The sequence below is a fragment of the Frankia sp. RB5 genome (genome assembly GCF_059816245.1).
On record NZ_JCBATA010000068.1, the window covers coordinates 1 to 43,509 of the forward strand.

General features: G+C 73.3%; 29 protein-coding genes, 2 pseudogenes and 1 riboswitch. Of the genes and pseudogenes, 15 read left to right on the forward strand and 16 right to left on the reverse strand.

Going from position 1 to position 43,509, the window contains the following annotated elements:
* The 3 genes and pseudogenes from AC6EXY_RS27150 to AC6EXY_RS27160 form a co-directional block, all read right to left on the reverse strand.
* On the reverse strand, window positions 1-3,551 hold a 3,551-nt coding region (locus tag AC6EXY_RS27150), incomplete at its 3' end, for an acyltransferase domain-containing protein (protein WP_499818450.1).
* A gap of 150 nt (window positions 3,552-3,701) precedes the next feature.
* Window positions 3,702-8,249, reverse strand: a pseudogene (locus AC6EXY_RS27155) (type I polyketide synthase); the annotation flags it as partial.
* Window positions 8,246-9,418 carry an alpha/beta hydrolase gene (locus AC6EXY_RS27160; protein ID WP_499818439.1) on the reverse strand — a complete coding sequence of 391 codons (1,173 nt, stop codon included), beginning with the start codon at window positions 9,416-9,418 and terminating at the stop codon, window positions 8,246-8,248. The pseudogene AC6EXY_RS27155 and the gene AC6EXY_RS27160, both read right to left, overlap by 4 nt.
* 294 nt (window positions 9,419-9,712) lie before the next feature.
* Between AC6EXY_RS27160 and AC6EXY_RS27165 the strand changes: the two genes are divergently transcribed.
* Both AC6EXY_RS27165 and AC6EXY_RS27170 read left to right on the forward strand, forming a co-directional pair.
* Complete coding sequence (locus AC6EXY_RS27165; protein ID WP_499818440.1) at window positions 9,713-10,669, forward strand: 2-oxo acid dehydrogenase subunit E2; 957 nt, start codon at window positions 9,713-9,715, stop codon at window positions 10,667-10,669.
* The gene (locus tag AC6EXY_RS27170; protein ID WP_165818492.1) at window positions 10,656-11,516 is read left to right on the forward strand and encodes a thioesterase II family protein; all 861 of its coding nucleotides are present in this window, start codon (window positions 10,656-10,658) and stop codon (window positions 11,514-11,516) included. The genes AC6EXY_RS27165 and AC6EXY_RS27170 overlap by 14 nt, the downstream gene beginning before the upstream one ends.
* Here AC6EXY_RS27170 and AC6EXY_RS27175 read toward each other — a convergent pair.
* Window positions 11,489-14,347: a helix-turn-helix transcriptional regulator gene (locus AC6EXY_RS27175; protein WP_499818441.1), complete on the reverse strand. Its 2,859-nt coding sequence runs from the start codon at window positions 14,345-14,347 to the stop codon at window positions 11,489-11,491. The genes AC6EXY_RS27170 and AC6EXY_RS27175 overlap by 28 nt on opposite strands.
* A 479-nt stretch (window positions 14,348-14,826) precedes the next feature.
* Window positions 14,827-14,949 (reverse strand): annotated as a pseudogene (locus AC6EXY_RS27180) (IS5/IS1182 family transposase); the annotation flags it as partial.
* A gap of 288 nt (window positions 14,950-15,237) precedes the next feature.
* Here AC6EXY_RS27180 and AC6EXY_RS27185 point away from each other — a divergent pair.
* The 3 genes from AC6EXY_RS27185 to AC6EXY_RS27195 all read left to right on the forward strand — a co-directional run bounded on the left by AC6EXY_RS27185 (window position 15,238) and on the right by AC6EXY_RS27195 (window position 20,648).
* Entirely contained in the window at window positions 15,238-16,581 is a 1,344-nt protein-coding gene (locus AC6EXY_RS27185) for an alpha-amylase family glycosyl hydrolase (RefSeq protein WP_243407760.1), read from the forward strand.
* A gap of 345 nt (window positions 16,582-16,926) precedes the next feature.
* Entirely contained in the window at window positions 16,927-18,795 is a 1,869-nt protein-coding gene (locus AC6EXY_RS27190) for an ABC transporter ATP-binding protein (RefSeq protein WP_499818442.1), read from the forward strand.
* Window positions 18,792-20,648 (forward strand): ABC transporter ATP-binding protein, encoded by a 1,857-nt coding sequence (locus tag AC6EXY_RS27195; RefSeq protein WP_499818443.1) that lies wholly within the window; start codon window positions 18,792-18,794, stop codon window positions 20,646-20,648. The genes AC6EXY_RS27190 and AC6EXY_RS27195 overlap by 4 nt, the downstream gene beginning before the upstream one ends.
* 44 nt (window positions 20,649-20,692) lie before the next feature.
* On the opposite strand, the gene AC6EXY_RS27200 is transcribed toward AC6EXY_RS27195, so the two are convergent.
* Window positions 20,693-22,003, reverse strand: a complete 1,311-nt coding sequence (locus AC6EXY_RS27200; RefSeq protein ID WP_499818444.1) for a hypothetical protein — start codon at window positions 22,001-22,003, stop codon at window positions 20,693-20,695.
* 308 nt (window positions 22,004-22,311) lie between these two features.
* Between AC6EXY_RS27200 and AC6EXY_RS27205 the strand changes: the two genes are divergently transcribed.
* From AC6EXY_RS27205 to AC6EXY_RS27215, 3 genes are all read left to right on the forward strand, one after another.
* Window positions 22,312-23,412, forward strand: a complete 1,101-nt coding sequence (locus AC6EXY_RS27205; RefSeq protein WP_101833049.1) for a DUF262 domain-containing protein — start codon at window positions 22,312-22,314, stop codon at window positions 23,410-23,412.
* A 3-nt stretch (window positions 23,413-23,415) separates the two neighbouring features.
* The gene (locus tag AC6EXY_RS27210; RefSeq protein WP_499818445.1) at window positions 23,416-24,078 is read left to right on the forward strand and encodes an MAE_28990/MAE_18760 family HEPN-like nuclease; all 663 of its coding nucleotides are present in this window, start codon (window positions 23,416-23,418) and stop codon (window positions 24,076-24,078) included.
* Window positions 24,079-24,240: 162 nt separating this feature from the next.
* On the forward strand, window positions 24,241-24,948 hold the full coding sequence (locus AC6EXY_RS27215) for a metal-dependent hydrolase (protein WP_101833051.1): 708 nt from the start codon (window positions 24,241-24,243) through the stop codon (window positions 24,946-24,948).
* 111 nt (window positions 24,949-25,059) lie between these two features.
* Here the strand turns inward: AC6EXY_RS27215 and AC6EXY_RS27220 are convergent, their stop codons facing one another.
* The 4 genes from AC6EXY_RS27220 to AC6EXY_RS27235 form a co-directional block, all read right to left on the reverse strand.
* Window positions 25,060-25,227, reverse strand: coding sequence for a hypothetical protein (locus AC6EXY_RS27220; protein WP_165818493.1), 168 nt, complete (start codon window positions 25,225-25,227; stop codon window positions 25,060-25,062).
* Window positions 25,224-26,090, reverse strand: a complete 867-nt coding sequence (locus AC6EXY_RS27225; protein WP_101833052.1) for a GNAT family N-acetyltransferase — start codon at window positions 26,088-26,090, stop codon at window positions 25,224-25,226. The genes AC6EXY_RS27220 and AC6EXY_RS27225 overlap by 4 nt, the downstream gene beginning before the upstream one ends.
* A complete protein-coding gene (locus AC6EXY_RS27230; RefSeq protein WP_101833053.1) occupies window positions 26,087-27,004 on the reverse strand; it encodes an NADP-dependent oxidoreductase in 918 nt (305 codons plus the stop codon). The genes AC6EXY_RS27225 and AC6EXY_RS27230 overlap by 4 nt, the downstream gene beginning before the upstream one ends.
* Window positions 27,005-27,246: 242 nt before the next feature.
* Window positions 27,247-27,894 (reverse strand): TetR/AcrR family transcriptional regulator, encoded by a 648-nt coding sequence (locus tag AC6EXY_RS27235; protein WP_101833054.1) that lies wholly within the window; start codon window positions 27,892-27,894, stop codon window positions 27,247-27,249.
* 94 nt (window positions 27,895-27,988) lie between these two features.
* Here AC6EXY_RS27235 and AC6EXY_RS27240 point away from each other — a divergent pair, with 94 nt between their 5' ends.
* Both AC6EXY_RS27240 and AC6EXY_RS27245 read left to right on the forward strand, forming a co-directional pair.
* Window positions 27,989-29,008: an NAD-dependent epimerase/dehydratase family protein gene (locus AC6EXY_RS27240; protein ID WP_101833055.1), complete on the forward strand. Its 1,020-nt coding sequence runs from the start codon at window positions 27,989-27,991 to the stop codon at window positions 29,006-29,008.
* A gap of 557 nt (window positions 29,009-29,565) precedes the next feature.
* On the forward strand, window positions 29,566-30,606 hold the full coding sequence (locus AC6EXY_RS27245) for a cation diffusion facilitator family transporter (protein ID WP_243407763.1): 1,041 nt from the start codon (window positions 29,566-29,568) through the stop codon (window positions 30,604-30,606).
* Between the two features lie 280 nt (window positions 30,607-30,886).
* On the opposite strand, the gene nhaA is transcribed toward AC6EXY_RS27245, so the two are convergent.
* Window positions 30,887-32,206 carry a Na+/H+ antiporter NhaA gene (nhaA, locus tag AC6EXY_RS27250; protein ID WP_101833057.1) on the reverse strand — a complete coding sequence of 440 codons (1,320 nt, stop codon included), beginning with the start codon at window positions 32,204-32,206 and terminating at the stop codon, window positions 30,887-30,889.
* Between the two features lie 402 nt (window positions 32,207-32,608).
* Here nhaA and AC6EXY_RS27255 point away from each other — a divergent pair, with 402 nt between their 5' ends.
* The gene (locus tag AC6EXY_RS27255) at window positions 32,609-34,324 is read left to right on the forward strand and encodes a glycoside hydrolase family 16 protein (protein ID WP_499842429.1); all 1,716 of its coding nucleotides are present in this window, start codon (window positions 32,609-32,611) and stop codon (window positions 34,322-34,324) included.
* Here AC6EXY_RS27255 and AC6EXY_RS27260 read toward each other — a convergent pair.
* The 3 genes from AC6EXY_RS27260 to AC6EXY_RS27270 form a co-directional block, all read right to left on the reverse strand.
* Window positions 34,309-34,647, reverse strand: a complete 339-nt coding sequence (locus AC6EXY_RS27260; protein ID WP_101833060.1) for a sensor histidine kinase — start codon at window positions 34,645-34,647, stop codon at window positions 34,309-34,311. The genes AC6EXY_RS27255 and AC6EXY_RS27260 overlap by 16 nt on opposite strands.
* A gap of 44 nt (window positions 34,648-34,691) precedes the next feature.
* On the reverse strand, window positions 34,692-35,075 hold the full coding sequence (locus AC6EXY_RS27265) for a PPOX class F420-dependent oxidoreductase (protein ID WP_101833061.1): 384 nt from the start codon (window positions 35,073-35,075) through the stop codon (window positions 34,692-34,694).
* A 62-nt stretch (window positions 35,076-35,137) separates the two neighbouring features.
* A complete protein-coding gene (locus AC6EXY_RS27270; RefSeq protein ID WP_243407764.1) occupies window positions 35,138-35,812 on the reverse strand; it encodes a MarR family winged helix-turn-helix transcriptional regulator in 675 nt (224 codons plus the stop codon).
* 162 nt (window positions 35,813-35,974) lie between these two features.
* On the opposite strand from AC6EXY_RS27270, the gene AC6EXY_RS27275 reads away from it, so the two are divergent.
* Window positions 35,975-36,196: a hypothetical protein gene (locus AC6EXY_RS27275; RefSeq protein WP_499818447.1), complete on the forward strand. Its 222-nt coding sequence runs from the start codon at window positions 35,975-35,977 to the stop codon at window positions 36,194-36,196.
* 53 nt (window positions 36,197-36,249) lie between these two features.
* Here the strand turns inward: AC6EXY_RS27275 and AC6EXY_RS27280 are convergent, their stop codons facing one another.
* Window positions 36,250-37,095, reverse strand: coding sequence for a TetR/AcrR family transcriptional regulator (locus AC6EXY_RS27280; protein WP_499818448.1), 846 nt, complete (start codon window positions 37,093-37,095; stop codon window positions 36,250-36,252).
* An 85-nt stretch (window positions 37,096-37,180) separates the two neighbouring features.
* Here AC6EXY_RS27280 and AC6EXY_RS27285 point away from each other — a divergent pair, with 85 nt between their 5' ends.
* Complete coding sequence (locus AC6EXY_RS27285; protein WP_101833064.1) at window positions 37,181-37,687, forward strand: VOC family protein; 507 nt, start codon at window positions 37,181-37,183, stop codon at window positions 37,685-37,687.
* On the opposite strand, the gene AC6EXY_RS27290 is transcribed toward AC6EXY_RS27285, so the two are convergent.
* The gene (locus AC6EXY_RS27290) at window positions 37,590-39,695 is read right to left on the reverse strand and encodes a serine/threonine-protein kinase (protein WP_165818496.1); all 2,106 of its coding nucleotides are present in this window, start codon (window positions 39,693-39,695) and stop codon (window positions 37,590-37,592) included. The two genes, AC6EXY_RS27285 and AC6EXY_RS27290, sit on opposite strands and share 98 nt — an antisense overlap.
* Before the next feature lie 360 nt (window positions 39,696-40,055).
* Window positions 40,056-40,253: riboswitch (cobalamin riboswitch) on the forward strand.
* A 31-nt stretch (window positions 40,254-40,284) separates the two neighbouring features.
* Here AC6EXY_RS27290 and bluB point away from each other — a divergent pair.
* On the forward strand, window positions 40,285-40,986 hold the full coding sequence (bluB, locus tag AC6EXY_RS27295) for a 5,6-dimethylbenzimidazole synthase (protein WP_101833066.1): 702 nt from the start codon (window positions 40,285-40,287) through the stop codon (window positions 40,984-40,986).
* Window positions 40,987-41,678: 692 nt separating this feature from the next.
* The coding region (locus tag AC6EXY_RS27300; RefSeq protein ID WP_499842430.1) for a serine/threonine-protein kinase at window positions 41,679-43,509 on the forward strand (1,831 nt) is incomplete at its 3' end.

The window sequence follows — 43,509 nt, forward strand, 5'->3', positions numbered from 1 at the left end:
GAGGAGAACAGGACGAAGCCGTCGAGGGGGTGGTGGCGGGTGAGGTGGTGGAGGTGGTGGGCGGTGTGGGTTTTGGGGGGGAGGACGGTGGTGAGGTGGTGGGGGGTGAGGGTGGTGATGGTGTGGTCGTCGAGGGTGCCGGCGGTGTGGATGATGGCGGTGAGGGGGTGGTGGGTGGGGATGGTGGTGAGGGTGTGGGTGAGGTGTTCGGGGTTGGTGGTGTCGCAGGTGGTGGTGGTGATGGTGGCGGGGGTGAGGGTGGTGGTGAGGGTGTGGTGGTGGGGGTGGTGGGGGCCGGTGCGGCTGAGGAGGTGGAGGTGGCGGTGGCCGTGGGTGTGGACGAGGTGGTGGGCGAGGATGCGGGCGAGGGTGCCGGTGCCGCCGGTGATGAGGATGGTGCCGTTGCGGTCCCAGCCGAGGGCGGACAGGTCGCGGGGGGTGTCGGGGGGTGTGGTGTTCCTGTCGGTGGCCGGCCGTGCGGGTGCCGTGATCTCGACCGGCGCGAGTCGGGGCACGAGGACCGCCCCGTCGCGGAGCGCGACCTGCGGCTCGTTCAGCGTCAACGCCCGGGCGAGGCCGTCGTACCCGGCCGGGGCGAGATCGACCAGCACGAAGCAGTCCGGGTTCTCCGACTGAGCGGTGCGCACCAGTCCCCAGACACCCGCCCGAGCCAGGTCGGCCAGGTCGTCACCGGGCACGGCGGCGACGGCGCCCCGGGTGAGCAACACCAGCCGGGAACCGGCCAGCCGCGGCTCGGCCAGCCAGCCCTGCAGCAGGGCCAGCGCGTCGGCCGTGCACCGCCCGACACCGTCGTCGCCGGTGCCGGCGGATCCCGGGTCGCTCAACAGAGCCAGCACGACCTGCGGCGCTTCGGTGTGAGGGTCCGCGTCGAGGGCGGCGCGCAGCGTGGCCAGATCCGCGACCTCGTCCAGCTGCCCGCCGGGGCACGCCGCGGCCAGACCGGTGCGCCCGGCCTGGTGACCGCCCGGGCCGACGAGTGCCGCCCAGCGGCCGGACGGCACCCGCTGCAGCTCGTCGGCGGCGGGCACCCAGTCCACGCGGTACAGCGCGCCGCCGCCGCGGGTGGCCGGCAGCCCGCCGGCGGGCAGCGGCCGCAGCACCAGGCTCGCCACCGACGCCACCGGTGCGCCGACGTGGTCGGCGACGGCGAGCGCGATCCGGTCCTCGCCGAGCGGCGAGATCCGAACACGGAGCTGGGCCGCGCCGGACGCGTGCAGACGCGCCCCGGACAGGGCGAACGGCAGCCGGATCGGTGCGGTCGCCTCCGCCGAGCCCACCGCCGGGTGCAGGGCGGCGTCGAGCAGGGCCGGGTGCAGGCCGAAGGCGGTCGCCTCCGAACGGGCCGGTTCGGGCAGCCGCACGTCGGCGAACAGGTCGTCGCCGGCCCGCCACGCGGCGGTCAGCCCCCCGAACGCGGGCCCATAGCCATAGCCGCGGTGCGCGAGGCGGCTGACCAGAGCGTCGACGTCGACCGCGGCGGCGCGCGGCGGTGGCCAGGAGCCGGGGTCCGCCCAGCCCCACCGGTCCTCGTCGTCACCGGCCGGCACCGGGGCGGACGGGTGCTGGCTGATGCGTGTGTCATCCGCGGGGCGCAGGACGCCGTGGGCGTGCCGGGTCCAGGAGTCCTGGTCGGCCTCGGTGTCGGCACGTCCGTAGAGGGCGATCTCGCGGCGCCCGTCCTCGCCGGGAGCGGTCAGGGTGACCTGCAGCCGCACCCCGCCCTGCGCGGGCAGAGCCAGCGGAGCCTCCAGGGTGAGCTCGTCGAGCTCGTCGCGGCCGGCCAGGTCCGCCGCGCGCCAGGCCAGCTCCAGCAGGGCCGTGCCGGGCAGCACCGGCACGCCGTGCACGGCATGGTCCGCGAGCCAGGGATGCGTGCGCAGGGAGATCCATCCGGTGAGCAGGTGGCCACCGGTGCCGAGCGTCGCCGCGGCGCCGAGCAGGGGATGACGAGCGGGGTCCAGTCCGGCCAGCGGCAGCCGGGGCGAGCGCTCGGGTGCGGTGAGCCAGAACCGTTGGCGTTGGAACGGATACGTCGGCAGGTCGACGCGACGCGGTCGGCTGGGGTCCGCCCCGTGATCCGGTGTGGGCGCCGCGTCGCCGCCCGGGCCCGCGTCCGGGCCGGCGGGGACAGGATGTGCGGCGGCGACGAGGCCGGTGAGATCGACCGGCACACCCTCGACGTGCACGCGGGCGGCGGCCTCGAGGAAACGGGCCTGGCCGCCGTCGCCGCGGCGCAGCGTGCCGGTGACCGTGTGCTGCTCGCCGGGTGCCGCGGCGTCGAGGACGTCCTGGACGGGAACGGTGAGCACGGGATGCGGACTGGCCTCGACGAAGACCCGGTGCCCGTCGGCCCGCAGCACCCGCACCGTCTGCGCGAAGCGCACGGTCTGGCGCAGGTTGCGGTACCAGTAGTCGGCGTCCAGGCCGGCGGTGTCGACGCGCGACGCGCTGACCGTCGAGTAGAACGGCACGTCGGCCGGGTGCGGTGCGATGCCCGCGAGCGCCTGGAGCAGGTCCGTGCGCAGCGGTTCGACCTGCGGGGAGTGTGAGGCGTAGGTGACCGGCAGCCGCTGTGTCCGGATGCCGTCGCGCTCGCAGGCGGCCAGCAGCTCCGCGAGCGCGGCCAGCTCCCCGGAGACGACGGTGGCGTGCGGCCCGTTGACGACGGCGACCGCCAGCCGTCCCGACCAGGGTTCCAGGAGACCGTCGGCCCGGTCGGCCGGCAGCGCCACCGACGCCATGCCGCCGCGGCCCGCCAGCGCGGAGCCGATGATCTGACTGCGCAGCGCCACGACCCGCGCCGCGTCGTCGAGGGACAGCGCGCCGGCGACATGAGCGGCGGCGATCTCCCCCTGTGAGTGACCGACGACCGCCTCGGGCTCGACGCCGACGGACCGCCACAGCGCGGCCAGCGCCACCGCGAGCGCGAACGACGCGGGCTGCACCACCTCGACCCGCTCCAGCTCGTCGCCCGTGCCCGCCGTGAGCAGGTCGACCAGGGAGAAGTCCACGAAGGGCGCGAGGGCGTCGGCGCAGGCGTGGATCCGCTCGCGGAACACCGCGCTGGTGCGCAGGAGCTCGGCGCCCATGCCGGGCCACTGGGCGCCCTGGCCCGGAAAGACGAGGACACTGCGGCCGGTGGCCTCGGCCACCCCCTGGACCAGACCTGGCTCCTGCTCGCCGGCGGCGAGCGCGTCCAGCCCGCGCAGCAGGTCGGCCCGTCCGCTGCCGAGGATGACGGCGCGGTGCTCGAACGTCGCCCGGCTGTGCGCGAGTGAGTGGGCGATGTCGGCGTCGCGCAGCCGTGGCCGGGCTCCCAGCCAGTCGCGCAGACGCGCCGCCGCGTCCCGCAGTGCCGCCGGCCCGCGGGCGGACAGCGCCCAGGGCAGGACCGTCGCCGGGTGATCCCCGTCCGGGCCGTCCTCGCCACGGTCGTGCGTGGTGGAGCGGTACCCGTCCGGGTTGTCCGCGTCCGGGTTGTCCGCATCGGAACCGTGCACGTCGGAACCGTGCACGTCGGAACCGTGCACGTCGGAACCGTGCACGTCGGAACCGTGCACGTCGGAACCGTGCACGTCGGAACGGGGCGCGCCGGAGCTGTTCGCGTCAGAGCTGTTCGCGTCGAGGCGGGCGTCCACTGGTGCCGCCTCCAGCACGACGTGCGCGTTCGTGCCGCTGATGCCGAACGAGGAGACCGCGCACCGGCGCGGGCCCACACCGGCCGGCCAGCTCACCGGTTCGGTCAGCAGGGCCAGGGCACCCCGTGACCAGTTCACGTGCGGCGACGGCGCGTCCACGTGCAACGTGCGGGGCAGCAGCCCGTGGCGCATCGCCAGGACCATCTTGATGACCCCGCCGACGCCGGCGGCGGCCTGGGTGTGCCCGATGTTCGACTTGAGCGAGCCGAGAAAGACCGGAGCGTCGCTCGGCCGGTCCCGGCCGTACGTCGCCAGCAGCGCCTCCGCCTCGATCGGGTCGCCGAGGGAGGTGCCGGTGCCGTGCGCCTCGACCGCGTCGACGGTCCGCGCGCCGAGGTCGGCACTGGCCAGGGCCGCGCGGATCACCCGTTCCTGGGCGGGACCGCTCGGCGCGGTCAGGCCGTTGCTCGCGCCGTCCTGGTTGATCGCCGAGCCGCGCAGGATCGCGAGCACCGGGTGGCCCTGGCGGCGGGCCTCGCCCAACCGCGCCAGAACGACGACGCCGACCCCTTCGGCCCATCCGGTGCCGTCCGCCGCGGCGGCGAACGCCTTGCACCGTCCGTCCGGGGCCAGTCCGCGTTGCCGGGCGAACTCGACGAACATGCCGGGGGAGGCCATCACGGTCGCGCCGGCGGCGACGGCGAGGGTGCACTCGCCGCCCAGCAGCGCCTGCCGGGCCAGGTGCATGGCCACCAGCGACGACGAGCAGGCGGTGTCGATCGTCACCGCGGGCCCTTCGAGGCCCAGGGTGTAGGCGAGCCGGCCGGAGGCGACGGAGGTGGTGGTGCCGGTCAGCAGGTAGCCCTCGGCCCCGGGCGCGGGTTCGTGCAGCCGCGGGCCGTACTCCTGCGCGGTGACGCCGACGTAGATGCCCGTCGCGCTGCCGCGCAGGCTGGACGGGTCGATCCCGGCGCGTTCCAGCGCCTCCCAGGAGGTCTCCAGCAGCAGCCGCTGCTGCGGGTCCATCGCGCTCGCCTCGCGGGCGCTGATGCCGAAGAACCCCGGGTCGAACTGGTCGGCGCCGTCGAGGAACCCGCCCTGGTCGGTGTAGGTGGTGCCGGCGGCGTCGGGATCGTGCAGGGCGTCGACGTCCCAGCCGCGGTCGCGGGGGAAGGGGCCGACGGCGTCGCGGCCGTCGACGACCAGCCGCCACAGCTGCTCCGGCGAGGTGACGCCACCCGGATAGCGACACGCCATGCCGACGATCGCGATCTGCCCGTCGTCGTCGCCGTGCTGGCTGTTCCCGGCGCCCCGGGACTGCCCGCCGGCCTGGCTCGGCCGCTCGGCGCCGCCGGCCCGCAGCAGGTCGTCGAGGTGATCGATGAGCCCGTCGGGCGTCGGATGGTTGTAGATCAGGGTGCCGGCCAGCGGCAGACCGGTCGTGGCCGCCAGCCGTTCGCCGAGCTCGACCCCGCCGAGCGAGTCGAAGCCGAGGTCCCGGAAGCTGCGGGTGGTGTCGACGGCGCCCGCATGGGCGTGGCCCAGAACCGCGGCCGCGCTGGCCCGCACCAGGTCCCCCAGAACACGACGCCGGTCGCCCCGGGAGAGCCGGGACAGCTCGGCCGCTGTGTCGGCCGCGACCGCGTCGTGGTCGGCGGCAGGGATGCCGGCCGCCGCGGCGGGGGCGGCATCCTGGGCGCCGTCCGCGCTGGCCGGCTCGGGCAGGGGGGTGAGGGACACGGGTTCGCCCCCGGCGCGCTCGACGCCGTCGAGCCAGTACCGCGTCCGCTCGAAGGCATACCCGGGCAGCCTGACCCGCCGCGCCCCCAGGCCGTCGAAGGCGGCGCTCCACCGCGCCGGCACGCCGTGGACGCTCGCCCGCGCAAGTCCGGTGAGGAACGTCGCCTGTTCGTCCTGACCTCGGCGCAGCAGCGGTGCCACCACCGGCGACTCGCCGTCGGGCGGGTCGGCGAGGCTCGCCCGGGTCATGCCGCTGAGCTGGCCGCCCGGTCCGACCTCGACGAACACCGCGGCGCCGAGCCGGCGCAGGTGGCGGACACCGGCCATGAACCGCACCGCCGACCGGGCGTGGGCGACCCAGTAGTCCGGGGAGGTGAGCTCGTCCGCGGTCGCGATCAGGCCCGTGACGTTCGAGACGACCGGCAGCGCCGGCGGGGCGAACGACAACCCGCGGGCGATCCGGCCGAACTCGTCGAGGATCGCGTCCATGTGCGGGGAGTGGAAGGCGTGACTGACCCGCAACCGGGTCGCGCGGTAGCCGCGTTCCCGCCAGCGCCGTGCCAGGTCGGTCACCGCCGCCTCGTCACCGGAGACCACCAGCGCCCGCGGGCCGTTGACGGCGGCGATGCCCAGGTTCGCGTCCTGCCCGGCGAGCAGCGCGGTGATCTCCTCCTCGGTGGCCTCCAGCGCGGCCATCGCGCCGGTGGCGCGCACCGCCTGCATCAGGCGTCCCCGGGCGGCGACCAGCGCGCAGGCGTCGGCCAGCGGCAGCACCCCGGCGAGGTGTGCCGCGGTCAGCTCGCCGATGGAATGCCCGGCCAGCAGATCCGGGCGCACCCCGAACGTGCCGAGCAGGCGGTGCAGCGCGACACCCAGGGCGAACAGCGCCGGCTGGGTGTAGGCGGTGCGGTCGAGCAGCGCCGCGTCGGGGGTGTCGCCCCGCGCGGCCAGGACGTGGCGCAGGGGCCGCTCCAGGAACTCGTCGAAGTGGGCGCTCACCTCGGCCAGCGCCGCGGCGAAGACCGGGTACCGCGCGGCGAGGTCGGCGCCCGCACGGGCGTACTGGCTGCCCTGGCCGGGGAACAGAAACGCGACGCGACCGCCACCGGCCCGGCCCTCGACACGCCGCGCCCCCGGCCCGGTGGTCGCCTCCGGCGCGCCGGAGGCGACCGAGCGCAGGCCGTCGAGGAGCTCCTCCCGGTCGCGGCCCAGCACGACGGCACGGTGCTCGAAGACGGATCGGGTGGTGGTCAGCGAGTAGCCGACGTCGACCGGGTCCGTGGCCGGCCCGTCGAGCAGGGCGGCCAGCCGCCGCGCCTGGACGCGCAGGGCCCGCGGGCTGCGCGCGGACAGGACCTGCGGGACGAGGTCGGCGGGACGGTCCCCGTCCGCGGGGCCCTGCCGCCGCCGAGCCGGCGCGGGCGGCTCGGGCGGCTCGGGCGGCGCGAGCGGGGACGGCGCCTCGGCGAGGACGACGTGGCAGTTGGTGCCGCCCATGCCGAAGGAGCTGACACCGGCGACCAGGGGACGGTCGGGCCGGGGCCAGGGGCCCAGCTCGGTGCGCACCCGAAGGCCTAGCTCGGCCAGGGGGATGCGCGGATGGGGCCGCTCGAAGTTCAGGCTCGGCGGCACCTGTCGGTGCCGGATGCACAGCGCCGCCTTGACCAGCCCGACGATCCCGGCGGCGCCCTCCAGGTGGCCGACGTTCGTCTTCGCCGAGCCGACCAGCAGCGGATCCGCCGCGGGCCGGCCGGCGCCGAGCGCGGCGCCGAGCGCGGCCGCCTCGACCGGGTCGCCGAGCGCGGTGCCGGTCCCGTGCAGCTCCACGTACTGCGCGTCGGCCGGGTCGGTCCGCGCGCGGGCGTACGCGGTCCGCAGCACCTCCTGCTGCCCCCGCGGGCTGGGGACGGTCAGGCCGTCCGTCGTCCCGTCGTTGTTCACCGCGCTGCCGCGCAGGACGCACACGATGTCGTCGCCCGCGGCCAGCGCGTCCGACAGCCGGCGCAGGACGACGACCGCGCCGCCCTCACCGCGCACGTAGCCGTTGGCCCGAGCATCGAAGGTGTGGCAGCGCCCGTCAGGCGACAGGCCGCCGAAGCGGGCGGCGGCCAGGCTGCTCTGCGCGGCGAGCACGACGTTGACCCCGCCGGCGAGCACCAGGTCGGACTCGCCGCGACGCAGGCTCTCGCAGGCCAGGTGGACGGCGACGAGCGAGGACGACTGGCCCGAGTCCACGCTCAGGCTCGGTCCGTGCAGGCCGAGGGCGTAGGAGACGCGGTTGGCGATGATCCCGTGGTTGAGGCCGGCCAGGGTGTGGGCGCCGATCGCCGGGGCGCCGGCGCGGGCGGTCAGGGTGGCGTAGTCGCTGCCGATGGCACCGACGAAGACGCCGACGGCGTGCGCGCCGAGGCCCGCGGGTAGCAGTCCGGCGTCCTCCAGGGCATGCCAGCACAGCTCCAGGGCGATCCGCTGCTGGGGGTCCATCGCCGAGGCCTCGCGGGGCGAGATTCCAAAGAAGCCGGCGTCGAAGTCGGCCACCCCGTCGACGAACGCGCCGAAGCGGGTGTGCCCCGTCCCGGGCAGCTCGGCCGGGCTCCAGCGGTCGGCGGGGACCTCGGTCACGGCGTCGACGCCGTCCCGGAGCAGACGCCAGAACGCGTCGATGTCCTCGGCTCTGGGAAGGCGGCAGGACATGCCGATCACGGCGATCGGCTCGTCCGCATGGTGACCGGCGAGCTGGTGACCGGTGGGCTGGTGACCGGTGGGCTGGTGACCGGTGGGCTGGTGACCGGTGGGCTGGTGACCGGTGGGCTGGTGACCGTCGGGCGTCGCGGGCGGGGGCGGGTTCATCGGGTCTCCTCGTCCTGGCTCGTCGTTCCCGCGGTCGTCGGCGCCGCGCCGATCGCCCCGGCAGGGTGGGGGAGACGGCCGGCGACGCGGTGCCCGGCCCGCAGCAGCGCCACCGAGGGGCCGAGCAGGGCCCGTCTCGCGGTGCGTGCGCCATGCATGCGCAGGACGGAGCGCAGCAGCCATGGCCCGGTGACGGCGACGTGCCGGGGGGAGCCATGCACGTCGTCGTGTTCGAGCAGGTCGAGCCGGCGCACATGGCGGCGTAGCAGATCGATGTCGGCGGCCGGGATGATCTCGTCCTGGCGGCTGGCCACGTAGGCGACGGGAATGTCGAGGGCCGTGAGCTGCCCGGGGGTGAGGGCCCGCTCCCGCAGGTGCTCGCCGACCGCGTCGACGGTCGTGCCGGTCAGATGGGCGAGGGTGGCCAGGGTGATCCGGGGCAGCCCGCGCTGCCACGCCGGATCCGCGAAGGCGCCGTGCACGGGCGCCCCGACCGTGGCGACGCCACGGACGCGCGGGTCGTCCAGCGCGCACCGCAACGCGAGATGGCCGCTGAAGCTCAGCATCATCGCGAAGGTCCGGCTGGTGTCGGCCCGGCCGTCGAGCGCGTCGAGCAGGCCGGAGAGAAAACGCCAGCTGCCATCGTCGTACGGAACGGTGCTGGCGCCGGCCCGCGGCATATCCGTGACTATTCCGCTGATGCCGAAACGCCGCATGCGCAGCAACACGGGGGCCCACTGCTCCTTGGTGCTGACTATTCCCCCCATCAGCACCACGAACGGCCCCTTCGGCCTGGTTTCGCGAGCGGTGAATCCGCTTGCCCAGCAGGTGACGGAACCGCCGTCGACCGCCAGGGTGAGCTCCTGCAGATCGACGTTCCGGTCGGCCCGCCAGCGGCGGAACTCCGCGACGGACAGCTCCAGGGCGCGCTGGCGGCCCGGCCCGTCGACATAGGGGAACCTGGCCATCGTGTACAGGCGGGCGGCCAGCAGCGGCCGGCCCCGCTCGGACTGTCCGCGGGCGGCGGCGCTCCATTCCGCGGTCCAGGAACCGGGACCCTCACCGTCATGGGTGACGCGGGCGAGGACATCGCGCTGGACGCGGTCGGGAACACGTTGCGCGCGAGCGTGGACAGCGGCGAAAACCCGGAGTTCCTCGACGTCGTTCACTGCGTTTCCATCCTCCGTTCCGCTGCCGCGCGAACGCCGTCACAGCCCGGCTCACCGCTGTACGGCGCTTGCGGTCGAGTTTTTCGATGCTCATCGTCGGGCGACTTCCTGAAGCCGAACTAGCCTCGTTCTTGCGCGGCGCGGGAACACTCGCCTCGACCTGGCAGGAAAGATTGTCGTAAGCGCCTCTTTAGCGGGCCGGGTGATTCTGCCGAGGCCCGCGCGGTACCGGGTCCGCCGGCGGCTGGCGCCGGCGGGACGAGCAGCGGCCGAGCATGGTGGGAGACCACACAGGTGGGACAACAGGGCAGGCGGGGACGGCCGATCGCCCGCGAGCGCCGGCACACCCTCTACTTCCTGGCGGAGACCCGGGCGGTCGCCGCGGTGTTCCTGGACACCGAGGTGGACATGTCGGCGGTCCTGGCACACCGGGACCGGCAGCGGGCCGCCGGCCGTCGGTACTCGATCGTGACCTACGTCCTGTCCGCGGCGGCCCGCGAGCTAGCCCGCCACCCGGCCGCCAACGCCGTCGCGCGCGGCCGGGCCCGCCCGCGCGTGCGGCGCCAGCCGGCCGTCGACGTCAAGCTCACCCTGGATCGCATGCTGGGCGGGCAGCGGGTCGTGCTGTCCGCGGTACTCCCCGGTGCCGATCGCGCGAGCCTCGCGCGACTGCAGGAACAGGTGGATCACTACACGGCGGGCGACCCGGACCGGATGCCCGAGTTCGCGGGCGTCCGTCTGCTGCATCGGCTGCCGTGGCTGGTCGGTCGCTGGGCGTTCGCCCGCGAGGTGCGCTCGCTTGACCGCCGCTCCCGGCGGTTCGGGACCCTCGCCGTGACCTCCCTCGGCCACCGGCCGGTCGACGGGTTCCACTCCCAGGGCGGCACCACGGTCACCCTCGGCGTCGGCCGGGTGGTGGACCGGGCGGTCGTGCGCGCGGGCCAGGTCGCCGTCGCCCCGGTCATGCGCCTGAACCTGGCCTTCGACCATCGGGTGATCGACGGTGCCCAGGCGGCGGACCTTCTCGCCGACATCCGTGACGCCCTCCAGCGCGGCCCGGACCGGCCCGCCGGCTCCGCCACCGCCGACGGCCAGGCCTCGCGGCCGGTGCCGCCGGGGCTGGCGGCGGCCCAGCTCACGGCGGCCCAGCTCACGGCGGCCCAGCTCACGGCGGCCCCGCATGCCGCGGCCCCACCCGCGGCGTCGGCACCCGCGGCACCGTCGGACATGGACGCGCATGATCGCGCCTGATCCCGGCCGCGCCGCGGCCTCGGGTCAGTCCGTCGTGGGCACTGGCGGCGACCGGGCGGTGCTGCGGCTGTTCTGCTTTCACCAGGCCGGCGGCACGGCGTCGATGTTCGCCCGGTGGCAGGAGGCTCTCGGCGACGACGTGGACGTGCGGCCGGTACAGCTGCCCGGCCGTGAGACACGGGTCCGCGAGACGGTGGCGCGGGAGATGCGCGCGCTCGTCGCCGATCTGGACCGTGAGCTCGACTCCCAGCTGCGAGCTCCCCATGTCCTCTACGGTCACAGCATGGGTGCGCTCGTCGCCCACGCGCTGGTGCGCCGCCGCCTGACCCGGGCGGCGCCCGCCCCCGCCTGCCTCGTCGTCGGCGCGGCCCGGGCGCCGCACCTGCCCGTCGTCCTCGCCGAGGCCACCGCCCTGTCCGACGTGGAACTCGGACGGGAACTGGTCCGCTTCGGCGGCATGTCCGCCATGATGCTTCGCTACCCGGACTGGCTGGCGGCGGCGGTCGCGCTGGTCCGGGCCGACCTGCGGGTGTGCCTCAGCGACCGGCCGCGGGACCTGGTGCGCCTCCCGTGCCCGATCCACGCCTTCGCCGGTGCCGGGGACCCACTCGTCGGCCTCGACGAGATCCTCGCCTGGCGCGCGCACACGGCCGCGGAGTTCACCGTCCGGGAGCTGCCCGGCGGTCACTTCTTCACCCGGGACGGCCACGAGGAGCTCATGGTGGGCCTGCGGGACCTGCTGGCTCCCCTGGCCAGGAGCGCAGCGGGGCAGGATGAGCCCGCCCGGTCGGACTCCTGGGCGCCCTCGGCCCGCTCAGGTCATCCCTTCGGGGCCGGAACGGCGTAGACGGACTCCAGCGTCGGTTCTGCGACGGTGATCAGTCGACTGAGCGCCGTGCGGGACGAGACGTTGAGCTTCCGGTAGATGCGGGTGAGGTGCACGTCCACCGTCCGTGGGCTCAGGCCCAGCTCCTCCGCGATCTCCCGGGTGCGCTTGCCCATCGCCACGATCTCCGCGATCTGCATCTCCCGCCTGGTCAGGGTGGCCATCGCGGCCGGGCGGGCGGGTGCCGGCGGAAGGGTCCGGCTGGCGTTGCCGGTCGCGGGCGGGGTGGGCCGCTGCCGCGTGAGCTCGTTCTCCAACTGGGTGACGCACGGGTTCGCCGCGCTGCTCTTCGCCATCGCCAGCAGGTCGGCGGCGCCTTCGGGGTCGCCGCCGGCGATCGCCGAGCGGGCCGCGCGGATCAGGGCCCGGGCGCGGTCGTCCGGCATGCCGGCCAGGGCGAACAGGTCCGCACTGCGCCGGTAGAGCGCGGTGGCCGCGCGCGGATCGTCGCCCATCCGCAGATTCCCCTCGGCCGACATGGCGTAGGCCTGCTCGCCCGGCACGGAGGCGGCGGCCGCGGCGTGCCGGGCCCAGTCGACGGCGTCGGCGTGGCGACCGAGCCGGATCGCGCAGGCGGTGAGCATCTCGAAGCACATCGAACGCAGGCATGCCGGCGCGTCCGGCAGTGTGGACCCGCCGCAGGAGGCGATGAGCGTGCGCAGGCTGCGGTGATGCTCGTGGCGTATCCACAGGGCCTGGGCGAGACAGACCGCGGCGACACCGTCCCAGCGACAGTCGCGCGGGCGACCGTCGGTCGCCGCCCGCTCGGCGATCGCCAACGCCTCGTCGCAGCCCGCGTCGTCGTTCCAGGCCAGGGCACGGGCCCGCATCGCGAGAGCCAGCCGACGCACGTGGCGGACACCCGCGGTGTGCACGGCGTCCGTCGCCGCGGCGGCCATGGCGAGGGCCTCCTTCGGCCGTCCGGCGTCGTGGTGGACCGCGCTGAGTCCGCAGAACAGCGCGGCGAGGGCCTGCCGGTCGCCGGTGCTCCGGGCGGCCCGCACACCGCGAAGGAGATGGTGCTCGGCGTCGTGCAACCGGTGCAGGAGCAGCTCGGTCCAGCCCAGCAGCCCCAGCACCTCCGGCCGGCCCTCCATGTCGTACGGTGTCAGCACGTCGACGAGGTGACAGCCGGCGATCACGGGGGGGACCGCGGCGGCGGGCTGCCCGCGGAACAGGCGGGTGAGGCCGCTCAGGGCGAGGGCGCCGAGCTCCGCCTGCCGGTCGTTCGCGTCGCGGGCCCGCTCCACGGTGCTGGCCAGCACCTGTTCGGAGGGCAGCCCGCCGCTGAACAGCTCCACGCTGGCCTGGACGACCAGGAGGGTGACCGGCGGCCCGTTCGAGGTGTGCCGCTGCTCGCTGAGTTCCGCGCTGAGCATGGCACGCGCCTGGGCGTACCGGCTCTGCCGGCAGTCGATGAGGGCGTGCAGAATGACGGCGTCGAGTCGGGCCGCGGTGTCCTGACGATCCGTGGCGAGCACCTCGTCGAGGACTCGTCGGCCCTCGCCGGAGCGGTTGGCGGTGGCGAGCGCCCGGGCGTAGTGCAGGCGGATCGTCCGCCCCTGCGCGGCGTCGCCGCCGTCCGCCCGATGGGAGTGCAGGGCGGCCTCCAGCCATCGGACGGCGAGCTGTGGTCGTTGGGTGCCGATGGCCGCCTTCACCAGGACCTGGCGATCACTGTCCGTGAGGCCGATCATGGTGCGTTCGAGGTGCACCGCCCGTTCCGAGGCCGCCGCGCCGAGGTCGCCCAGCAGCAGGAAGACCCGGCGGTGCAGGCGTGAGCGGGTACAGCCGTCCAGCCGCCAGTACGCGGATCGCTGGACCAGCGGATGTCGGAACTCGAACAGGGGCTTGTGGGACGGCGCGCGCAGCAGGTCACGGCGCAGCAGGCGCCCGACGGCCTGGCAGGTGCTGTCCTGGGTCGTGTCGCTCACCCGGGCCAGCTCCGCGAGGTCGGCGGAGCGGCCGAGGACCGCGGCCGCGGCGATCACCGCTGACTCCGCGGGCGTCAGGGGAACCATCTCGGCGAGGATCTGCGCGATGAACGGATCTGTGACGTCGAGGAGATCGAACGGATCTGGGTGATCGGGACCGGCGCCGGTATCCGGCTCGACGCCGAGGCGTGTCCTGGCCAGCGCCTGCAGGTAGAGCGGATTGCCGCCGGCCGCCCGGTGCAGCGCGGTCAGCCTGGGTTCCTGCGCGGACAGCCCGAGAAGCCGGCCGGACTGACCGGCGGACAGCGCCTCGAGCACGACGCGTTCCGCGCCGCCCCGAGAGACCGCTCTGCTGAGCGCGTCGCGGATCGTCGCACAGGTCTGGCGGGACCGGTGTGCCACGACCAGCAGATGCGGGACCGCCAGGGGATCGGACAGCAGCTGCGCGAGGAACCCGGCGGACTCGGGGTCCGCCCATTGCGCGTCGTCCAGGCAGAGGACGCCACCAGCCACCAGCCGGCGCTGGAGGGCGAAACGTATGGTCGACCATGACTGATGCGGTCGAATGTCTCCGGGTGTCCCGCTCGGAAAGGCCATGTCCTCGAACAGCCGCATTGGCCGGCTACCGGGGACCGGGAAGGCCGCAGTCAGTACGGTATATCGTGAACGGTCGGCCGCCTCGGCCGCCTCGGCCAGTCGCGACAGCAGCCAGGTCTTGCCGGTTCCGGGGTCCCCGGCGATCTCCACGATTGTTCGTCGCCCCTGTCGTGCCGCCGCCAGCGCGTCCGACAGGCTGCGCCATTCGGCCTGCCGGACCACACGGTCGGCGGCGTGACGAAGGTTCGACGAGAGGATCATGGCGGTGCACCCTTCGCTGCTTCTCTGGCTGGTCGGCGCGGAACGCGACGGATACGTGTTCGTTGATGGCCGAGGTGGCTCCCGGTGGCCGGCGAGGACTCGATCGGCGCTGGTACCGCGTTCGCTCTTCCGGTTTGTGTGGAGAGACTGGCGTCCGATCGCCGAGCGTGGGCATCGTTCTCTTGCCGAATTATTGCATCGAGAAGTACACTTCTCGATGGGTGCGCGCAGGTGTTCAGCCGGTCGAACGGTGCTTCCCGGATGTGACGCGCTCCGACGAAATATACCATCAGCACATCCCGATCGGGCTCGTCGAGAAGAATTCGTGTGGTCTCGGATGTCCGGTATGGCTCCGTTCTCGACTCTGAATCGGGGTCGAATTCCTGACAGCGCCGGTTCCGTCCGAATCAGCAGTGAGCCTTTCCCCGTAACCTCCTGTCACATTGCGTGACAACAATGGCATGTTGGTGTATTGAGCGTCAGGCGGCCCTGCGGTACCCGGTGTGGAGGACGACGAGGGCGGCTTCCGCAACGAGTCCGATCTCCCAGGGGTCGATCGTGATGTTGTGAAGCAGCCGGAAGGTGACCTTGAGCAGGGCGTTGTCGGGGGCCTGCCAGGCGAGCACGGCGGTTCTTTCGGCGAAGCGATCTGTGGAGGGACTGCTTCCTACCGAGACCTCGCGTCGCCTCGTCTCCCAGCCCTACACCGACCGCCAGGCCCTCGTGCGGTCTTCCTCTGCGCTGTGGACGGTCGCCGTGGGAAGAGGGGCAAAACTAGTACGTGGTAGCGTACTAATCATGTCGGTGGAAAGAGGGACACAGAGGCCTCCCGCGTCGCGGCGATGGTGGTGCGTCCGGTCGCGAGCCGTCGCGGGTGCGGGTCGGCGGGCGTGACCCTGTCTCGCGAACCCGCGTGGGTGCGCCACGCGGTGTGGTGGCACGTCTATCCGCTCGGCTTCACCGGCGCCGACCCCACGGGGGCCCATCGTTGGCCGGGGCGCGGGCTCGCCCACCTGCGTGACTGGCTCGACTACGCGGTGCGGCTCGGGGTGAACGGGCTCGCCCTCGGCCCGATCTTCGACTCCACCACCCACGGTTACGACACCGTCGACCACCTGCGTGTCGATCCGCGCCTCGGCGGCGACGCGGCGTTCGACGAGCTCGTCGCCGCCGCCCGGGCCCGTGGGTTGCGGGTCCTGCTCGACGGGGTGTTCAACCACGTCGGCCGGGCCCATCCCGCCTTCACCGAGACGCTGGCCCTGGGCGCGGGCGCACCCCGGGCGGGGTGGTTCGTCCCGACCGGCGATGCCGGGCCGGACGGCGTCCCGCGGTACGCGACGTTCGAGGGGCACGACGGCCTCGTCGCCCTCGCTCACGACAACCCGGCCGTCGCCGACCATGTCGCCGAGATCATGATCCACTGGCTGGACCGGGGCGCGGCCGGATGGCGCCTGGACGCGGCCTATGCCGTGCCCGCCGCGTTCTGGGCTCGAGTGCTCCCGCGGGTGCGCCGCGCCCACCCGGACGCCTACCTGGTCGGCGAGGTCATCCACGGCGACTACGCCGACCTCGTGCGGCGGTCGGGCCTGGACGCCGTCACCCAGTACGAGCTGTGGAAGGCCGTCTGGAGCGCGCTCAACGACGGCAACCTGTTCGAGCTGGCCTGGGCGTTGAAGCGGCATGACGCACTGCTCGAAACGTTCGTCCCGTTCACGTTCGTCGGCAACCACGACGTCACCCGGCTCGCCAGCCGGCTGCGCGAACCCACACACCTCGCCCACGCGCTGGTCGTCCTGTGCACCGTCGCCGGGACGCCGAACGTCTACTACGGCGACGAGCAGGCCTTCACCGGGCTCAAGGAGGAGCGGGTCGGCGGCGACGACGCGGTCCGTCCGGCCTTCCCCACCGGGCCGGACGAGCTCGCGCCCCACGGCTGGCCGACCTACCGGCTGCACCAGGAGCTCATCGGCCTGCGCCGGCGTCATCCGTGGCTGCACGCCGCCCGCACCGCGACAGTGTTCCTGGCGAACACCCGGATGACCTACGAGTCGGCCGCCGAAGGACAACGGATCCTGGTGGCCCTCAACCTCGCCGCCGACCCGGCCGACCTCCCCGCGCCCGGCGCCGTGGACGTCCTCGCCGGTGGGGGAGACCTGCGGGAGGCCGGTACCGGCGAGGCCGCGGTGCGCCTGCCCGCCCGGGGCTGGGCGGTCCTCGCCACCACCGACGCCTGAACGGCTGGCCGCGTCGATCCGAGCTATGAGGGGCTGGCGTCCGGGAGTGCGGGCGCGGCGGTTGCCGGTATGGGCTGGTCGTCCAGGTCGGTGAGCCTGGGCAGCAGCAACGGCGAGGCGAGGATGAGCAGGCCCGCGACGGCGACGGCCGTGCGTGGGCCTTGGCCGTCGACGTCGGACCTGTCTGTGGTTAGGTGTGCCTAACCTATGGAAGTTCCGGCGGGGAAGGCTGGAGGGTGATCTGGTGCGGCGGTGTGCCTCTGAGTCCCGATCCGGCGGTCCCGGTGGTTCTGGCGGCCCCGGTGGTTCTGGCAGGCCGAACGGCGGAGTCGGGCGGCGTGGCTGATGACCGTACGGGATGAGGCCGGGGCGGCGTCGGGTGCTCTCGACGAGCTGCGACGGCCGGTGCGGGGGCGGATCACCGTCGCCGCGGGGCTGCAGGCGCTCGCGACGGTGCTCGCGGTCACGCCGACGGTCGCGCTGGTGGAGATCGCGCGGCGGCTGCTGCGCGACGAGGGGGAGCCGGTGTGGCCGCTGGCGTGGACGGCCGTCGGCCTGCTCGTGGCCCGCTTCGCGCTGTACGCGTCGGCCAGCCTGCTCGCCCACCTCGCCGACGCCGACCTCGCCCACCTGCTGCGCCGCCGGCTGACCGAGCACCTCAGTGTGCTGCCGCTCGCCTGGTTCGCCGGCGGGGTCTCCGGCCGGGTGCGCACCATCGTGCAGGACGACGTCGCCGACCTGCACCACGCGGTCGCCCACGCCCGCGGGGATCTGGCCTCGGCGATCGCCGGCCCGGTGGTCGTCGTCGGCTACCTGGCCTGGGTGAGCTGGCCGCTCGCGCTGGTGACGGTCGCGCTGGTCGCCGTCGCCCAGACGATCCGGATGCGCCTGGCCGTGCGCGCCACCGAGCAGCGGGCCCGCATCGCGGCGGCTAACACCGAGCTGACCGCGGCGGTGCTCGAGACGGTCCGCGGCATCAGCGTCGTCAAGGCGTTCGGCGGCGACCGGGGCGGTGCGCCGCGCTTCGCCGCCGCCGCGGCCGACTACGTCGACGCCGACGAGCAGGCCCAGCAGATCTTCCTGCGGCCCCGCGGCGTCGCCAGGGCGACCGTCGCGCCGGCCACCGTCGTCTTCGTCGTCACCGCCCTCGGGACGGCGATGGTCGCGGCCGGCTGGAGCGAGCCGGTGGACCTGGTGGCGTTCGCGCTGCTCGGGGTCGGCCTGTTCGAGCAGATCACTCCGATCTACCTGGCCCAGGAGCTGCGGGAGACCGCCCAGGGCGCCGCCGAGCGGATCGGCGCGCTGCTGGACGAGCCCGCATCGCCGGCCGTCGAGCCGGCCCGGGCCCGTCCGGTGGGCGCGCCGCTGATCATGGAACTCGACGACGTCCGCTTCGGCTACGACGTCCGCGCCGCCGTCGCCGCCGTCGTCGCCGACGCCGACGCCGCGGCCCAGGCCGATGCCGGTGGGGGTAGCGGTGGCCGGGAGGTGCTACGAGGGATCAGCGCCACCCTCGCACCGGGAACCGTGACGGCGCTGGTCGGGCCGTCGGGGGCGGGGAAGTCGACGCTGGCCATGCTGCTCGCCCGCTTCGCCGACCCCACCGGCGGCGCGATCCGGCTCGGCGGCGTCGACCTGCGCGAGATCGACCGGGACGAGCTCTACCGTCGTGTCGGTTTCCTGCTGCAGGACGCGGTCCTGCTGCGCCGCTCGATCCGGGACAACATCGCCCTCGCCGTCCCGACGGCCGGCGACGAGGCGGTGCGCGCCGCGGCCCGCGCGGCGGCGATCGACGAGCGGATCCTCGCCCTGCCCCGCGGCTACGACACGGTCGTCGGCGAGGACGCACAGCTGTCCGGGGGTGAGGCGCAGCGGATCGCGATCGCCCGCACGCTGCTCGCCGGCACCCCGATCGTCATCCTCGACGAGGCCACCGCCTTCGCCGACCCCGACTCGGAGGCCGCCATCCAGGACGCGCTCGCCGAACTCGCCGTCGGCCGGACCTTGTTGGTCATCGCCCACCGCCTCTACACGATCACCGAAGCCGACCAGATCCTCGTCCTCGACGACGGCCGTCTGGTCGAACGCGGCCGGCACGACGACCTGCTCGCCGCCGGTGGCCGCTACGCCCGCCTCTGGCACGCCCAGAACGGCGAGGCCACGGTCGAGGCCGTCCCGCCTGGCACCGTCGTGCCGGCGGGGGGCCCGCGATGACCGGCGGGCTGCGTGGCCTCGTCCCGGCCGGCCAGCACCGGGCCCTGGGCCGCTACCTGGTGGCGGTGGTCGTCTACGCCGTGAGCGAGGGCGTCGCGTTCGGCGTGCTCGTCCCGCTGCTCATCGACCTGATCGACGGCCGCACCGGCCGCGCCGGGTGGTGGCTCGTCCCGCTCACCGCCGCGGCCGCCGTCGGCTGGGTCGCGCACTACTACCTGGGGTCGCGGGCACTGCGCCTGTCCACGGCCTGGCGCCGCGACCTCTACACCCGCATCGGCGAGCAGCTCGTCCGACTGCCGCTGGGCTGGTTCGACGGACCCCGGGCCGGCGAGGTACCGCAGCTGGTCGTCGGCGACGCCGCCCGGGTCGCGGGCAGTGTCTTCCTCGCCCAGGCCCTGCTCGGCGCGCTGCTCACCCCGGTCACGATCGCGGTGTTCCTGCTCGCGTACGACTGGCGGCTCGGGCTCGCCGCTCTGGTCGCCGCCCCCGTCGTCGTCGCCGCGCTGGTGCTCGGGGGCCGGCTGAGCGCACGCACGGAGGCCGCCCAGCACGCCGCGACCGCGCAGGCCGGCGGGCGGCTCGTCGAGTTCGCCGGCGCCCAGCCGACGCTGCGCGCCACCGGGAACACCGCAGCCGGGCGGGCCGCGCTCGACGAGGCGCTGACCGCCCAGCACCGCGCGGCGCGGCGCGAGGTCGTCGGCTCGCTGCCCGGCGAGTACCTGGGTGAGCTGGGACTGCAGCTGGCCTTCACCGCCCTGCTGCTGTCCGGGCTCGCTCTGGCCACCGACGACGCGCTGCGCCCGGCCCGGATGATCGCCCTGGTCGTCCTCGGGATCAGCCTGCTGCGTCCGCTCGACGCGGTCGTCGGCCTGACCGGTGACCTGCGTGGCTGCCAGGCCTCCGCCCGGCGCATCGACGACCTGCTCACCGTCCCGCCCCTGCCGGAGCCGACCGCGGCGCCGGCGTCCACGGCGGCGCGGGCTGAGGGCGCGGCGGCGCGGGCGACGGGTGCGTCTCTGGCCGAGGACCAGGCGACGGGCGCGCACGGCGGGCCACCCGGCGAGGCCGGGATCGAGCTGGTTGACGTTCGCTTCGCCTATCCGGGTGGGCCCGAGGTGCTCGGTGGGCTGACGCTGTCGATCCCGGCCGGGCGCACCACCGCGCTCGTCGGCACGTCCGGCGCGGGCAAGACCACGGTCACCAAGCTCATCGCCCGGTTCCACGACGTCGACGCGGGCGCGGTGCGGGTCGGCGGTGTGGACGTCCGTGACCTGCCCAGCGCCGAGCTGCTGGGTCGCGTCGCCCTGGTGTTCCAGGACGTCTACCTGTTCGACGCCACCGTCGAGGACAACATCCGCTTCGGTAACCCCGACGCCACACCCGACCAGGTCCGCGACGCCGCCCGCCGCGCCCGCGTCGACACGATCGTCGACCGGCTGCCGGACGGCTGGGCCAGCCCCGTCGGTGAGGGCGGCCGGCTGCTGTCCGGCGGCGAGCGCCAGCGTGTCGCCATCGCCCGCGCGCTGTGCAAGGACGCGCCGATCGTGCTGCTCGACGAGGCGACCGCGTCGCTGGACACCGAGAACGAGGCGGCCGTGTACGCCGCGCTGGCCGAGCTCGCCGCCGACCGTACCGTTCTGATCATCGCGCACCGGCTGGACACGATCGTGCGCGCCGACCAGATCGCCGTGCTCGACGGCGGCCGGGTCCTCGAGTGCGGCCCGCACGCCGACCTGCTCGCCCGCGACGGCCGCTACGCCGCCTTCTGGCGGGAGCGCGAACGGGCCCGCGGCTGGCGCCTGCGCCACGACGACGCACCGACCGGTCAGCCCGCCCCCGAACCGGCCGGCTGAACCATCCGGCCAGCCGGCTGAACCGGTCTGGTAGCCCCCCTGCGTCACCCGCGCGGCGTGAGCGAGGTGGTGGCCGGTCGGGGTGCCTTGCGGTTGATGCGGTAGTCGAGCACCAGGAACGGGATCCCGAACAGGGAGAAGGCGTGCTCGGCGCGCAGCTCACCGTCGTGGGCGAACACGTCGAGCTGCTCGGCGAAGCCGTGGACGGCCAGCGCGGTGAGGCGGTCGTCGGACTGGTCGCGGTAGGCGAGGTAGTGGCCGGGGTGCTCCAGCTCACTGCGGCTGGTCAGCCGCAGGCCGCCGTCGGAGCGGGCCAGCGGGAGCAGGGTCGCGGTGAAGCTGGCCTGCGGCAGCGGGAAGCCGACGCTGACGTAGCCGCGGTCGCCGTCCCGGTAGGTCGTGTAGATGCCGACGTAGATCGGCTCGTCGGTGTCGGCGAACGAGCGGATCCAGCCGCGGACCGTCACCGCGCCGGCGTCCGCCGGGAGGCTGATGGTGTCGATGCGGCTGCGGATGCCGCGTTGGGTCTCCCGCTGGTTCATGGGGACGTTCGCCTGGCCCAGCGGGCGAGCGAGGGCGTTGCGGTAGAGCAGATAGCCAGGGCGGACCCACAGCCGCCAGCGCGGAACGATGTCGAGCGCGAACCGGGTGGTGTGCTCGTAGAACTCGCGGACCAGCGGGTCGACGGCGGTGGGGTCGAACGCCGGGCCGGCCAGGTCGTCCAGTGAGGCGACGATGCCCACGTCGGCGGCGTCGGCGACGTAGCGGCCGCCGAGCTCCTCGGCCAGCTCCCGGACATAGCCGGTGCCGACGCGACGGGTGCGTGCCTGGCGCGGCACGACGAACGGCAGCCGCTCGACGGGAACCCGCTCGGCGAGCAGGCTCACCTGCGCGTCGGGGAACAGCAGCGGCGACGCCGTCCGGTACGCGGCCATCGTGACGGCCGCGGCGACGGCGGCCGGGACCGGCCCGCGCCGACCCGCGAGCGCCGTGAGCGCCGCGCCCACCGCCGCGCCGAACGGCGGCCCGAGCAGCACCTTCTGTGGTCGAAGGCCGAGCAGCCCGGCGACGCCACCCGTCGCCGCGCCCACCGCGACCGGCCCGGCCCCCGTCAGCCGCCCGCCTGCCCAGCCGACCGGGGCGATCAGGGCGGTGCTGGTCGCGATCCGCTGCCACAGCGCAGGAATCTCCCCCGGCCGCTGCCGGGCCCGCGCCACCGCCTCGCCCGCCGCCAGCGCCGCCGCCCCCGCGAGCCCACCCCGGACGACCGCCCGCCAGCCATGGCCAGCGGCGAGCACCGAGCCTGCCGCCCCTCCGATGACGGCTGCCGACACAACCGCCGTGCCAACCTTCATCGACCCTGGCTCCCGGTCCTGCTGCACGGGTGCGAATCTATCCAGGTCCGACCCAGCGGCACCGCGCGGCCGACGGGGTCGAGGATCGGGGTCGGCCGCGCGAATCGGATAGACACCTCCGCGGGCGTGGCGGGTTCGGACGATGTGAGCTGACGTCAACAGCTCCCGTGGCGTAACGGGTACTGGAGGGCCACACGGTCGGTAGGCTGGCCGGAGTATATTTCGATGGGCAGGCGTCAATGCGACGTTCCTCGCTGGGAGGCAAAGAAGTTGGCGGTTCGGTGGACCGAGAAGACGGGTGTGCGTAGGTGGCCCTAGAGGAACAGATTTCCATCAGGGCCAAGGAGATCCACACCGATGGCTATCCGATGTCCATCGGTGAGGTTCTGTCGCTTTATCGCGACGGCGACATCGAGATCCACCCGGAGTTCCAGCGCATCTTCCGCTGGGATGGCGACCAGAAGTCGAGCCTGATAGAGTCGATACTTCTCGGTATTCCTATTCCGCCGATCTTTGTCTCGCAGCGGACGGACGGCGTCTGGGACGTCATCGACGGGGTTCAGCGCCTCTCTACGGTCCTCCAGTTTGTGGGAGTCTATCGTGACGAGTCGGGAGTCATCTCGGAGCCGCTAACGCTGTCGAGCACGGAGTATCTTCCGGACCTCGATGGGTATCGATGGGAGATCTCCGGGCCAGGTTCAAGAGTCTTCTCCGATGCGATGCGCCGGGATTTCAAGCGGGCAAAGCTGGAGTTCAGGATAATCCGTAAGGAATCCGATTCGAACGCCAAGTACGACATGTTTCAGCGGCTCAATGCTGGTACTCGGCTCTCGGAGCAGGAAGCGCGCAATTGTCTGCTCGTAATGCTGAATCGGGCGATGTATACCGAGATCACCCGGCTCTCGTCGACGAGCGATTTCCGCGTTGTATGCCAGGTATCCGATCAGAAGGAGAACCAGGCGTACTATCAGGAGCTGGTTCTACGATTCTTCTGTCAGGCGGACTACGGCGGCGGTTCCTCGGAACTTCCAAAGGAGTTCGGCGAGTACGTAACCTCCTGGATGCGTTCGGCCGCGGACGCTTTCGGTGGTCCACAGTCGCAGGTCGAGCCGCTGGTCTTTGATCGAACCTTTCATCTCCTGGCGGACAGTCTAGGTGATGACGCCATGCGGCGATGGGATGGTCGTCGGCATCTGGGCCCGTTCTCCATCGCCTGTTTCGAGTTCGTGACGGCGGGTGTGTGCGCGAACATCGATCTGTGGGAGAGTCGATCCAGTACCGATCTCGCTGCTCGTATACGCGGGATCTGGTCGGCGCCCCAGTTCAGGGATACGTCTGGGACCGGAGTCAGTCCTCGGCGACGATTCCCGAGGCTCGTGCTGCGCGCGCGCGAGTACTTCGCGAGCTGACCGGTGGCATCACGCACGATTGGTGAGGTCGAGGACGCACTCGACGACGCCCTGTCCTGGCGGAGGGTGGAGCTGCAGGCGCTGGGCGCGGCTATCGCCGAGGCGGAACGCTCGTCTCCCGGATCGCCTTTGGCGAGGGCGCTGGCGCGGAGCGGGGTGGCAATGCTCTATGCGCACTGGGAGGGCTTTGTCAAGGAGTCGTGCCAGTGCTATGTGGACTTTGTCGCCAGACGCCGACTGCGCCTGGACGAGCTCAACGAAGATCTCGTCCGGACAGTCCTCCAGTCCTTAAGCAGGCGTGCCGCTGGCGGAGACGAGAGCAGCATAGCGGCCCTTGTGGAGGCAGTGACGCGGCCAACCGTCGCGCGTGCACGGTTCCAGAAAGGCGGCATCGTCGATACGAAATCGAATCTCCGCTACGCGGTTCTTGCTGAGATCATGACTGCGATCGGATTTCCGGTCTCGAGTTTTGCAACACGCGACAAGCTCATCGACCGGACCTTGTGTGACGGTCGTAATGGCATTGCCCACGGTCGCAGCATGTATCCGGCACCAGGATCATTCGCCGTGCTACACGCGGAAGTCATGGAAATGATGGAGGAGATTCGCGACCTCATTCTCGCCGCCGTTCGTCAGGGGAGCTATCGTCGGCCGGCTCCTCTGTAGACCACCTGGTGGTCGGGCGGCGTCGTCGTGGACGTGGCTCGCCGACGTGTCGGGATCCATCGCGCCATCTGACGACATCCCGTCCTCGCCCCTGCTCGGCGACCGTGACGTCGCGGAGGCTAGAGTCCGCCGAGTGCTGATCAACAAGGTTCGTCTGCCGTGATGGGTCGTACGCACGCGCTGAGCGGTGCGGTGCTGTGGCTCGCGGCCGTGCCAGCCCTGTCCCGCGAGCAGTGGTGGGGCTCGCACGCCCTGTCCCTGTCGTCCAGTCAGGTCATCGCGGGGGCGGTGGTGGCCGCGGGCGCGGGGCTGCTGCCCGACATCGACCATCCCTCCGGGCGTATCGCGAGGACGCTCGGACCCGTGACCCGCACGATGTGCCGCTGGGTGAGCCGGGCCGCGGGAGGGCACCGGCACGCCACCCACTCGCTGATGTTCGCCCTGGCCATGGGCCTGGCCATGGGGCAGCTGGCGACGCACGTCCGGTACGGCTGGTGGGCGGCGCTGTTCGTCCTCGTCGGCTTCGGGCTGCGCGGCCTCGGCCTGGACTTCGAGGGGCACGAGTTCTGGTCCGGGTTCAAGGACTGCGTACTCGCCGGGGCGGCCGTCTACTGGATGCACGGACTGGACATGAGCTTCGCGACCTACCCGGTCGTCGCGGGCTGTCTCGCCCATCTGCTCGGCGACTGCCTGACCCCGCGGGGCTGCCCGCTGCTGTGGCCGGTGCCCTGGCGGATGGAGACGGTCCTGGTGCCCCGCACGGACGGCCGGGTCGAACGCCTCGTCGTCGTTCCCCTGCTGGCCTGCGTGGGTGCCGTCCTGACCGTCCAGATCCTGGCCGGCGACTCCCTGTCCCACTGGTGGCGCTGACCAAACGCGCCGCGGCCCTGACCTGGACCGGCTCGCCGACGAAGCCCCGGTCCAGGCGGCCGTCCTACGGCGGGCCGCCGAACTCGGGGGCTTCGTCAGCCGGGACGAGGTCTACCGGATCGGCGAGTACGGGGAGGAGCGCAGCCTGCGGGGCTTCACCCGCCCGGTGCGCCGCATCGTCGCGGCCTTCCGGGACCGCGGGCTGATCCCCGGCGGCGTCGACGACCTGCTCTCGGCCGAGTACGACGACGAGACGATCGGGCTCGCGACCGGCTTCACCGTCCCGCGCCCTGTTCTTCCCCTCGTGCTCGAGTGGGCGAATTCGGCTGCCGGGGAGGACTGATCACGGGACGGGCGCCGTCGGCGCGTGACGCGTCGCCGCCGTGGAGGCCGGCGAACGGGTTCGGGGCCGTCCCGTCGCCGCCCGGCACGCGCAGGGCGGTGAAGACGACCTCGCGGCGCAGCCGGAAGCCGAGCTGCTCGTAGAGGCGGATGGCGGTCGTGTTCGCCGCCGTGGCGTGCAGGAACGGCGTCTCGCCGCGGGCGCGGACGAGCGCGGTGACGGCGTGCACGAGCCGGGTGCCCAGGCCCTCGCCGCGGTGGGCGGGGTCGGTGCAGACGGCGCTGATCTCCGTCCAGCCGGGTGGGTGCATCCGTTCGCCGGCCATCGCGACGAGTTCGCCGCCGCGGCGGATGCCCAGGTAGGTGCCCAACGCGATGGTGCGGGGCAGGAACGGCCCGGGGCGGGTGCGCGCGACGAGCGCGAGGATGTCCGCGACGTCGTCCGGGCCGAGTACGACCGCCTCGGGATCGGGCCGGGCGGCGACGTCGTCCCCGACCATCTGGACGCCGGGGACGTGCCCGAGGGCCTCCCAGCCCGGCGGTGGCGTGCCGGTGAAGCCGGCGAGCGGCAGGAGCGCCCCCGGCCCGAGCAGCGCCGCCGCGTCGCGCCAGGTCTCGGCGTCGGGTTCGTCGGGCAGGGCGATGAACGGCGTGACGTCGGCGGGGTAGCGCAGGACGCTGCCACGGCGGATGGCGAGGTGCGCGTGCGGCCCCAGCAGGGCCGCCCGGGCCGGGTTGTCGAGCGGATGCGGCCCGCCGTCCCCGCCCGGTCCGCGGGGGGACGCGGCGTCCTCCCTCACGGAGCGACCTCGATCACGATCTTGCCCTGGGCGTGGCCGTCCTCGACCGCCCGCAGGGCGGCGCCCGCCTGGGAGAGCGGGTAGGTCGCGCTCACCCGCGGGTCCAGGACGCCGTCGACGGCGAGGCGGGCGAGCTCCGTGTAGACCCGACCGGAACGGTCACGCTCGACGCCCGCTCCGCCGAGTTTCGCCGCCGCGACCCGGTCCGCGGCCGTGATCAGCTTGCTCCGGTCGGCCAGCAACTCGGCGGCCTCCTCCAGCGCGGCACCGCCGACCAGGTCGTACACGGCGTCGACACCGTCCGGGGCCGCCGCGCGCAGCCGCTCGACCGTCCCCGGCCCGTAGGCGACATGCACGACGCCGAGGGACCCGACGAACTCCCGCTTGGCCTCGCTCGCCGTACCGAGGACGCGCAGCCCGCCATGCCGGGCGAGCTGGGCGACAGCGACCCCGACCCCGCCGCCGACACCGGTGACCAGCAGCGTGGCGCCGGGCGGCAGGGCGAGCTGGGCGAGACCGTCGTAGGCCGTCCCGCCCGCGACCGGCAGCGCCGCGGCGTCGGTGAACGACAGCGCCGCCGGCCTGCGCGCGGCGGCCGCGGCCGGCAGCAGGGTGAACTCGGCGTAGCCGCCCGTGCTGGGGTTGCCGAACACGTCGTCGCCGACGGCGAACCCGTCCACGCCCGGGCCAACCTCGACGACGGTGCCGGCGACCTCCAGCCCGAACACCATCGGGTAGGTGGTGGACATCCCGGGGATCCGGAAGCCGCCGCGCAGCTTCCAGTCCGCCGGGTTCACCCCGGCCGCGCGCACGGCGACCAGCAGCTCACCCTCGCCCGGCGTCGGCCGGGGAAGATCGGCGAACGCCTCCACCTCGGGCCCGCCGGCCGCCGTATAGACGTACGAGTTCGGCATCGCACCATCCCTTCACACGCGCGTGACACGGCGTCCGCCGGTCAGGGCGCACCACGTGCCACGGTCAGCGACAGGACGTGGACCGGCGGTGCGAACCCATCCAGGCGCAACAGCGCTCGCCGGGGTGAATATGCCGCCGCGCGAGATGGCTACTCGTCGTGATGGTTGGCCAGTTCACTCGCGTCGGAGGATGGTGGCTGCTGCGCTTCCGTTCGGCGTCCGCGGTGGTGTCGTGCCCGCAGCTAGGTTCGTGGTCGTCGCAGCAGTTCCTCGACGGTCGACGCGACCTGGCGGATCATGTCGTCGGCGGTTGTGCCGAGGGCGGCGCAGCGGGCCTCGACAGGGCCGTCGAGCCACAGCGTGACGTAGCCGACCGCCAGCGACCAGATCAGATGCACCATGGGCTCTGGGTCGCCGGGGGCGACGGCGCCTTCGTCCTGCGCGGCCTGGACGATCGACCGCAGCAGCTCGATCGGGCGAGCGCCGGCCGACGTCACCTCCGGGTGCGCGTCCGGCTCGGCGAGTTCGGGGCGCAGCATCACGCGCAGGTGTGCGGAGTGGTCGACGGCGAAGCTGGCGTAGGCGACGAGCAGTTCGCGCAGCGCGGCCACGGCGTCGGAGCTGACGGCTCGAGCGGTTTCGAGCCGGGTGAACAGCAGCTCGTGCCCGTCGACGACGATCGCCGCGATCAGCTCCGCCCGGTCGGCGAAGTGGTGATAGGGCGCGCCCGAGCTGACCCCGGCCTCCCGGGCCAGCCTGCGCAGGCTCAGCGCCCCGACGCCTTCAGCCTTCACCAGCTCCAGTCCCGCGGCGAGGAGCTGGCTGCGTAGCGCGCCGTGGTGGTAAGGCCGGCTGTCGACGTCGGGCTGCTGGTCGGCGCTCTGCCCCATGGCCGAAGTCTAACGGCTTGACCGATATCTAAGCACTGCTTAGTCTGCCATCTGAGCATCGCTTAGATATTCATGTCTACCACCGGAGCAGCCGATGTCCCGACCGCTGGCACTCGTCACCGGAGTGACTGGCTTCCTCGCCGGTCACTGCGCGATCGACCTGCTCGACCACGGCTTCGATGTCCGTGGCACGGTCCGAGACCTGTCTCGCGCGCCTGTCGACCATCTGCGAGCCGCCGCCGAACGCACCCATGGCCGCCTCGACCTGGTCGAGGCGTCACTCGACACCGACGCTGGATGGGACGCCGCCGCCGACGGCGTCACGGTGGTCGAGCACGTCGCTTCGCCCGCCCCCAAGTACCGACCCAAGGACGAAGCCGAGCTGATCCGCCCCGCCGTCGACGGCACCCTGCGCGTACTACGAGCCGCACGCCGCGCGCAGGTCCGCCGCGTCGCGCTGACGTCGTCCGTCGACGCCGTCCGCAGCGGGCACGACCTGTCCGACGGACGGGAACGCACCGAAGACGACTGGTCGGTCGTCGATCGCTGTGAGCCGTACGCCAAGAGCAAGACGCTCGCCGAACGGTCCGCCTGGGCCGAAGCCGAGCGGCTCGGAGTCGAACTCGTCACGCTCAACCCGAGCCTGGTCCTCGGCCCGACCCACAGCCCGAAGACCAACGTCTCGATCGACGTCGTCCAACAACTGCTCACCCGTCAGCTACCGGCCCTGCCCCGGCTCGGCTTCGCACCCGTCGATGCGCGCGACGTCGCCACCGCACACCGGCTCGCGCTCGAGACGCCACAGGCCGCCGGCCGCCGGTACATCCTGGCGACCGCCCCGATCTGGCTCGCGGACATCGCCGAGATCCTCGCCCAGGAATACGGTCCTCGCGGCTATCAGATCCCACGCAGGCCGATACCCAGCTGGGCGGTCCGGCTCGGCGCACACGTCAACCCGACCATGCGACTCGCGCTGCCGCTTCTCGACACACCCGCCGGCACCTCGTCCGCCCGGGCACGCGCCGAACTCGGCTGGACCACCCGCGACGTGCGGACCACCATCATCGAGACCGCCGAGTCCCTCCTCGCGACGGGCGCCGTCCCCAGGCGCTGAACACGCGGAAAGGAAAGACCGTCAAAACCGACACCGCAGCGCCCCACACCGGGGCGATCGGCCTGGACCGGCCATTGTTCCGAACCTCACCCGGCGCGGCCTCGTCCGCGCCGGGCAGCCGGTCGCAGCGAAAACGGCCAAGTAGCCGCCACCTCGTCGATGCCCGGCTGGCCAACAACGCCATCTGTGCGGCGCAGGCTGGCCAGCGGGATCCCTACACACGGCACTGACGCCAGCGCTCGAGCACGCGTCCTCGGCACCCGACGCCCTTCGACGGCAGATCCACCACCTCGAACACACCGTCGGCGCCGCACTGCTCCACACCGACGATCACGGGCGCTTCGCGTTCACACCCCGCGGCGAACACTTGGCCCGCGATGTCGAACCCGTCCTGCGTCTCCTCGATCGCAGCCGAACGAAGGCCGCGCCTACCCTTTGACAACGCACCCGTGCCGCGACGGGCAGCGGCCCCAGGTGCATGCACCGTCGGAGCAGGTGCGATGTGGTAGCAGATGCGACCAGGCCGCATTGATCGTTTTCGTCTATCGTCGCGAGACATGGACACCGGCCACCGGCATGCTCACGGCGGGCACACGCACGACGACGGGCATCACCATCACCCGGCCGGCCGGTGGGCCCGGCTTCGCCACCGCCTGTCCGAGCTTGCCGGGGGGCACAGTCACGACAGCGCTGACCAGATCGACGACGCGTTGGAAGCCGACACCACCGGCCGCCGCACCCTTCTGATCAGCCTGGCCGGTCTCGGCCTGACCGCGATCCTGCAAGCCATCGTGGTCGTGCTGTCCGGGTCAGTGGCGCTGCTCGGTGACACCCTGCACAACGTCGCCGACGCGCTCACCGCGATCCCACTGCTCCTCGCCTTCGCCCTCGCACGCCGCCCAGCCACCAGCCGGTTCACCTACGGCTACGGCCGCGCCGAAGACCTCGCCGGCCTCGCCGTCCTCGCGATGATCAGCCTGTCGAGTGTGCTCGCCGCCTGGGCCGCGATCGACCGCCTGCTCCACCCCCAGCAGATCCACCACCTCGCCGCGGTGGCAGCCGCCGGGCTGATCGGCTTCGTCGGCAACGAGACCGTCGCCCGCTACCGCATCCGCGTCGGCCACAAAATCGGCTCCGCCGCGCTCGTGGCCGACGGCCTGCATGCCCGCACCGACGGCTTCACCAGCCTCGCGGTCCTCCTCGGCGCCGCCGGCGTCGCCCTGGGCTGGCACTGGGCCGACCCCGCCATCGGCCTGGCGATCACCGCCGCGATCCTCGGGGTCCTACGCTCCGCCGCCCGCGTCGTCGGCGCCCGACTCATGGACGCCGTCGACCCCGACATGGTCGCCGAAGCCACCAGCACCCTGCTCCACACCGACGGCATCGAAACCGTCCGCGAACTGCGCCTACGCTGGATCGGCCACACCCTGCGCGCGGAAGCCGACGTCACCGTCGACGCGAACCTGACGCTCACCGCCGCCCACGACGTCGCGCATGCCGCCGAAGCCCACCTCCTACGCCACCTCCGCCGACTGTCCGCCGCCACCATCCACACCAGCCCCGCCCACCACCACACAACCGCAGCAACAGCGCCATAACCAGCATCACCGCTCACGGTCAGCGACGACCACACCCGATCGGGTCCCACCTGCGGCATCCCAGAACTGCTCAACTTCCCGACAGCACCCCCAGGGCTTCTGCTCAAATAGGCGCGGACTCCTCGTAGCTGAGCGCTGTGGCTGTTGGCCAGTAGATGGCCAACAGTCGGAATGGTTGGCCGGTTCACGGAAAGTGTCGGGTGGGTTGGAGGCGGTTCTGTTGCTGCCGTCAGCCGGGCCACGTTTCGGCATCCGGACGGACGGTGTGCCGTGGGTTGGTTCAGTCGACTGCCGGGCGGGTCAGGTCCTGGTAGACGTCGGGGATGCCGTCGTGGTCGCGGTCGGCGGTTTCTGCTTCGTGTATCCGTCGGTAGACACGGTTGCGGAGACGGAGCGCCACGGTGGCCAGCAGGGCGGCGGTCAAGGAACCGGTCAGGACAGCGATCTTGACATGATCGTCACGTGCGCTGCCGGTGCCGAAGGCCAGTTCACCGATGAGCAGGGAGACGGTGAATCCGATACCGGCCAGGACCGAAAGACCGAGGACGTCGACCCAGGCCAGCCCGTCGGCGAGGGTGGCGCGGGTGAAGCGGGCCACCAGGTAGGTGACGGCGATGATCCCCAGAGGCTTGCCGACGACGAGACCGAGCACGACGCCAAGGGCGGCGCGGTCGGTCAGGGCGTCGGTGAGTCCGCTCAGGCCGCCGAGGGTGACTCCGGCGGAGAAGAACGCGAAGATGGGCACCGCCACCCCGGCTGAGAGGGGTCGGAAGCGGTGCTCGAAGTGCTCGGCCAGTCCTGGTCCCGCGTCCGTCCGGCCGGTGCGGGTGCTGCGTTGCACGGGCACGGCGAAGCCCAGCAGCACGCCGGCGACGGTGGCGTGTACGCCGGAGGCGTGGACCAGCGTCCAGGTGACGGTGGCCAGGGGCAGCAGGAGCCACCATGAGCGCACTCGACGCTGCACCAGCACGGTGAACAGCGCCAGCGGCAGCAGCGCGCCCAGCAGCGGGCCGACCGAGAGGTGACGGGTGTAGACGACGGCGATGATGGCGATGGCGAGCAGGTCGTCGACCACCGCGAGGGTGAGCAGGAAGGTTCGCAGCGCGGATGGCAGGTGCCGGCCGATGACCGCCAGTACCGCCAGTGCGAAGGCGATGTCGGTGGCGGTCGGGATCGCCCAACCGCGTGCGGCGTCGCCGCCGAGGTTGACCAGGGTGTACAGCACGGCCGGGACGACGACGCCGCCGACGGCGGCGAGGACCGGGACCGCGGCGCGACGCGGGTCGCGGAGGTCTCCGGCGACGAACTCGCGTTTGAGTTCCAGCCCAGCGACGAAGAAGAAGATCGCCAGCAGGCCGTCGGCGGCCCACTGGGCCAAGGTGAGGTTCAGGTGCGCCCAGGCGGGGCCGACCTGGTAGGACAGCAGTGACTGGTAGGAGTCCGACCAGGGCGAGTTCGCCCACACGAGGGCCAGAACCGTGGCGGCGAGCAGCAGCCCGCCACCGATGGTCTCGCTGCGAAGGATCGCGGTGATCCGGCGGGTCTCGGGCCACGACCTGCGGTCGAACAGGCTGAACCGGCGAGGCGGGGTCTGGCTCACGACGGCGCTCCTCACCGAGGGGTCGGGTCACACACTGCCGACCAGACTTCCCGGCGCACCAAGGCCACCCTAGCCGCGACAGCATCATCATGCCCGCCATCGCGGTCGAACCGGCTGGTCACGCCCAGCACGGCCGATCCCCGACCAGCCCGTACCCGCCCTGCCGTGCCGGCGGGTACGGACGACAAGGACCGCCGAGTCTGATCAATCTGGCCAACCGCGACAGAAGACCGCCCACCGAAAGTGGCCAACAACAGCCGTCCCTCCAGCAGGAACTGGCCATCCTCGCGCGATCCCTACAGCGGCCGAGGACGGCCAGATCGTCCACGACGGTCACACAACGGGTGGTGAGGATGCGGTGAACGCGGATGCGTACCGTTCTGGACCTTCTACGATGCGTCCATGCTGCGACGTGGCGGTCGTCCGCCTCTGCGCCAGGCGAGTGCCGGGGTGGCACTGGCGTTCGCGCTGGCGATCGCGGTGGCTCCGGCCGCCGAGGCCACCTCCGACCACCCGTCCGGCTCCGCGCCCGCCCCCTCGGTCTCTCCCTCGCCCGCCTCGGCCGCCATCGCCTCGCCCGCTGCCTCGGTCGCCATCGCCTCGCCCGCTGCCTCGGTCGCTTCCGCGCCCAGCCCGGTGCCGGGTGCGTCCCCCGACGGCGCTGCTGTCGCCGCGCTGCCCGGCGCGTCCGCGACGGCGCCGCGGCTCACCCTGGTGCTGTTCCAGAAGGACGTGGTGCTCGTCGGCGGGCGGAACTTCCCGGTCGGGGCCGCGGTGCGCCTCGTCGCCGTCGGCGACGGCCTGGGCGCCGAGACGTCGGCCACGGCCGACGCCGACGGGCGTGTCGTCGTGGGCTTCCTGGTCCCGGGTGGCTACAGCGGTCCGGTCACGGTGACCGCCACCGCTTCCGCGCCGTCCAACGGCGCCTCACCCGCCAGCGCGACGCCACCGACCCCGACCCCTTCGCCCGCCTCGACCGCCACGCCCGCGCTCCCGACGCCCACCACCACGACGCCCGCCGGCCCGACGCCCCCCGGCCCGACACCCGCGAGTACGGCGGCCGCGAGTACAGCGGTCAGTGAGGGCGGAGGCCTCCTCACGGCGTCGGCGACCCTGTCCGTCACGGTGCCCACGGGCGCCGCGCAGGGCGCGGTCGTCTCCACGCCGCCCGGCGCGACGCCGCCCGCATCCCCGTCTCCGGGCGGGTCGGCGGCGGGCACGGCGCGACCGCCCGCGGCCAGCCCCGCACCGTCCGCCTCGCCGGCCACGGTCGCGTCAGGCGCGGGCTCGTCAGCGGCCGTGCCGCCGGCCGGACCGACGCCGTCCGGTCCGCCGGCCGGCGCGGGCTGGCGGCTCGTCTTCGGGGACGACTTCACCGGGACCGACCTCGACCGGACCCGCTGGCAGCTGTGCAACCCGAGTTTCCGCGCGCTGTGCCTGCCCTGGAACGACGAGAAGCAGGTGTTCAACACCGCGGCGACGAACAACCCGAACGTCACGGTCGCGGATGGCGCGCTGCACCTGACCGCGACCCGTGACGCCGACGGGCAGATCCGCTCCGGCATGGTGAGCACCGGGCCCTGGCCGGCGTCCTTTGGCACCCCGCCCGCCGGCTACCGCGGGTTCTCGTACACCTACGGCTACTACGAGGGGCGGGTGCGCATTCCCCGCGGCAACGGATTCTGGCCGTCGATGTGGGAACTGCCCGTCAGCAGCGGCCAGGGCGCGGCCGGCTGGCCCGACACGGGCGAGATGGACGTCTTCGAGATCCCGGGGAACAACCCGACCGAATATCACTTCACCGCGCACTGGGGTGGAGGCGGCGGTGCCTGCGGGCACCCCTGCTCACCGCAGCAGGCGACCATCTCCGACGCCTCCGCCGACTGGCACGTCTTCGGTCTCGACTGGGAGCCCGACGGCCTGACCTGGTACGTCGACGGCCAGAAGATGGGGCGTACCGTCACCGACCCGGGTGCGGTGAAGAACACCCCGTTCTTCGTCATCGCCAACCTCAGCGTCGGCGGAACCTGGAAGCCGCTGGGCGCCGGCGTGGACGCCAGCACGCCGTTCCCGGCCAGCATGGACATCGACTACCTGCGGGTCTACCAGCGATCCTGACGAGGTCGGGACGAGGTGGGACCGGGTGCGGGGTGCCGTGGACGTCGAGCCGATCGCCCGAAGCCTGCGGGTCGTGCCGATCGACTGACCGGCCGCGTCGAGGGACGGCGGACGACCGGCGGACGGCCGAGGCCCGGCGCGTCCGGGTCGCTCAGCCGAGGATGGTTGACGGTCGTGCCGTCGCCGGGCGCCGACTCGATGGCCAGCGTGCCGGCCACCCGGGTGACCCGGCGGCGCATCCCTGCCAGCCCGTACCGTCCCGCCGGGGACGGGGTGTCCGTCGCGAAGCCCGCGCCGTCGTCGGCGACGTCGAGGAGCAGCACGTCGTCGAGATAGCTCAGCGTCAGATGGCCTGGCAGGTGACCGACTACTGCCAGGAGGCGGAGTGCGGGGCGATGACGAGGACGACGCGGCGCGGGGCGTCGGGGAGGCCGTCGTAGGGCAGCTGGTAGCGGCGGGCGAGGACGTCGAAGAACGCGCCGTCAGGATCGGGCTCGATCGCCTCGACCTCGCCGCGCACCTCCAGATAGCGGTACGGCTGGTCGGGGTCGTGCACGGACAGGGCGACGCGCGGGTCGGCGACGGCGTTGCGCCCCTTCTGGCGGTCACTGGTCGTGGTCAGGCGCAGGTGGGTGCCGTCCCAGCGAAACCAGACCGGGTTCGACTGCAGGCGCCCGTCCGGTCGCAGCTGGGCCAGGTGGCCGAACAGCGGCCGTTCGAGCAGGTCGCGGTGGCTGTCGGGGATGGTCATGCGACTCCTCGGCCGTCGGGGGAGCGAACGACCGCGAGCCTATATCAAGGGCTTGATACGTATCAGAGGCTTGATATCGGCGTGGCGTCGGTCGCGGCGTAGGTGGACAGGACGGCCGTCGCCCGTGCGAGCAGCGTGCGCAGGGTGGCCAGCTCGGCGTCGGTGAAGGCGTCCGCGAGCCGGCGCTCGACGGCCACGGCCGCCGCGTCGGCGGCGCTCACCAGCTCCCGGCCGGCCTCGGTGAGCTGGGCGAGCTGGACCTTCGCGTGGACGGGCGAACCGCCGCGGGACACCAGCCCCCGACCCTCCAGGATCGCCAGCAGGCTCGCCATCGCCTGCGGTGTCACCCCGCAGCGCCGGGCCAGCTGCGCGCCGGACGTGCCCCCCTCCCGCGCCCGCGACAGCGACAGCATCGCCGCGTACTGGGGAACGGACAGGCCGAACGCCCGCAGTACACGGGTCTTCTCCCGCATGAGGGCCTGCTCGGCCTGCTTGATCGCCAGACCGGGCCGGCCGTCGGGATCGTCGACGAACGGATCCGCCGCCGACGGCGCCGCACTGGTCGTCCTGCTCGCCTCCTGCACCGCTCCAGCCTGCCACCGGCCTGGCAGCCGGGTCGCGCCCGCGGCGTCGCCAGCCGGACGGGCCGGTGCCCACCATGGCGTGCGACCGAGCGGCGGCCGGGCCTGGTGGAAGGCGCCGGGATCGGCTCGGGTCGGCGGAAAACGCGTCGACACCCACGCACATCGCCACTACCGTTACGTTCTGTGCATGTGATTGGGTCGCGCCGCCGGGGGCAGCCGCCTCCCCCCTGGGTGGTCTGGGAGGCGCTGACCACGCCGAACCGCGACCCCCGGCGGGTGTGGCTGATCCCTCACAGGGGCGAGGTCCCGCCCCGGGTGATCGAGGCGGACCGGCCGCACCTGGTCGTCTGGTCGTCGCTGTGGACCAACCGTCCGGGCTACGTCATCCGGTTCGACCTGGAGCCCGCGGGCCAGGGGACGAGTCTGCGCTGGACACTGCTGGCCCCGGACGAGCCCGCGCCCGAGGTCGTCGGCGGGCTGCGCTGGCGGATGAACGAGCTCATCAACGCGCGTCTGCGCTACTCCTTCGGCCAGTAGGCGGCGCCTGGCGCGCGAATCCGGGCCCGGGGCCCGGGTGAGCAGGGGGCCGTTCAGGTGGGTCGCGGAGCCGGTGGTGGCGGTGACGCGTGGGAAGGCGCATCGTCCGCGTACCGGGCGGTTGGCTGTGGAACGTCGCGCTCGACGAGGGTTGCCAGGCCGTCGAGGACGCGGGCCAGACCGAAGCGGTAGGCGTGGTCGGGATCGTGGGCGCTGCCGTGGGCCTCGCCGGCGGCGGCGCCCACCCGGCTGGCCAGGGGATAGCTTTGCTCGTCGAGCACTCGGGCGAGCAGGGGGCCGACCCGGGCCCACCAGCGGGCGTCGTCGCGCCCGTCCTGCTCGGCGGCGATCGTCGTCGCCTTCTGGTTCGCCGACCGCGCGTTCGCCTGCACGAAGGTCAGCAGGTAGGTCAGGCAGTCGTCCATCTCGACGTCGGTGAGGCCGAGGCCGTCGAGGGCGGACAGCTCGTGCTCGTACTTCGCCATGAGGCCGGGGCCCAGCGGCGGGCGCAGCGTGGAGACCTCGGCGGCCCACGGGTGTGTGCGGAACAGCTCCCGGTTCTCCTCCGCGACGGCAGCGAGCCGTTCCCGCCACCCCGCTCCCGCGGTGTCGGTGCGGGGCATCCGGGCGTAGACGGCGTCCAGCATGAGATCGAGCAGCTCGGCCTTGCCCGGCACGTAGGTGTAGAGGGTCATCGGCACCACGCCGAGCAGGCGCGCGAGTGCCCGCATGGTGACGGCGGCCAGCCCCTCGCGGTCGGCCAGCGCGACGGCCGCGTCGATCACGGTCGCGAGCGTCAGCCCGCGGGCCGGACCGCGGCGGGGGCCCGCGGGTGCCGTGCCCCACAGCAGTTCCAGGGTGCGTGCCGGGTCGCCGGCACTCGAACGTTCGTCGACCACCTGGTCATCATCGTCGACAGAACTCTGTACGATGTATCCTGTACGGCGTACGTCATTTTGGTCGATGGCTCTCGTGGGGGTTCATGTGAAGATCAGTTCGTCCGCGGTCTCGTTGAACGTCGACGACGTGGCGGCGTCGTCGGGCTTCCTCGCCCGGCATTTCGGGTTCACCGAGCGGATGGCGGCGGACGGCTTCGCCTCGCTGGCCCGCGACGACGCCGGGGTGAACGTCGTCTTCCTACGCCGCGGCCTGGCCACGCTGCCTGCCGACCAGCGTGAGGATCACGCGCGGGGCCTGATCCTCGCCTTCGTCGTCGAGGACCTGGAGGGCGAGCTCGCGCGGCTGCGGGCCGAGGGTGTGGCGATCACGATGCCGCTGACCGAGGAGGAGTGGGGGGAGCGGGCGTTCCAGGTCCGCGACCCCAACGGCGTCATCGTCCAGCTCGTCGACTGGAACGGGACGGGCGAACCGGCCGGGGATCCGGCGGCTCGGGTCAGTGGCGGTCGCAGGCGGGCTGGATTCCGATGCCGGCGTAGTAACGCGCGGCCTCGGGGGCGAGGGGGATCAGACAGTAGACCGAGCTGGTCGTGATGGCCCGGTTCGCCGTCTCGAAGTGCCGGCCGTCGGAGTCGTCGCCCCACAGGGCGCCCTCGAAGTCCGCGCGGTGCTCGACGAGATCGCGGGCCGTGAAGGCGACCAGAGCAGGGTCGGCGCTCTGGTTGACGACCAGGCCGTTCGGCGCGCCCACAGTGGGGACCTGTCCGACGCCGGGGTAGTCCCGCGATGTGATCGTCGCGGTCTCGTAGACGCCTCCCGCCACGAACCGGGTCCCGAGCAGGGGCCGGTAGTAGTCGTCCCAGTTACGCGCCATCGGGGCCAGATAGTCCGCCAGCGGCAGCATCCGCAGGCGAAGGCCGGCCCCGATCGCCCTGGTGATCTGCGGGGTCGGCGCGCCACCCGCCCACAGCACGGCGTCGATCCGCCCGGTGCGCAGGTCGTCCAGGCTGCTGTCGAGGCCCTTGGGCTCGATGGTGACCGGGCAGCTCAGGACGTTCCTGATCAGCACCTCGCCGATCTGCCGGCTGCCCGAGTTCAGCAGGCCGCTGGAGACGCGCCTGCCACACAGCTGCGCCGCGCTGGTGACGGGAGCATCCTCGCGCACCATCAGGTGGACCAGGTCGAGCCACAGCGGTCCCACGGTGCGCAGGGCGTCAAGCGGCTCGTTGTCGAACTGGTTGACGCCGAACCGCGCGTCCACCGTGGTGTTCAGCTGGCTGACCGCCATGACGCAGAGGGAGCTCGCGCCGTCCTGCAGACGGTTCAGGTTGTCCGCGGTGCCGTTGGTGGCCGCCACGTTCACGGTGGTGCCCGGATACCGGGCCTCGATGTGTCGTTTCAGCACGGTGCCGTAGTTGTAGTAGGGCGTGTTCGCCTGTCCCGTCTGGAGGGTGACGGTGGGACAGGCGCCCAGCCGCGCGCCCGCCTGCGGCTTGAGCGCGAGCCACAGGACGGCCGCGAGGACGGCGACGGCCGCGCCGGCGGCCGTCGCGACGAGCAGGCCGGCTCGCCGTGGCCTCGGCGGCGGGGACGCCGTGTCGGTGCCGGCGTCCCCGGTCCCGGCGTGCGTGCCGGGGGCGTCGGGCTGCCCGGCCGCGGCCGGTAGGCCCACGACGACGGTGGTCTCCCAGCCGCGCCGGGCCTCGGCGTCGCCGGCCCGCACCGGATCGGGTTCGTCGTCGCCGAGCAGGCTCGACAGCAGCTGCCGGGCGGTCGGCCGCCGCGCGGGATCCTTGTGCAGGGCCCGGGAGACGATCGGCTCGAGATCCGCCGGCAGCTCGCGCAGATCCGGCGGGTCGAAGCGCACCCGGGACGCCATGTCCGCGAAGCCCCCGTCCCCGAAGGGCGTGCGACCCGTCGCCGCGTAGACCACCACGCCGGCCCAGGCGAAGATGTCCGCGGCGTAGGTGATCTCGACCTGGCCTCCGTGCAGGGCGAGCTGCGCCTGCTCGGGAGCCATGAACGCGGGGGTGAGCCACTGGGGGACGGCCGGCTCGGTCCGGACGTCGCCGGTGTCCCGCCCGAGCAGGGCCGAGGCCACGCCGAAGTCGATGACCCGGGGTCCGTGCAGCGCGAGCAGGACGTTTCCGGGCTTGAGATCGCGATGCACGATGCCGGCGTGGTGAATGGCGCGCAACGCGGTCGCGACGCCGATCGCGAACCGCTTCGTGTCGTTTCCCGACAGCGTCTCGCCCTCGGTCACCTGGCGGCGCAGGTCCGGCCCGTCGACGTACTCCGTGGCGAGAAAGGGAGTGTCCCCGGTGCTGACGTCGATCACGGCGGCGGTGCAGAACGGGTCGACCCGCTGCGCGTTCCGGATCTCCCGAAGGAATCGGTCCCGGAAACCGGGGTCGGCGACGTATTCAGCCCGGATGACCTTCACCGCCACGGGTGTGCCGCGGCTGGTGACGGCGTAGTAGACGGTCCCCATCCCGCCTTCGCCGAGGACCCGCAGCACCTCGTACTCCCCGATCCACCTCGGATCGAACGGCCGCAGGGGCTCGCCGGGGAGCAGCGGCGCCGGGAAGGACGGCTCGCTCATCCCTGCTGCCCGCACGAAAAGTGACATTTCCACCGGGTGCGGAATGGCTGGCCAGGGCGTGGCTGACGCGGGGTCGCCGGAGAGGTCCGCATCGGGCGGTCGGCGCTGCAGGGCCGCCGGGTATCCCCGGCCTGACGTTCGGATACCCGCGTGCCGATGCCTGTCACCATTCTCCCCGACGCCTTGTTCCCCACCAGGACGCGACCGGATCGTGCCCCTGCCGGGACGTCCAGCGTGGGCCATGACCATACCGGAGAGAAAAGCCCGTCACGAGGAGGCCGGCCGCCACCCGGGATTTCGCGAGGCGCCGGAATGCGGGTGGTGGGGCCGGCGCGGGTGATCGGAGGGTACGGTGCTGGGTGGCGATGTTCGCGGGGTGCCCCGGGTGACCGGGGAGAATCGGGAAGCCGGTGGGAGTCCGGCACGGGCCCGCCGCGGTGACCGGGGAGTCGCCGTCCACGCGCGCACGCGCGGCCACTGGGCCTGACCGGCCTGGGAAGGCGGACGGTACGACGTCGATCCGGAAGTCCGAAGACCGGCCCCGCCTCGACGCCGCCCGTCCAGGGCGGCCCGACAGCGGGAGCCTGCCATGCCCGTCCACCATGATCTGGATGACCACCTGCGGCGTGCCGCGCTGTACGAGCTGGTACACCGCCGCCGGGATGTGCGCGGCGAGTTCACCGGCGCGCCGGTCGCGGCCGAGGTGCTCACCCGCATCCTCGCCGCCGCGCACGCCGCGCCGAGTGTGGGGCTCAGCCAGCCCTGGGACTTCGTCCAGATCATCGACGGCGGGACCCGGCGAGCCTTCCACCGTCACGTCCAGCGGGAACGGGCGGTGTTCGCGGACACGTTGACGGGGGAACGGGCCGAGCGGTTCGCCCGGATCCGCATCGACGGGGTGCTCACGTCGTCCCTGTCGCTGGTCGTGACCTATGACCCGGCGCGCGGCGGGCCGGCGGTGCTCGGCCGGCACGCCATCGCCGACGCGGGCCTGTACTCCGTGTGCCTGGCGGTGCAGAACCTGTGGCTCGCCGCGACCGCCGAGGGGCTCGGCGTGGGCTGGGTGTCGTTCTACCGGGAGGAGTTCGTGCGGGACCTGCTCGGCATCCCGGCCGGGATCCGACCGGTCGCCTGGCTGTGCCTCGGGCCGGTGACGCGGCTCGCCGCTCGGCCCGACCTGGAACGGCATGGATGGGCCCGGCGCCGCCCGCTGGCCGACGTCGTGCACGCCGAGCGGTGGGGGGCACGCGGCGAACCGGCATCGGCGGGGACGGCCTGCGGCCGGGACTGACCCGGAGGTGGGACGCCCGGTCGGGCGGCGCGCGGCCTGATCGGGCGCGCCCGGCCGGGCGGCGACGAGCGCGGACGCGCCGTGTGGCGGGCGGGCGCACCGCATGGGCGGGCCGCGTCAGTGCAGGGCGACGGCCGTGCGGGCGCGCCGCATTCCCGACGGGGGCGGGCGCCGCCATCCCCCGGTGAGCAGAACCATAGTCGCGCCGGTCCGCGCGCCCGCGTGCGTGCTGCATTCTGGCCTCGGACATCGACGGCCGATCCGCCCGGCGGCAGCGCCGAACCGGAGTTACCCGGCAGGGTGATGCCAGGCCATCTGGCGGAGTCGGCGCGGGAGAGGGGACGCGGGCGCGAAATGTGGGGAGAGGGAGAATCCGCCGCGCGCCGGTGAGAACGCGCCGCGCGCCGGTGAGGTCATGTCACGCGCTGACGGGGAGGCTGGCCGGTGGGACGGGAATCGGGTCCGGGTCGCGGGACATCCCCGCGGGGCGGCGGCATGTCCGACGGCCGGCCAGGGACGGCGCCGGTGGGGTGACGGGGCGGCGGGGCGGGTGGTGCCCGGCCGGGGGTCCCCGTCGATCGATCTGGATCTCCGCAGCGAACTGGAACTCCACAGCGAAGTGGTGATGGCACCGAGTGGTTAGAAAGCTGGGAAGTTCCTACATCCTGGAATCCCGGGTCGGTCGGGGTGGCATGGGTGAGGTGTGGCGCGGGCGCGACGAGGCGGGAAACGTCCTCGCCTTCAAGCTCCTGCTGCCGCACTTCACGGCCGACCCCGGGGTGGTGGCCCGCTTCATGCGCGAGCGGGCCATTCTCATCCGCGTCCAGTCGCCCTTTGTCGTGGCCATTCACGACCTGGTCGCCGAGCGCGGCGACCTGGCCATCGTGATGGAGTTCGTCGAAGGCTCCGACCTGCGCCACGAACTGCACCGCCGCCGCACGCTGCCTCCCGCGGAGGCCGTCTCCCTCGTCGTCGACGTGCTCGCCGGCCTGGGCACCGCCCACCGGCTGGGGATCGTGCACCGCGACCTCAAGCCGGAGAACGTGCTGCTCGACCGCCGTGACGGCCGCACGCGGCCGAAGGTCTCTGACTTCGGCGTCGCCGGTCTGATGGCCTCCGCGACCCGGCTGACGGTGCCGGGCGGCATGCTCGGCACCCCGCTGTACATGGCGCCCGAGAGCGTCGACGGTGGCCCGGTCGGGCCGGCCGCGGACGTGTACGCGGCCGGCACGATGCTCTACGAGATGCTCTGCGGCGTCGCGCCGTTCGCCGGGCGGGAGATGCTGTCCATCCTGCGCGCGCACGCCGACCTCGTGCCCGGCCGACCCCCGGGGGTGCCCGATGCGCTGTGGTCGGTGCTCGCCGCGATGCTCGCCAAGGACCCCGCCGCCCGCCCCGGCGCGGACCGTCTGCGCGCCCTGCTGCCCGGGCTCGTGGGGCTGCCCGCGAGTCGCGCGCTCGGCGACCCGCCGGCGTCGGCGCGGCTGCCGGGCGCGAGCGGAGGCGCGGCGACGGTGCGGGTGCGAGGGCGCGCGGATCCCGCGGGCCTCGCCGGATCGTCGGCGACCGCCCGGCTGGGCCAGCCGGGAGAGGCGGCGGCCGCCGTCATGACGCCCCTGCCGGGCGACTGGCCCGGCGGAGACTCCCTCGGCGCCGCCCCCGCCTTCCCGGCGGACGCCGTCACCGCGGTCGTACTGGCGGCGACCGGCGGTCCGTCCGACGCGGACCGTGCCCCGTCCGGCGCCGCGCCCATGGAGGGGGAGGACGGGGAGGCGGTCGCCCTGCCGTCGGCGCGGCAACCGACTTCGCCCCCCGCCCCCGCGGACGGTGGGGACGATCCGGTGACGACCCCGGTGCCCCTGGCATTGGCGGCCCCGATGCCGTCAGCGCCGGCGTCATCGTCGGCATCCGGGGTGTCGTCGGCATCCAGGGTGTCGTCGGAGCCCGGGGTGTCGTCGGAGCCCGGGACGTCGTCGGCATCTGGTTCGCCATCGGCATCTGGCCAGTCGCCCGCGTCGGTGCCGGCTCCGCCCTCGACGCCAGGCGTGGCGGCATCCGGTGCTCGGGGCGGGCCGGACCCGCGCACACGGGCGGACGACCCGCGGCGCCCGGACGCGGCCGGGACGGATGTCCACGGGCAGGCGGCCGATGCCCGCGGGTCGGGGGAACCGGGCAACGGACAGGCGGAGGACGGACAGGCGGAGGACAGCGAGGACGCCGCCGACCCGAATCCCACGGTCATCGTCGAGACGGCGGTGGTCAGGAACGCCCTCGCCAAGGGCGACACGAGGCCCCGCGACCGGGCGCGTGTCCTCGCCGTCGCGGTCGGCCTGCTGCTCGTGCTGGGAGTCGCGGTCGCCGTGGCGGCGGTGCGCCCCGGCGGCCGTCCGGCTCCGGTGCCCGCCCCGGCCGCGCGGGTCAGCGCGACCGGCACAGCGGCCACCAGATCGGAAGAGCGGCGTGGAGGGAAAGAGTGTCTGCTAGCGGGGTGTGGGCGGGGGTCGCGGTGTCGGTGGAACAGTG

What these genes read in the sequence shown, in the direction of transcription:
- AC6EXY_RS27170 (WP_165818492.1), top strand. Translation starts at nt 10,656, where the DNA reads ATGATCGCGCCTGATCCCGGCCGCGCCGCGGCCTCGGGTCAGTCCGTC.
- AC6EXY_RS27175 (WP_499818441.1), bottom strand. Translation starts at nt 14,347, where the DNA reads ATGATCCTCTCGTCGAACCTTCGTCACGCCGCCGACCGTGTGGTCCGG.
- AC6EXY_RS27190 (WP_499818442.1), top strand. Translation starts at nt 16,927, where the DNA reads ATGACCGTACGGGATGAGGCCGGGGCGGCGTCGGGTGCTCTCGACGAG.
- AC6EXY_RS27195 (WP_499818443.1), top strand. Translation starts at nt 18,792, where the DNA reads ATGACCGGCGGGCTGCGTGGCCTCGTCCCGGCCGGCCAGCACCGGGCC.
- AC6EXY_RS27200 (WP_499818444.1), bottom strand. Translation starts at nt 22,003, where the DNA reads ATGAAGGTTGGCACGGCGGTTGTGTCGGCAGCCGTCATCGGAGGGGCG.
- AC6EXY_RS27215 (WP_101833051.1), top strand. Translation starts at nt 24,241, where the DNA reads ATGGGTCGTACGCACGCGCTGAGCGGTGCGGTGCTGTGGCTCGCGGCC.
- AC6EXY_RS27230 (WP_101833053.1), bottom strand. Translation starts at nt 27,004, where the DNA reads ATGCCGAACTCGTACGTCTATACGGCGGCCGGCGGGCCCGAGGTGGAG.
- AC6EXY_RS27235 (WP_101833054.1), bottom strand. Translation starts at nt 27,894, where the DNA reads ATGGGGCAGAGCGCCGACCAGCAGCCCGACGTCGACAGCCGGCCTTAC.
- AC6EXY_RS27240 (WP_101833055.1), top strand. Translation starts at nt 27,989, where the DNA reads ATGTCCCGACCGCTGGCACTCGTCACCGGAGTGACTGGCTTCCTCGCC.
- AC6EXY_RS27245 (WP_243407763.1), top strand. Translation starts at nt 29,566, where the DNA reads ATGGACACCGGCCACCGGCATGCTCACGGCGGGCACACGCACGACGAC.
- AC6EXY_RS27255 (WP_499842429.1), top strand. Translation starts at nt 32,609, where the DNA reads ATGCTGCGACGTGGCGGTCGTCCGCCTCTGCGCCAGGCGAGTGCCGGG.
- AC6EXY_RS27265 (WP_101833061.1), bottom strand. Translation starts at nt 35,075, where the DNA reads ATGACCATCCCCGACAGCCACCGCGACCTGCTCGAACGGCCGCTGTTC.
- AC6EXY_RS27290 (WP_165818496.1), bottom strand. Translation starts at nt 39,695, where the DNA reads ATGAGCGAGCCGTCCTTCCCGGCGCCGCTGCTCCCCGGCGAGCCCCTG.
- bluB (WP_101833066.1), top strand. Translation starts at nt 40,285, where the DNA reads ATGCCCGTCCACCATGATCTGGATGACCACCTGCGGCGTGCCGCGCTG.